Origin of the sequence: Pseudomonas alkylphenolica (genome assembly GCF_004025535.1) — a bacterium.
GTDB lineage: Bacteria > Pseudomonadota > Gammaproteobacteria > Pseudomonadales > Pseudomonadaceae > Aquipseudomonas > Aquipseudomonas alkylphenolica_A.
The window spans coordinates 509961-565964 of sequence record NZ_QJRG01000034.1 but is presented as its reverse complement, the minus strand read 5'-3'; the positions used below and the strand labels follow the sequence as shown (position 1 = coordinate 565964).

The 56004-nt window shown below is 60.9% G+C and carries 57 protein-coding genes (2 of these 57 running past the window's edge); 28 read left to right on the top strand and 29 right to left on the bottom strand.

Features of this window, described 5'->3' with window-relative positions; all coding sequences use genetic code 11:
• The 12 genes from DM813_RS06695 to DM813_RS06640 all read right to left on the bottom strand — a co-directional run.
• On the bottom strand, positions 1–13 hold the 5' end (the start) of the coding sequence (locus DM813_RS06695; protein WP_128322622.1) for a cupin domain-containing protein. It extends 329 nt beyond the left edge of the window; the window shows 13 of its 342 coding nt (coding positions 1–13); the start codon lies at positions 11–13; its stop codon lies beyond the left edge, outside the window.
• A 32-nt stretch (positions 14–45) separates the two neighbouring features.
• On the bottom strand, positions 46–1452 hold the full coding sequence (locus DM813_RS06690; protein WP_128322621.1) for an NAD(P)/FAD-dependent oxidoreductase: 1407 nt from the start codon (positions 1450–1452) through the stop codon (positions 46–48).
• A 63-nt stretch (positions 1453–1515) separates the two neighbouring features.
• Positions 1516–2325, bottom strand: a complete 810-nt coding sequence (locus DM813_RS06685) for an AraC family transcriptional regulator (protein ID WP_128322620.1) — start codon at positions 2323–2325, stop codon at positions 1516–1518.
• 393 nt (positions 2326–2718) lie between these two features.
• A complete protein-coding gene (locus DM813_RS06680; RefSeq protein ID WP_128322619.1) occupies positions 2719–3687 on the bottom strand; it encodes a peptide ABC transporter ATP-binding protein in 969 nt (322 codons plus the stop codon).
• On the bottom strand, positions 3687–4655 hold the full coding sequence (locus DM813_RS06675) for an ABC transporter ATP-binding protein (RefSeq protein ID WP_128322618.1): 969 nt from the start codon (positions 4653–4655) through the stop codon (positions 3687–3689). Before DM813_RS06675 ends, DM813_RS06680 begins: the two co-directional genes overlap by 1 nt.
• A 10-nt stretch (positions 4656–4665) precedes the next feature.
• On the bottom strand, positions 4666–5595 hold the full coding sequence (locus DM813_RS06670) for an ABC transporter permease subunit (RefSeq protein ID WP_128322617.1): 930 nt from the start codon (positions 5593–5595) through the stop codon (positions 4666–4668).
• 10 nt (positions 5596–5605) lie between these two features.
• Positions 5606–6616: an ABC transporter permease subunit gene (locus tag DM813_RS06665; RefSeq protein ID WP_128322616.1), complete on the bottom strand. Its 1011-nt coding sequence runs from the start codon at positions 6614–6616 to the stop codon at positions 5606–5608.
• A gap of 72 nt (positions 6617–6688) precedes the next feature.
• Positions 6689–8284, bottom strand: a complete 1596-nt coding sequence (locus DM813_RS06660) for an ABC transporter substrate-binding protein (protein WP_128322615.1) — start codon at positions 8282–8284, stop codon at positions 6689–6691.
• Positions 8285–8358: 74 nt separating this feature from the next.
• On the bottom strand, positions 8359–9738 hold the full coding sequence (locus tag DM813_RS06655; RefSeq protein ID WP_241653141.1) for an OprD family porin: 1380 nt from the start codon (positions 9736–9738) through the stop codon (positions 8359–8361).
• A gap of 158 nt (positions 9739–9896) precedes the next feature.
• On the bottom strand, positions 9897–11489 hold the full coding sequence (locus tag DM813_RS06650; protein WP_128322613.1) for an ABC transporter substrate-binding protein: 1593 nt from the start codon (positions 11487–11489) through the stop codon (positions 9897–9899).
• A 242-nt stretch (positions 11490–11731) separates the two neighbouring features.
• Positions 11732–13357 (bottom strand): ABC transporter substrate-binding protein, encoded by a 1626-nt coding sequence (locus tag DM813_RS06645; RefSeq protein ID WP_128322612.1) that lies wholly within the window; start codon positions 13355–13357, stop codon positions 11732–11734.
• A gap of 316 nt (positions 13358–13673) precedes the next feature.
• On the bottom strand, positions 13674–14390 hold the full coding sequence (locus DM813_RS06640) for an SIMPL domain-containing protein (RefSeq protein ID WP_128322611.1): 717 nt from the start codon (positions 14388–14390) through the stop codon (positions 13674–13676).
• Positions 14391–14592: 202 nt separating this feature from the next.
• Between DM813_RS06640 and DM813_RS06635 the strand changes: the two genes are divergently transcribed.
• The 4 genes from DM813_RS06635 (at position 14593) to DM813_RS06620 (ending at position 18899) form a co-directional block, all read left to right on the top strand.
• Positions 14593–15849: an ATP-binding protein gene (locus DM813_RS06635; RefSeq protein ID WP_128322610.1), complete on the top strand. Its 1257-nt coding sequence runs from the start codon at positions 14593–14595 to the stop codon at positions 15847–15849.
• A complete protein-coding gene (locus DM813_RS06630; protein ID WP_045184713.1) occupies positions 15849–16409 on the top strand; it encodes a response regulator transcription factor in 561 nt (186 codons plus the stop codon). The genes DM813_RS06635 and DM813_RS06630 overlap by 1 nt, the downstream gene beginning before the upstream one ends.
• 133 nt (positions 16410–16542) lie before the next feature.
• Positions 16543–17484: an AEC family transporter gene (locus DM813_RS06625; protein ID WP_128322609.1), complete on the top strand. Its 942-nt coding sequence runs from the start codon at positions 16543–16545 to the stop codon at positions 17482–17484.
• A 50-nt stretch (positions 17485–17534) separates the two neighbouring features.
• On the top strand, positions 17535–18899 hold the full coding sequence (locus tag DM813_RS06620; RefSeq protein ID WP_128322608.1) for an amino acid permease: 1365 nt from the start codon (positions 17535–17537) through the stop codon (positions 18897–18899).
• Between the two features lie 24 nt (positions 18900–18923).
• On the opposite strand, the gene DM813_RS06615 is transcribed toward DM813_RS06620, so the two are convergent.
• The 6 genes from DM813_RS06615 to gatC all read right to left on the bottom strand — a co-directional run bounded on the left by DM813_RS06615 (position 18924) and on the right by gatC (position 24076).
• Positions 18924–19301: a carboxymuconolactone decarboxylase family protein gene (locus DM813_RS06615; protein ID WP_128322607.1), complete on the bottom strand. Its 378-nt coding sequence runs from the start codon at positions 19299–19301 to the stop codon at positions 18924–18926.
• 10 nt (positions 19302–19311) lie between these two features.
• A complete protein-coding gene (locus DM813_RS06610) occupies positions 19312–20355 on the bottom strand; it encodes a calcium/sodium antiporter (protein WP_128322606.1) in 1044 nt (347 codons plus the stop codon).
• A 62-nt stretch (positions 20356–20417) separates the two neighbouring features.
• Entirely contained in the window at positions 20418–20825 is a 408-nt protein-coding gene (locus DM813_RS06605; RefSeq protein ID WP_206617363.1) for a septal ring lytic transglycosylase RlpA family protein, read from the bottom strand.
• A gap of 38 nt (positions 20826–20863) precedes the next feature.
• Positions 20864–22309 (bottom strand): Asp-tRNA(Asn)/Glu-tRNA(Gln) amidotransferase subunit GatB, encoded by a 1446-nt coding sequence (gene gatB / locus DM813_RS06600; RefSeq protein ID WP_128322605.1) that lies wholly within the window; start codon positions 22307–22309, stop codon positions 20864–20866.
• A gap of 11 nt (positions 22310–22320) precedes the next feature.
• The gene (gatA, locus tag DM813_RS06595) at positions 22321–23772 is read right to left on the bottom strand and encodes an Asp-tRNA(Asn)/Glu-tRNA(Gln) amidotransferase subunit GatA (protein WP_128322604.1); all 1452 of its coding nucleotides are present in this window, start codon (positions 23770–23772) and stop codon (positions 22321–22323) included.
• A gap of 16 nt (positions 23773–23788) precedes the next feature.
• A complete protein-coding gene (gene gatC / locus DM813_RS06590) occupies positions 23789–24076 on the bottom strand; it encodes an Asp-tRNA(Asn)/Glu-tRNA(Gln) amidotransferase subunit GatC (RefSeq protein ID WP_038614429.1) in 288 nt (95 codons plus the stop codon).
• Positions 24077–24278: 202 nt separating this feature from the next.
• Here gatC and mreB point away from each other — a divergent pair, with 202 nt between their 5' ends.
• The 8 genes from mreB to tldD all read left to right on the top strand — a co-directional run bounded on the left by mreB (position 24279) and on the right by tldD (position 35419).
• The gene (mreB, locus tag DM813_RS06585; RefSeq protein WP_008371426.1) at positions 24279–25316 is read left to right on the top strand and encodes a rod shape-determining protein MreB; all 1038 of its coding nucleotides are present in this window, start codon (positions 24279–24281) and stop codon (positions 25314–25316) included.
• 214 nt (positions 25317–25530) lie between these two features.
• Positions 25531–26550 (top strand): rod shape-determining protein MreC, encoded by a 1020-nt coding sequence (gene mreC / locus DM813_RS06580; RefSeq protein WP_241653150.1) that lies wholly within the window; start codon positions 25531–25533, stop codon positions 26548–26550.
• The gene (mreD, locus tag DM813_RS06575; protein ID WP_128322602.1) at positions 26550–27038 is read left to right on the top strand and encodes a rod shape-determining protein MreD; all 489 of its coding nucleotides are present in this window, start codon (positions 26550–26552) and stop codon (positions 27036–27038) included. The genes mreC and mreD overlap by 1 nt, the downstream gene beginning before the upstream one ends.
• Before the next feature lie 33 nt (positions 27039–27071).
• A complete protein-coding gene (locus DM813_RS06570) occupies positions 27072–27677 on the top strand; it encodes a Maf family protein (RefSeq protein WP_128322601.1) in 606 nt (201 codons plus the stop codon).
• An 81-nt stretch (positions 27678–27758) separates the two neighbouring features.
• Positions 27759–29216: a ribonuclease G gene (gene rng / locus DM813_RS06565; RefSeq protein WP_128322600.1), complete on the top strand. Its 1458-nt coding sequence runs from the start codon at positions 27759–27761 to the stop codon at positions 29214–29216.
• A gap of 85 nt (positions 29217–29301) precedes the next feature.
• Complete coding sequence (locus DM813_RS06560; protein WP_128322599.1) at positions 29302–33111, top strand: YhdP family protein; 3810 nt, start codon at positions 29302–29304, stop codon at positions 33109–33111.
• Between the two features lie 14 nt (positions 33112–33125).
• Complete coding sequence (locus tag DM813_RS06555) at positions 33126–33977, top strand: carbon-nitrogen hydrolase family protein (RefSeq protein WP_128322598.1); 852 nt, start codon at positions 33126–33128, stop codon at positions 33975–33977.
• A 2-nt stretch (positions 33978–33979) separates the two neighbouring features.
• Positions 33980–35419, top strand: a complete 1440-nt coding sequence (tldD, locus tag DM813_RS06550) for a metalloprotease TldD (RefSeq protein ID WP_128322597.1) — start codon at positions 33980–33982, stop codon at positions 35417–35419.
• A 42-nt stretch (positions 35420–35461) separates the two neighbouring features.
• On the opposite strand, the gene yjgA is transcribed toward tldD, so the two are convergent.
• Complete coding sequence (yjgA, locus tag DM813_RS06545; RefSeq protein ID WP_128322596.1) at positions 35462–35983, bottom strand: ribosome biogenesis factor YjgA; 522 nt, start codon at positions 35981–35983, stop codon at positions 35462–35464.
• Between the two features lie 108 nt (positions 35984–36091).
• On the opposite strand from yjgA, the gene pmbA reads away from it, so the two are divergent.
• The 6 genes from pmbA to DM813_RS06515 all read left to right on the top strand — a co-directional run bounded on the left by pmbA (position 36092) and on the right by DM813_RS06515 (position 41329).
• Positions 36092–37438, top strand: a complete 1347-nt coding sequence (gene pmbA, locus DM813_RS06540; protein ID WP_128322595.1) for a metalloprotease PmbA — start codon at positions 36092–36094, stop codon at positions 37436–37438.
• 120 nt (positions 37439–37558) lie between these two features.
• On the top strand, positions 37559–37960 hold the full coding sequence (locus tag DM813_RS06535; protein ID WP_128322594.1) for a FagA protein: 402 nt from the start codon (positions 37559–37561) through the stop codon (positions 37958–37960).
• A complete protein-coding gene (locus tag DM813_RS06530; protein ID WP_128322593.1) occupies positions 37953–39329 on the top strand; it encodes a class II fumarate hydratase in 1377 nt (458 codons plus the stop codon). Before DM813_RS06535 ends, DM813_RS06530 begins: the two co-directional genes overlap by 8 nt.
• A 20-nt stretch (positions 39330–39349) precedes the next feature.
• On the top strand, positions 39350–39811 hold the full coding sequence (locus tag DM813_RS06525) for a hypothetical protein (RefSeq protein ID WP_128322592.1): 462 nt from the start codon (positions 39350–39352) through the stop codon (positions 39809–39811).
• 1 nt (position 39812) lies between these two features.
• Positions 39813–40424, top strand: a complete 612-nt coding sequence (locus DM813_RS06520; protein ID WP_128322591.1) for a superoxide dismutase — start codon at positions 39813–39815, stop codon at positions 40422–40424.
• Between the two features lie 11 nt (positions 40425–40435).
• Positions 40436–41329 (top strand): ZIP family metal transporter, encoded by an 894-nt coding sequence (locus tag DM813_RS06515; protein WP_128322590.1) that lies wholly within the window; start codon positions 40436–40438, stop codon positions 41327–41329.
• Positions 41330–41346: 17 nt separating this feature from the next.
• On the opposite strand, the gene DM813_RS06510 is transcribed toward DM813_RS06515, so the two are convergent.
• The 10 genes from DM813_RS06510 to DM813_RS06465 all read right to left on the bottom strand — a co-directional run bounded on the left by DM813_RS06510 (position 41347) and on the right by DM813_RS06465 (position 48355).
• Complete coding sequence (locus DM813_RS06510; protein WP_128322589.1) at positions 41347–41619, bottom strand: HPr family phosphocarrier protein; 273 nt, start codon at positions 41617–41619, stop codon at positions 41347–41349.
• A gap of 20 nt (positions 41620–41639) precedes the next feature.
• Entirely contained in the window at positions 41640–42494 is an 855-nt protein-coding gene (rapZ, locus tag DM813_RS06505) for an RNase adapter RapZ (protein WP_128322588.1), read from the bottom strand.
• A gap of 2 nt (positions 42495–42496) precedes the next feature.
• Positions 42497–42961: a PTS IIA-like nitrogen regulatory protein PtsN gene (gene ptsN / locus DM813_RS06500; protein WP_128322587.1), complete on the bottom strand. Its 465-nt coding sequence runs from the start codon at positions 42959–42961 to the stop codon at positions 42497–42499.
• 11 nt (positions 42962–42972) lie between these two features.
• Entirely contained in the window at positions 42973–43281 is a 309-nt protein-coding gene (hpf, locus tag DM813_RS06495) for a ribosome hibernation-promoting factor, HPF/YfiA family (RefSeq protein ID WP_028942831.1), read from the bottom strand.
• A 77-nt stretch (positions 43282–43358) separates the two neighbouring features.
• Positions 43359–44852, bottom strand: a complete 1494-nt coding sequence (locus tag DM813_RS06490; protein ID WP_128322586.1) for an RNA polymerase factor sigma-54 — start codon at positions 44850–44852, stop codon at positions 43359–43361.
• Positions 44853–45031: 179 nt separating this feature from the next.
• Positions 45032–45757 (bottom strand): LPS export ABC transporter ATP-binding protein, encoded by a 726-nt coding sequence (lptB, locus tag DM813_RS06485; protein ID WP_128322585.1) that lies wholly within the window; start codon positions 45755–45757, stop codon positions 45032–45034.
• Positions 45758–46288: a lipopolysaccharide transport periplasmic protein LptA gene (lptA, locus tag DM813_RS06480; protein ID WP_128322584.1), complete on the bottom strand. Its 531-nt coding sequence runs from the start codon at positions 46286–46288 to the stop codon at positions 45758–45760.
• On the bottom strand, positions 46275–46847 hold the full coding sequence (gene lptC, locus DM813_RS06475) for an LPS export ABC transporter periplasmic protein LptC (protein WP_128322583.1): 573 nt from the start codon (positions 46845–46847) through the stop codon (positions 46275–46277). Before lptC ends, lptA begins: the two co-directional genes overlap by 14 nt.
• Positions 46848–46855: 8 nt before the next feature.
• A complete protein-coding gene (locus DM813_RS06470; protein ID WP_128322582.1) occupies positions 46856–47380 on the bottom strand; it encodes a KdsC family phosphatase in 525 nt (174 codons plus the stop codon).
• Complete coding sequence (locus tag DM813_RS06465; protein ID WP_128322581.1) at positions 47381–48355, bottom strand: KpsF/GutQ family sugar-phosphate isomerase; 975 nt, start codon at positions 48353–48355, stop codon at positions 47381–47383.
• 248 nt (positions 48356–48603) lie between these two features.
• Here DM813_RS06465 and DM813_RS06460 point away from each other — a divergent pair, with 248 nt between their 5' ends.
• The 10 genes from DM813_RS06460 to hisC all read left to right on the top strand — a co-directional run.
• A complete protein-coding gene (locus tag DM813_RS06460; RefSeq protein WP_128322580.1) occupies positions 48604–49413 on the top strand; it encodes an ATP-binding cassette domain-containing protein in 810 nt (269 codons plus the stop codon).
• Positions 49413–50210: a lipid asymmetry maintenance ABC transporter permease subunit MlaE gene (mlaE, locus tag DM813_RS06455; protein ID WP_128322579.1), complete on the top strand. Its 798-nt coding sequence runs from the start codon at positions 49413–49415 to the stop codon at positions 50208–50210. The genes DM813_RS06460 and mlaE overlap by 1 nt, the downstream gene beginning before the upstream one ends.
• Entirely contained in the window at positions 50210–50677 is a 468-nt protein-coding gene (mlaD, locus tag DM813_RS06450) for an outer membrane lipid asymmetry maintenance protein MlaD (RefSeq protein ID WP_128322578.1), read from the top strand. The genes mlaE and mlaD overlap by 1 nt, the downstream gene beginning before the upstream one ends.
• A 9-nt stretch (positions 50678–50686) precedes the next feature.
• On the top strand, positions 50687–51337 hold the full coding sequence (locus DM813_RS06445) for an MlaC/ttg2D family ABC transporter substrate-binding protein (protein ID WP_128322577.1): 651 nt from the start codon (positions 50687–50689) through the stop codon (positions 51335–51337).
• A complete protein-coding gene (locus tag DM813_RS06440; RefSeq protein WP_128322576.1) occupies positions 51334–51639 on the top strand; it encodes an STAS domain-containing protein in 306 nt (101 codons plus the stop codon). The genes DM813_RS06445 and DM813_RS06440 overlap by 4 nt, the downstream gene beginning before the upstream one ends.
• Before the next feature lie 115 nt (positions 51640–51754).
• Positions 51755–51994 carry a BolA family protein gene (locus tag DM813_RS06435; protein WP_028942843.1) on the top strand — a complete coding sequence of 80 codons (240 nt, stop codon included), beginning with the start codon at positions 51755–51757 and terminating at the stop codon, positions 51992–51994.
• A 24-nt stretch (positions 51995–52018) separates the two neighbouring features.
• Positions 52019–53284: a UDP-N-acetylglucosamine 1-carboxyvinyltransferase gene (murA, locus tag DM813_RS06430; RefSeq protein WP_128322575.1), complete on the top strand. Its 1266-nt coding sequence runs from the start codon at positions 52019–52021 to the stop codon at positions 53282–53284.
• Between the two features lie 107 nt (positions 53285–53391).
• Complete coding sequence (hisG, locus tag DM813_RS06425) at positions 53392–54027, top strand: ATP phosphoribosyltransferase (protein WP_128322574.1); 636 nt, start codon at positions 53392–53394, stop codon at positions 54025–54027.
• 126 nt (positions 54028–54153) lie between these two features.
• Positions 54154–55479 carry a histidinol dehydrogenase gene (gene hisD / locus DM813_RS06420; RefSeq protein WP_128322573.1) on the top strand — a complete coding sequence of 442 codons (1326 nt, stop codon included), beginning with the start codon at positions 54154–54156 and terminating at the stop codon, positions 55477–55479.
• A 2-nt stretch (positions 55480–55481) separates the two neighbouring features.
• Positions 55482–56004 carry the 5' portion of a histidinol-phosphate transaminase gene (gene hisC / locus DM813_RS06415; RefSeq protein WP_128322572.1) on the top strand. 524 nt of this gene lie beyond the right edge of the window, so the window shows 523 of its 1047 coding nt (coding positions 1–523); its start codon is at positions 55482–55484; the stop codon falls past the right edge of the window.

Genomic DNA, 56004 nt, shown 5'->3' with positions numbered 1-56004 from the left:
GGGTAATGCTCATACCGGTGGATCCTGTGCAGGGGGAACGAAAAGTCAGCGCATGAAACCTTCCATGAAGTCCGCCACGCCACTGGCCAGGCGTCGGCGCCACGGGGCGCTGGCCGGGTCGGCGAGGGTCTGGTCTTCATGGACGAAACTTTTGATAATCGCGTTGTAACCCAGCCAGCGGCAGGGTTCCGGCTCCCAGCCCGCGAGGCTGGACAACGTGCTGTCGGGGTGTACCCAGGGCTGCTCGGTCAGTTCGCTGCGCCGCTCGAGGATCAGATCGGCCAGCGTGCGTCCGCCTAGGTGACTGGCACCGACCCCTTCGCCGCCGTAGCCGCCAGCCAGGGCGATGCCCTGCTTGCGGTCACACAGCATGTGCGGCTGAAAGCGTCGGGCCATGCCTAGGTTGCCACCCCAGGCATGGGTGATGGCCACGTTCTTGAGCTGCGGAAAAAGCTCGCCGAACAGGTAGCGACGAAGCTCGATTTCACTTTCGGTGAGGTCAAAGTTCTCGCGCAGACGACCGGCAAAGCGGTACCCGCCGCGGGCCCCGAACACCAGGCGGTTGTCGGCACTGCGCTGGCCATAGGTGACCTGGCGGCTGTTCTCGCTGAAGGCTTGTCCCTGGTTCAGGCCGATCTTTTCCCAGACCTGTTCAGGCAGCGGCTCGGTGGCAACCAGCAGGCTTTGTACCGGCATCTGGTAGCGCCCCAGCGGTGGCAGGCTGACCGAGTAGCCTTCGACGGCAGGCACTAGCCACTGGCATTTGATCCGGGCGTGGGCGGTGCGTACTTCGCCCGCCTGCCAATCCAGCACCGGGCTGTTTTCGTACAGGCGCACCCCCAGGCGTTCCACGGCACGGGCCAGGCCACGGACCAGTTTCGCCGGCTGGATCGTGGCGACATTGGGGTTGAAGATCGCGCCGTAGGGCTTGCTGATCCTCAGTTGCGTGGCCAGTTGTTCAGGGCTCAGCCAGCGGTAGTCCGCTTCGTTCAGGCCCTGTTTGTAGAGTTTGTTCAGGTAGCTGCGCAGCGTGCGCTCCTGTTCCGGGTAGCGTGCCGCGCAATACAGCACACCGCCTTTGCGGTAATCGCAGTCGATGCCTTCGGTTTGCAGCACACCGTGCACGGTATCGGGAATGCCGTGCAGCAGGTCGTACGCCGCACGACGCTGTTCGGCGGAGCGGGTGGCGAGCAGGCGGTCTTCACCCAGCAGGTTGCCCATCAACCAGCCACCGTTGCGCCCGGAAGCGCCGAAACCTGCAAATTGGGCTTCGACGATGGCGATGTTCAGCTGCGGCGACTGCTGCTTGAGGTAGTACGCGGTCCACAGCCCGGTATACCCCGCGCCGATGATGCACACATCCACGTCCAGGTCCTGGGTCAGGGCCGGGCGGGTGGTCAGCTGTTCATCGAGCTGGTCCATCCAGAGGCTGATTTTGCGCCATGCCTGCATTGTGTTCGGCTCCACATCCGTTACGGTCTGTGGCGATCCTAGAAGCTGGCGGGGGGCGTTGTCTTAGCTGCGTGCACGCAAAGAATTCTGTTTGACCCAGGCCTTGGGCGTGAGCCCGGTGTGCTGGCGAAAGCACTTGTAGAAGGCCGATAACGAGTTGAAGCCTGCGGCAAAGGCACGGTCGTCGATCTTGCTGTTGGCCGGTGCCTGTTCCAGGCCATTGAGCAGGTGATGCAGGCGTGCCTGGTTGACGTAGCGGTAGAAGCTCTGGCCGAGCACCTGGTTGAGCAGATAGGAGATCTGGTTGCGGCTGTAACCGCTCTCCCGGGCGACCCGTTGCAAGTCCAGTTCCGGGTCGAGGTAGGGCTGCTGGCGCTGGAAGTACTGCTCTAGATCCTGGGCCATGGCACTCAGTTGCCGGGGCGACAGGCCCAGGCGGCTCATCGTCGGGCGTGTATCGCCCTGGCCTGCCTCCGGGCTGGCTTCGCGCACCAGCGAGGCGTATTCGTTGACCCGCCAGATCAATCCGTCGCGCACGGTAATCGCTTCGCTGGACTGGAAGGCCACCAGCCCTTCGCCACCGCGCAGGGTGACCTGGTACTGGATGAAGGCCGTGCAGCCATCGACGCGGATACGGTCGCTGTGAACGATGTCTTCATCGGCTTCACGGGGCATGCTGACGCGCACGTACTCACGCAGTTCGGCAAAGTGCATCACGCGGTTGAGGAAGAAGTCGTTGTACTGGATATCCGGGTGATACAAGGCCATCACCCCGTCCAGATCACGATGCTTCCAGCACAGGTGGTAGCGCAGCACTGTTTCAGCGGTGATCGGGGTCTGTTCAGGACCGTCCGGGAGTGTAGTCAGGGTCATGGGCAGATAGTGACGGGGCCGAGGGTATGAAACAAGTGCAGCCGCTGTTGGGGAGAAATGCCAGCGCGCATTGCATAAGCCCTGAGTCCGGATCGGTCATTCGGGTGTTTTGCATGATCGTGCAAATACCTTGCAACCTAAACAGTTGATTTATCGGGTGATATTTTTTGACACATTTGGCACAGCGTCTGCATCGCTTAAAGGGTAAGCAAACAGGACCTGAAAGAGGAAAACGTCATGCGCTCTCTGTTGCTCTGGATGATCGGCATCCCTATTCCAATCATTATCCTGATCGCGATCTTCATGCATTGATCGAATGCCAATGGACCCAATAAAACGCCGGCCTCAATGAGGACGGCGTTTTTGTTGGGGGTATTGTTCAGTGCCAGTTGTTTACAAGAACTGCTCCGCGTAGTGACACGCAACCTGCCGCGTCCCCACGGGTCTGAACGCTGGCTCTTCCGAGGCGCAACGCTCGGTGGCATAAGGGCAGCGCTTGTGAAAGGCGCAACCTGGCGGTGGGTCCAGCGGGTTAGGCAGTTCGCCAGCGATCTTGATCTTCGGTTTCAGCGGGTCCGGGTGAATGGTTGGTGTCGCCGACAGCAGGGCCTGGGTATAGGGGTGCAACGGCTTGCTGTAGATGTCGTCCTTTGGCCCCATTTCTGCCGGCCGGCCGAGGTACATCACCAACACGTCGTCGGCCACGTGGCGAACAACGGCCAGGTTGTGCGAGATGAATACGTAAGCGGTATTGAACTCTTGCTGCAGGTCCATGAACAGGTTGAGCACCTGGGCCTGGATCGATACGTCGAGTGCCGAGGTCGGTTCATCGGCGACCAGTACCTTGGGCTGCAACATCATCGCCCGGGCCAGGGCAATACGCTGGCGCTGACCACCGGAGAACATGTGCGGATAACGCTGATAGTGCTCCGGTCGCAGGCCGACCTGCTGCATCATCGCCTGGACCTTTTCACGGCGTTCAGCCTTTGACAGGTCGGTATTGATCAGCAGCGGTTCAGCCAGTTGGTCGCCGATCTTCTGCCGCGGGTTCAGCGAGGCGTAAGGGCTCTGAAAGACCATCTGCACGTCTTTGCGCAGCTGCTTGCGTTCAGCCTTGTTGGCCCCGGCCACTTCCTGGCCGGCAATTTTCAGCGAGCCGGAAGAAGGTTCTTCGATCAGGGTCAGGGCCCGGGCCAGGGTCGACTTGCCACAGCCGGACTCGCCGACTACTGCCAGGGTCTTGCCGGCTTCGAGCTCAAACGATACGCCGTTGAGTGCACGAACCAGGGCATGGCCTTTGAACAGGCCACGGGAGACTTCGTAGTGACGGGTCAGTTCACGGGCGGTAAGGACGACGGTCATTACGCCACCTCCTGGTTCAGCGGGTAGAAACAACGCACCAGGCTATGGACCTGGGGATCGAGGGGCGGGCGCTGCTGCCGGCAATGGTCCTGCACATAGGGGCAGCGCGGCGACAGCAGACAGCCCTGCGGACGGTCGTAGCGACCGGGGACGATGCCGGGCAGTGTCGCCAGGCGCTCAGCGCCTTCGCTGTGTTCGGGAATAGCGGCCAGCAGGGCCTCGCTGTAAGGGTGTGCGGGCACATCGAACAGCTCGGGTACCTGGCCGATTTCCACGGCCTGGCCGGCATACATCACGCAGACCCGTCTGGCGGTTTCGGCGACCACCGCCAGGTCGTGGGTAATCAGGATCAGGGCCATGTTCTGCTCTTTTTGCAGGTTGAGCAGCAGTTCCATGATCTGCGCCTGGATGGTCACATCCAGGGCCGTGGTCGGTTCATCGGCAATCAGCAGCTTGGGTTCGCCGGCGATAGCCATGGCAATTGCCACCCGCTGGCTCATGCCGCCAGAGAGTTGATGCGGGTAAGCGTCCAGGCGGCTTTCCGGAGCGGGGATCTCGACCTTGCGAAGCAGCTCCAGGGCGCGCTGGCGCGCGGCCTTGCCACGCAGGCCAAGGTGTTGGCGCAACACCTCTTCGATCTGGAAGCCCACGGTGTAGCTGGGGTTGAGGGCTGTCATCGGATCCTGGAAGACCATCGCCATATCCTTGCCGACCACACGGCGGCGCTGACGGCCGCTGAGCTTGAGCATGTTATGGCCATCGAAGGTCAGGGCGTCGGCGCTGATCCGGCCGGGGGCATCGATCAGGCCCATCAGCGCCATCATGGTCACCGACTTGCCGGAACCGGACTCACCGACAATGGCCAGCACCTCACCTTCACTCACCGACAGGTCCAGACCATCGACCACCGGCACCGCATTGGCATCGCCGAAGCGCACGTTCAGATTCTTGATTTGCAGAAGTGACATGGCGATCTCCTCAGGCGGCATTCTTGAGTTTCGGGTCCAGCGCATCGCGCAGTCCGTCACCCATCAGGTTGATTGCCAGCACGCTGAGCAAAATGGTCAGGCCAGGCAGGCTCACTACCCACCAGGCGCGCTCGATGTAGTCGCGGGCCGAAGCCAGCATGGTGCCCCACTCGGGGGTTGGCGGTTGTACGCCAAGGCCGAGGAAGCCCAGGGCTGCGGCATCGAGAATCGCCGAGGAGAAACTCAGGGTGGCCTGCACGATCAGTGGCGCCATGCAGTTGGGCAGCACCGTGACGAACATCAGCCGCGGCAGGCTGGCGCCAGCCAGGCGTGCGGCGGTGACGTAATCGCGGTTCAGTTCACCCATCACCGCTGCGCGGGTCAGACGCACGTAGGACGGTAGCGATACCACGGCAATCGCGATCACCGTATTCATCAGGCCTGGGCCGAGAATGGCGACGATGGCCACGGCCAGCAGCAGTGAGGGCAGGGCCAGCATCACGTCCATCAGGCGCATGATCGACGGCCCGAGGATGCGTGGGAAGAACCCGGCCAACAGGCCGAGGAAGATGCCCGGGATCAACGAGATCACCACCGACGACAGGCCGATCAGCAGCGACAGGCGCGAGCCCTGGATCAACCGCGAAAGCAGGTCGCGGCCGAGTTCGTCGGTACCAAGGATGAATTGCCAGTTGCCGCCTTCCAGCCATACCGGCGGGGTCAGCAAGAAGTCACGGTATTGCTCGCTCGGGTTGTGCGGCGCCACCCAGGGCGCGAACAGCGCGCAGAACACGATCAGGCTCATGAACATCAGCCCGGCGACCGCGCCCTTGTTATGCGAAAACGCCTGCCAGAACTCTTTGTACGGCGACGGGTACAGCAGGCTTTGGTCAACAGCGGTGGCCGGTGTCGACACAGGTTTTGCCAGTGGGGTTGTCATGTCTGGGCCCTCAGCGCTGATGACGGATGCGTGGGTTGGCCAGGCCGTAGAGGATGTCTACGACGAAGTTGACCAGGATCACCAGACAGGCAATCAAAAGGATGCCGTTCTGGACCACGGGGTAGTCACGGGCGCCGATGGCTTCGATCAGCCATTTGCCAATGCCCGGCCAGGAAAAAATGGTCTCGGTCAGCACCGCACCGGCCAGCAAGGTCCCGACCTGCAGGCCAAACACGGTGAGCACCGGGATCAGCGCGTTGCGCAGGCCATGCACGAACACCACCCGCGCCGGCGACAAGCCTTTGGCCCGGGCAGTACGGATGTAGTCTTCTCGCAGCACTTCGAGCATCGAGGAACGGGTCATGCGCGCGATCACCGCCAGCGGAATGGTGCCAAGCACGATGGCGGGCAGAATCAGGTGCATGACGGCGTCCTTGAAGGCGCCTTCTTCATCACTGAGCAGGGTGTCTATGAGCATGAAACCGGTTTTCGGCTCAATGTCGTAGAGCAGGTCGATGCGTCCGGACACCGGGGTCCAGCCCAGGCTCACCGAAAAGAACATGATCAGGATCAGGCCCCACCAGAAGATCGGCATCGAGTAGCCGGCCAGCGAGATTCCCATGACGCCGTGATCGAACAGCGAGCCGCGCTTGAGGGCGGCGATCACCCCTGCCAGCAAACCGATCACCCCGGCGAAGAACAAGGCGGCGATCGCCAGTTCGAGGGTGGCCGGAAACAGGGTCAGGAACTCGTTCCAGACACTTTCACGGGTACGCAGGGATTCACCGAGGTCACCCTGGGCCAGCTTGCCAATGTAATCCAGGTACTGTTCCGGCAGGGGCTTGTTCAACCCCAGGCGCTCCATGGCCTGAGCGTGCATTTCGGGGTCGACCCGGCGTTCGCCCATCATCACTTCCACCGGGTCTCCCGGTATCAGGCGGATGAGGGCGAACGTCAACAAGGTGATGCCGAAAAAGGTCGGGATCAGCAGTCCCAGGCGCCGGGCAATAAAACTAAACATCTTCTGGTGTACCTCATCAGCCGGTCAGGCATGTCCGTCGGCCCGGGTAAGGGCCTGACGGTCGTTCTTGTTCTACTTCACCCGGGTGGTGGCGAAGTTGTTATTGGTGAGGGGGTTGATGTGATACCCCTCCACGTTGCTACGCATGGCAGTGAACATCTTCGGATGCGCCATGCTGATCCACGGTTGGTCTTCATCGTACACCGCCAGCGCCTTTACATAGAGCGCTGCACGCTCATCCGTGGCGGTCACCGTGCGGGCCTTGTCGATCAACGCCTGGAATGCCGGATTGCACCAGCGAGCATAGTTCTCCCCGCTTTTCACTGCATCGCAGCTAAGCAGCGGGGTCAGGAAGTTGTCCGGATCGCCGTTGTCGCCAGCCCAGCCACTGGACACCAGATCGTGCTCACCCTTTTTGGCGCGGCGTAGCATTTCGGCCCATTCCATCACGCGGATATCGACTTTGATGCCGATTCTGGCCAGGTCGGCCTGAAGCATCTGTGCGCTCAACTGCGGGTTGGGGTTGGTCGGGCCACCGCCATTGCGGGTGAACAGGGTCAGCACGGTGCCCTCGGGAACACCGGCCTGCTTGAGCAGGGCACGGGCCTGGTCGAGGTCGCGCGGCGGGTTGTGGTTGGCGGTGTTATAGCCGATCAGGGTCGGCGGGTAAGGATTGATGCCAACCAGCGCATTGCCCTTGCCGAACAACTGGTCGACGTGGGTCTGGCGATCGAAGGCCATGTTGATGGCTTTGCGCACGCGCACGTCGCTCAAGTATTTGTGCTCGGTGTTGATGGCGATGTAACCGGTGACCAGCGCCTCCATTTCGGCGACTTTCAACCTGGGGTCGGCCTTGATGCCGGGTACGTCGTCCGGTTTGGGGTAGAGCGCCACCTGGCACTCGTTGGCCTTGAGCTTTTGCAGGCGCACATTGTTGTCGCTGGCGATGGCGAATACCAGTGCGTCGGCCGGTGGCTTGCCGCGGAAGTAGTCGGGGTTGGGCTTGTAGCGAACCTGGGCATCCTTGACGTAGCGCTGGAAAATGAACGGGCCGGTACCGATAGGCTTGCTGTTGAGGTCGGCGGTCTTGTTGGCCTTGAGCAACTGGTCGCCGTACTCGGCGGAGTAGATCGAGGTGAAGGCCATGGCCAGGTCAGGCAGGAACGGCGCATCCGGGCGGGTGAGGGTGAATACCACGGTGTGATCGTCGGTTTTCTCGACGCTCTTGAGCAAATCCTTGAACCCCATGCTCTCGAAATAGGGAAAGCCGATGCTGGTCTTGTTGTGCCATGGATGGTGCGGGTCCAGCTGGCGCCGGAAGCTCCAGAGTACATCGTCGGCATTCATCTCGCGGGTCGGTGTGAAGTAGTCGGTGGAGTGGAATTTCACCCCGGTGCGCAGATGGAAAGTGTAGGTCAGGCCGTCATCGCTGATTTCCCAGCGCTCGGCCAGGGCGGGCTGGATCTCGGTGGTGCCGGGCTTGAAGTCGACCAGGCGGTTGAACACAGTTTCTGCCGAGGCGTCGGCGGTTACCGCCGTGGTGTACTGGACGATATCGAAGCCTTCCGGGCTGGCCTCGGTACAGACCACCAGCGGCTTGGGTGCAAGGCCCGCTGCAGCGCTCAAGAGGATGGCTGCGAGGGCAGCCTGTAGCGGTAGCAATGTCATGAAACCTCCCTGCGATCCATTAAGCCAGCGTAGCCGCCCCGACCGATTCGGTGAACCGGCGGGGCGCACGATGCTTAAAGGATGTTGAATGGAATGGTGGTTACGATGCGCAGCTCATCCAGGCTGCCGTCTGCCTGGTTCTTGCTGGCCCGGTGGGCGGTGTAGGTCGCGCGCACCGTGGTGTCCTTGAGGTGGCCGCTTTGCACCGCGTAGCTGGTGCCGATACCCCACTCGTAGTGGTTCTCCCCGTCAAGGTTCTTCACGTCATAGCCGCTACCGTTGTAGTGGGTGCCATCGATCCCCCAGCCGCGGGCGTTGTAGAGGTTGAACTTGAGGCCTGGTACGCCGTACTGGGCCATGTTCAGCACGTAGCCGATCTGCACCGACTTTTCGTTGGGGCCGTTGAAGTCCGAGAGCAGGGAGTTGGCCAGGTAGATCGCGTTGGTGTCGTGCAGGTAGTCGAAGTACTCGTTACCGTTCACCTGCTGATAAGCGAAGGTCAGGCTGTGGGCCTGATGCGTCAGGCCCAGCGACAGGCTGTAGGTATCATTGTCGATCTCGCCGAGCTTGCTTTTGCCCTCATCGCGGGTTTTGTAGTAGTTCAGGCCGGTGGTCAGGCTCAGCACCGCGCTGTCGCCCAGTTCGTGGGTGGCGCCGAGATAGTACTGGTTCCACAAGTCTTCGACATTGGACACGTAGAGGCTGGTTCTCAGGCTCTTCAGCGGCTGGTAATTCGCCCCGGCGATGTTGACGTGGTCGGCTTCGAAGGCCCGATCACCGTACTCGGCAACAAACTTGCTGGTTCCCTGTTCAGTACGGGTGGAGAGTCGGTCGAAGGTACCCAGGTCAAACGACAGGTTGTCGAACTCGGCGCTGTGAAGGCTCACGCCTTCAAAGCTCGAGGGCAGCGCGCGGTTGCCGATGAAGGCGATCACCGGGGTGTCGATGGACTGGCGGCCGGCGGTGAGGGTGGTGTTGGAAAACCGTGCCTTGACGTTGGCCAGGCCGAGCTTGCTCCACTGGCCGATGACATCGCCATCGCTGTGGGTCAGGGTACGGTTGTTCGGTCCGGCGACGGCGGCGCGGCCCTGTTCCAGGGCAATGGCGTTGTAGGCCGCCACTTCGGTGGCAATGCCGACTGTGCCTTGGGTAAAGCCGGAGCTGTAGTTGAGGATGGTGCCTTGCACCCAGTTGTCGCGGCTGTGGCTGTCATGGCGGCTGCCGTCGCTTTTGTAGTACTTGAACAGCGGTGCGCGGGTGGCACGTTCACGGGCGTACCAGTTGCGTGTCGAGCCGCCCAGCTGCTGGCCTTCGATAAAACCCGGGGAGTCGGCCTGGGCACTGCTGCCCTTGACGCTGAGGGGGATGAATTCCTGGCTCACGGCGTCGGCCTGGGCAAGGCTGGACAGCCCGGTGATGGACAGGGCCAGTACTGCGGTTGTGGTTCGTCTCAAGGTGAAGCTCCCTTTCTTGTTGTTATCGCCTGGCCTCGTGAGCTGGGCGCATTTCGCGTGGGCACTTGGGTTGCAAACGTTTGCCATGGGGCAATGGGTGATATTCGGGCTGCACGGGGTCGCGGGAGTGGCGTGCACTCCCCTGAACCGTGCAGGGGTTACTCGAGGCTCACGCCAGAAAAGATGTTTCGCCCGAAGGGGCTTACCTTGAAGTCCTCGACCTTGGCACTGAGCGGCTGGTTGACCGTCGAGTGGGCGATCGGGGTGATTGGCACCTGCTGCTTGAGGCGTTGCTGGGCCTGTTGATACAGCACTGTTCGCTGCTGGCGGTCAGTGACGGTCTTGGCTTGTTTGACCAGTGCGTCGTATTGCGGATCGCACCACATGGAGTAGTTATTGCTGCCGATGGCGTCACAGCTGTACAGCGTACCCAGCCAGTTGTCGGGGTCGCCATTGTCGCCGGTCCAGCCGATCAGGCTGATGTCGTGCTCGCCATTCTTGGTGCGTTTGAGGTACTCGCCCCATTCGTAGCTGACGATCCTGACCTTCAAACCCACCTTGCTCCAGTCCGCCTGAAGCATTTCGGCCATCAACTTGGCGTTGGGGTTGTAGGGGCGTTGCACGGGCATGGCCCACAGGGTCACTTCGGTGCCTTCCTTGACCCCGGCGGCCTTGAGCAGCGCACGGGCCTCGTCCGGGTTGTAGTCGGCATCCTTGATGCTGTGATCGTAGGACCACTGCGTCGGTGGCATGCTGCCGACCGCCAGCTGACCGGCGTGCTGGTACACCGCCTGGACGATGGCGGTCTTGTTGACGGCCATGTCCAGGGCCTGGCGCACCTGAAGCTGGTCGAAGGGCGGGTGCTGAACGTTGTAGGCGATATAGCCGAGGTTGAACCCGGGCTTTTCGATGACCTGCAGTGCCGGATCGCGTTTGAGCGCATCGAGGTCGGCAGGGCGCGGGTTGAGCGTAACCTGGCATTCGTTGCGGCGCAGTTTCTGGATACGCACCGACGGATCGGTGTTGATCGAGAAGATCAGCTGTTCGAGTTTCACCTGTTCCGGGGCCCAGTAGTGCTTGTTCGCCCGATAACGAATCTGGGAATCCTTCTGATAGCGCTGAAACACGAATGGTCCGGTGCCGATCGGTTGATGGTTGATGTCGCTGGGACTGCCGGACTGCATCAGTTGCGCGGCGTATTCGGCGGACAGGATAGAGGCGAAACTCATGGCCAGGTTCTGCACGAATGCCGCATCAACACTGTTGAGGTGGAAGACCACGGTCATGGCTGCAGCTTTCTCCACCCGGGCAATGTTCTTGTCCAGGCTCATGCTGACAAAGTACGGAAAATCCGTGGGGTAGGCCTTGCGAAACGGGTGCTCGCGATCAAGCATGCGGTTGAAGGTAAACAGCACATCGTCGGCATTGAAGTCGCGGCTGGGGGTGAACGTCCTGTTGCCATGAAACTTAACCCCTTCGCGCAAGTGGAAGGTGTAGGTCAGGCCGTCGGGAGATACCTCCCAGGTTTTCGCCAGCGCAGGTTGAACGGCTGTGGCACCACGTTCGAACTCGACCAGGCGGTTGTAGATCGGTTCGGCGGCATCGTTGTCAGTGGAACTGGTGTATTGGGCAGTATCGAAGCCGCCAGGGCTGCCTTCGGAGCAGAACACCAGGTTTTTGGCCAGTGCCGGGAAGGCCTGGGTGAGCAGGCCAAGGCCCAGTAATGTTGCGATCAATGGCGGGTAGCGCATGAAGATCCCTTCTATCTTGTTGTTTTTTTGCGGTCCATGGCGCACAGCGCACTGCTTCGCAACCTGGCCGGCCAGTACGACGTTAGAGGCGTCGAAGCCACGCAGCTAGGTACGAATTCGCAGTGAATTGTGGGAAAGGTCTTATAGCTGCTGCGATTTTTCTATTTCGAAGCGCGCAACTGACCCGGCGGGCTACCGTCCGGCAGCCCTGTCGTCGTGCTCGACAGGGCTGCGAGCAGCCGCTACTTGGACACGCTTACGCCATAGAAGGAGTTCAGGCCGAACGGGCTGATCTTGTAGTCCTGTACGGTGTTGCGCATAGGTTGATACACCGTCGAGTGGGCGATCGGGGTAATCGGTACCTGCGTTTTGAGGTACTGCTGGGCTTGCTTGTACAGTTCGGTACGCTTGGCCTGATCGGAGGTGGCCTTGGCCTGTTTGATCAGCTTGTCGTACGCAGGGTCGCACCACTTGGAGAAGTTGTTGCCATTGATTGCGTCGCAGCCGTACAAGGTGCCGAGCCAGTTGTCCGGGTCACCGTTGTCACCGCTCCAGCCGATCAGCATGGCGCCGTTTTCTCCCCCTTTGGAGCGCTTGATGTACTCGCCCCATTCATAACTGACGATCTTGGCGTTGATGCCGATTTTCTTCCAGTCGGACTGGAGCATTTCGGCCATCAGCTTGGCGTTGGGGTTGTACGGGCGCTGCACCGGCATGGCCCACAGGGTGATCTCGGTGCCTTCCTTGACCCCGGCCTCCTTGAGCAGTTGTTTGGCTTTTTCCGGATCGAAGGGCGCGTCCTTGATGGTCGTGTCATAGGACCATTGGGTTGGAGGCATGGCATTGACCGCCAGCTGGCCGGCGCCCTGGTACACCGACTTGATGATTTCGGCCTTGTTCACCGCCATGTCCAGGGCCTCGCGGACCTTGAGTTGGGACATGGGGTTGGGTTGGTCGCTGCCCTTGATCTTGTCCATCACGTTGTAGGCGATGTAGCCGAGGTTGAAACCGGCCTGGTCGGGCATCTTCAGATTCGGGTCGGCCTTGAGCGGCTCGATGTCGGCCGGGCGTGGGAAGAGGGTGACCTGGCATTCGTTCTTTTTCAGCTTCTGCATGCGCACCGAGGCGTCGGTGGTGATGGCGAAGATCAGGTTGTCGATCTTCACGTCCTCGGGCTGCCAGTATTCCTTGTTTCCCTTGAAGCGGATCTGCGCGTCTTTCTGGTACTTGCTGAACACGAACGGGCCGGTGCCGATCGGCTTCTGGTTGATGTCGGCAGGCTTGCCCTCTTTAAGCAACTGCGCGGCGTATTCGGCCGACTGGATCGAGGCGAAACTCATGGCCATGTTCTGGATGAATGCGGCATCGACCTCTTTCAGGGTGAACTTGACCGTGTGATCGTCGATCTTCTCCACCTTGGTGATGTTCTTGTCCATGCCCATGTCGGTGAAGTACGGGAACTCGGTCGGGTAGGCCTTGCGGAACGGCATGTCCTTGTCGAGCATCCGATTGAAGGTAAACAGCACGTCGTCGGCGTTGAATTCACGCGTCGGCTTGAAGTAGTCGGTGGTATGGAACTTGACCCCTTCACGCAGGTGGAACGTGTAGGTCAGGCCATCGTCGGAAATGTCCCAGCTGGTCGCCAGGCCCGGGATGACTGCGGTACCGCCACGCTCAAACTGACTCAGGCGGTTGAAGACTGTCTCGGCTGAGGCATCGAAGTCGGTTCCGGTGGTGTACTGGCCCGGGTCGAAACCGGCCGGGCTGCCTTCGGAGCAGAACACCAGGTTAGCCGCTGCGAGGGCTGAAGGAGCACTGGCGAGCAAGCCTGCGCCGACCAGAAACGGAATGACTGCGTGTTTGAGCATGGTGGCCTCATTGTTGTCATTTTTGATGTGAGGTGGCCTCGTGAGCCGTCCTGCGGATACTTATGCAGGCCTCGTACCCAATGCAACACTCAGTGCGGAATGTGGCGCAAAAGCGTGGGACGAACGTACAGGAATGTCGCATTCGTATAATTAAAGACGGAGTTAAACGTTTGCGCTCAGGTATTTGCGCAAATTTCGAAGACGTTTCTTTGGAGGCGAGGTGCGCCTGGCACCAGGATGGGGCGTAGGGTTACGACCCGTAACAGCATTCGCAGCCGCCGAAGCGGCCGCGAAACAGTACAGAAGTAACGTTAGCTCAAGGCAGCTGTACTTCAATCGTGCCGTCGGCACTCATGGTCACATCGCTGGTGCCCGCCTCGATTTCCGGTACGGGCGCGGCATCGGCGGCGCCCATGGCGGCTTTCATCATCATCGGCGCGCTGCGGGCGTACGGATGTGGGTAGCCACTGCTGTTGAGGTTCAGGTTGACCACTTTATAGCTCTTGCCACCCAAGGCTTCGGTGGCCAGTTGCGCGCGGGACTTGAAGGCTTCGACGGCGTCCTTGAGCAGGGCGTCTTCGCTGCTTTTGCGCGTGGCCGGGGCGATGGAGAAGTCCATGCCGCCCATCTTCAGTTGTTGCAGCAGTTCGCCGGTGAGCTTGGACAGCGCCGGGAAGTCCGCGCTTTCCAGGCGAATTTCGGCGCGCTCGCGCCAGCCGGTGATCTTCTGGTTTTTGTTGTCGTAGATTGGGTAGCTGTTACGGCTGCCCTGGCTGATCTTGACCTCCTTGACCTCGCGGGCTTGCTGCACCGCCTTGTTCATGGTCTCGGTGATTTCTTTGGCCAGTTTGCCGGGGTCAGTGTTTTGCGCTTCGCTGTAGAGGGTCACGACCATCAGGTCGCGGGCCACTTCCTTGCTGACTTCGGCACGCAGCGAGATCTGGTTGTATCGGGGTGCCTCTGCCAGGGCCGGAAGGCTGGCAAGCAGGCTGGTGGCCATCACGAGGGCGGCGCTGCGGCGGGAATTAAGCATGTACGGCTCCTTGAAAATAAGGCGTGGACACTGACAAATCTGTTCCACGCAGGCCCCTAAGACTCGAAAGAGTGTAGTGAGGTTCAAAAAGGCCATTACTGTTATGTAAGAAAGTGTGGCGCTTTGCCGCACATCAGCAGACCGCGGCGCAGCTTCGGTATACTCGCCACGATTCGCCCTGGAGCACTCATCAGGAGAGCTCATGCTCGCTCCCGTACAACTGCTGTCCGCTACCCGTCAGAACCTCTGGCGCCTGACCTTCATCCGCATTCTGGTACTGGCCGCCCAGGCCGGCTCGGTGGGCGTTGCCTACTGGACTGACCTGCTGCCGCTGCCGTGGTTTTCGCTGGTGCTGACCCTGGCACTGTCGAGCATGCTCTGCGCGTTCACGGCTTTGCGCCTGCGCCTGTCGTTACCGGTGACAGAGCTTGAATACGCCTTCCAGCTGGCCTGTGACCTGTTGATCCACAGCGCCTTGCTCTATTACTCCGGTGGGTCGACCAACCCCTTTGTGTCTTATTACCTGGTGCCGCTGGCCATTGCTGCGGTGACGTTGCCGTGGGTGTATTCACTGGTGCTCTCGGGCATTGCCCTGGCGGCCTATAGTCTGTTGCTGGTGCAGTTCTACCCGCTGGAGACCTTCCCCGTGGCACGGGAGAAGATGCAGGTTTACGGCATGTGGTTGAGCATTGCCCTGGCCGCTGCGGTGATCACCTTCTTCGCGGCGAAGATGGCCGAGGAGTTGCGTCGGCAGGAGCAACTGCGTGCCGAGCGACGCGAAGAGGGCCTGCGTGATCAGCAACTGCTCGCGGTTGCCACCCAGGCTGCCGGTGCTGCCCATGAACTGGGTACGCCGCTGGCGACCATGAGCGTATTGATCAAGGAAATGCGCCAGGACCACAGCGACCCTTTACTGCAGGAAGACCTGGCGGTGCTGCAGGATCAGGTCAAGCTGTGCAAGGAAACCCTGCAGAACCTGGTGCGTGCCGCCGAAGCCAACAGGCGCATGGCGGTCGAGGATCAGGAGGTCACGGCCTGGCTGGATGAAGCCCTCAACCGCTGGCACCTGATGCGCCCCGAAGCCAGTTACCGCTTCCAGCGCCTGGGCCAGGGCAATGTGCCACGCCTGGCGCCGCCGCCTGACCTGACCCAGGCCTTGCTCAACCTGTTGAACAACGCCGCCGATGCCTGTCCGGACGACCTTGAGGTGCGCCTGGACTGGGATGCACAGGACATGGTGATCAGCATTCGCGATCATGGCCCGGGCGTGCCCGTGGCCATTGCCGAATCCATCGGCAAACCCTTCTTTACGACCAAGGGCAAAGGCTTTGGCCTGGGCCTGTTCTTGAGCAAAGCCAGTGTGACCCGTGCTGGCGGCTCGGTAAAACTCTATAGTCATGAGGAAGGCGGTACGCTCACCGAGCTGCGCCTGCCGCGTGACGCGCGAGGAGATGTGTGATGAGTGATGAAATCCAGGTTGAAGGCGAAGAGCTCCCACACCTGTTGCTGGTAGATGATGACGCGACCTTTACCCGTGTCATGGCGCGCGCGATGAGCCGCCGTGGTTTTCGCGTGAGCACCGCCGGTTCGGCCGAAGAAGGCCTGGTGCTGGCCCAGCAGGATGTGCCCGACTACGCCACGCTGGACCTGAAGATGGATGGCGACTCGGGGCTGGTGCTGCTGCCCAAGCTGCTGGAGCTGGACCCGGAAATGCGCGTGGTGATCCTCACCGGCTATTCGAGCATCGCCACCGCAGTGGAGGCGATCAAGCGTGGCGCCTGCAACTACCTGTGCAAACCGGCCGATGCCGATGACGTGCTGGCCGCGCTGCTGTCCGAGCACGCAGACCTCGACAGCCTGGTGCCGGAAAACCCGATGTCGGTCGATCGCCTGCAGTGGGAACACATTCAGCGCGTGCTGACCGAGCATGAAGGCAACATTTCCGCGACTGCCCGTGCCCTGGGCATGCACCGGCGTACCTTGCAGCGCAAACTGCAGAAGCGTCCGGTCCGGCGCTGAGGTGGCTGCAATGCTTCGCGGGTGAACCCGCTCCCACAGGTCTGCGGTGTTCTGTGGGAGCGGGTTCACCCGCGAAAAATCACAAGCTGGCGTATGATTAGCCCCCTAACGACAGCCACCAGGACCACCCAGCATGCTCGCCCTGTTTCTCCAGACGTTGAACATCACGGCTCCGGTCTTTGCCATGTTGTTCATGGGGGTGTTGCTCAAACGCATCAACGCGATCAGTGACAGCTTCATCCATACCGCGTCGTCCTTGGTATTCAATGTCTGCATGCCGGCGCTGCTGTTTCTCGGGATCTATCACGCAGACCTGACGACAGCGGTGCAACCGGGTCTGTTGCTGTACTTTACCGTTGCCACGCTGGTCGGTTTCGGCCTGGCCTGGGGCATGGCCATCTGGCGTTGCCCGCGCGAAGACCGTGGCATCTATACCCAGGGTGCCTTTCGCGGCAACAACGGGGTCATCGGCCTGGCGTTGGCGGCAAGCATGTACGGCGACTACGGCATCTCCCTCGGGGCCATTCTCGCCGGGCTGGTGATCCTGCTGTACAACTCGTTGTCGGTGGTGGTGCTGGCGGTGTACAGCCCAAGTGCCAAGTCCGACCCCTGGAGTATCCTCAAGAGCATCCTGCGCAACCCGCTGATCATCAGTGTGTTGCTGGCGGCTGTCCTGGCCTATGGGCAGGTGGCGCTGCCGAACTGGCTGCTGACCTCGGCCGACTACCTGGCGCAGATGACCCTGCCGCTGGCACTGATCTGTATCGGTGGCACCCTGTCGCTGGCGTCCCTGCGTCAGAGTGGCAGCCTGGCGGTGAGCGTCAGTGTACTGAAAATGGTCTGGCTACCCTTACTGGCGACCCTGGGCGCCTGGTTGTGCGGCTATCGTGGCGCCGAGCTGGGCATCCTGTTCCTCTATTTTGGTAGCCCTACGGCGGCGGCCAGTTATGTGATGGCCCGGTCCACCAACGGTAACCACCAACTGGCGGCGGCTATTATCGTCATAACCACGCTGATGGCCGCTGTTACCACCAATATCGGAATCTTCTTCTTGCAGTGGGGCGGATGGATCTAGATTCTGTGCAGCACAATTCCAACACTGCCTCTTAGCCTCGAGGACACTTCATGCAAGAAGAGATCACCCCAGAGCGGTTACACCGCGGGTTGAAAAACCGCCATATCCAGTTGATCGCATTGGGTGGCGCCATCGGTACCGGTCTGTTCCTCGGTATTGCCCAGACCATCCAGCTGGCAGGCCCGTCGGTTTTGCTGGGCTATGCGATCGCCGGCCTGATAGCGTTTTTCATCATGCGCCAGCTGGGCGAGATGGTCGTTGAAGAGCCGGTATCCGGTACCTTCAGTCACTTTGCGCACCGTTACTGGAGTGAGTTTGCCGGCTTCATGTCGGGCTGGAACTACTGGGTGCTGTATGTGCTGGTGGGCATGGCCGAACTGACCGCCGTGGGCATTTATATCCAGTACTGGTGGCCGGATTTCCCCACCTGGGCAACGGCGGCGATCTTCTTCGTCGTGATCAACCTGATCAACCTCAGCCAGGTGAAGGTCTATGGCGAAATGGAATTCTGGTTCGCGCTGATCAAGGTCGTCGCCATCGTCAGCATGATTGCCTTTGGCGGTTACCTGCTGATCAGTGGCAATGGCGGGCCGGATGCCAGCGTTGCCAACCTGTGGCAGTACGGTGGTTTCTTCCCTAACGGCATCAGCGGCCTGATGATGGCGCTGGCCGTGATCATGTTTTCCTTTGGCGGGCTGGAGCTGGTCGGTATCACTGCTGCTGAAGCCGACAACCCCAAGCACAGCATTCCACGCGCCACCAATCAGGTGATCTACCGCATCCTGATTTTCTACATCGGCGCACTGGCGGTGTTGCTGTCGTTGTATCCGTGGCAAAAAGTGGTGCAGGGCGGTAGCCCGTTCGTGATGATTTTCCATGCCCTGGACAGCAACCTGGTGGCCACATTGCTCAACCTGGTGGTGTTGACGGCGGCCCTGTCGGTTTATAACAGCTGCGTGTACTGCAACAGCCGCATGCTGTTCGGCCTGGCGATCCAGGGTGATGCGCCCAAGCGCCTGCTCAAGGTCAACGTGCGTGGCGTGCCGCTGGCGGCGCTGGGTATCTCGGCGTTGGCGACAGCATTGTGCGTAGTGATCAACTATGTGATGCCGGCTGAAGCCTTTGGCTTGTTGATGGCACTGGTGGTGTCTTCGCTGGTGATCAACTGGGGCATTATCAGCATTACCCACCTGAAGTTCCGCCGGGCCAAGCAGGCAGCAGGCGAAACCACGTTCTACAAGAGCTGGGGTTATCCGGTGACCAACTACGTGTGCCTGGCTTTCCTCGCACTGATCCTGGTAATCATGTACATGACCCCGGGCATCCGCATTTCGGTGCTGCTGATTCCGGTATGGCTCGCCGTGCTGGCGGTGGCCTTCTGGATGAAGAAGAAGGGTCAACAGGCCGTCGCCTGACGGCCTGCCTGCGGGGGTGATCGATCAGCTGTTCTGGTAGCTGTCTATCACTTCCTGGGCGGCGCGAAACGCATCGATGGCCGCCGGCACACCGGCGTAGACGGCGCAATGCAGCAGCGCTTCACGGATTTCATCAACCGTGCAGCCATTGTTCAGGGCGCCGCGCACGTGGCCCTTGAGCTCTTGCGGGCACTTGAGTGCCGTCAGTGCGGCCAGAGTAATCAGGCTGCGGGTTTTCAGCGGCAGGCCCTCACGGCTCCAGACGCTGCCCCAGGCGTGTTCGTTGACGAAGTCCTGCAGCGGCTGAGTGAACTCGGTGGCATTGCCCAGTGCGCGATCGACAAACGCGTCGCCCATCACCTGGCGGCGGACTTGTTCGCCGGATTTTTTGTTTTCGCCCATGTTGTTTTCCTTAATGTTGGCGGCGCCAGGCACGCAGGGTCGTGAACAGCAGTAACGCCCCGAGCACCGGCAGTGCGTAGAACAGCATCAGATTTTCCAGGCGCGTGGCCAAGGGCATGCCTGTGGTGAATGCCACCACGTGCAGGCCGTAGGCCAGATACAGTCCGAGAAACACCAGACCTTCGGCGCGAGTTACGCGGTAACCCGAGTAGAACACCGGCAAGCTCAAGGCGGCGACGCCAAGCATTACCGGCAGGTCGAAATCCAGGGCATTGGGCGAAATCGACAACGGCTCGGGCGCCACCAGAGCGGTCAGGCCGAGCACGGCCAGCAGGTTGAACAGGTTGCTGCCAATGACGTTACCCACGGCAAGCTCGCGTTCGCCACGCAGTGCCGCAATCAATGAGGTCGCCAATTCCGGCAGGGAAGTGCACACCGCGACCACCGTAAGGCCGATCACGCGTTCGGAAAGGCCCAGGTCCACAGCGACTTCCACCGCCGCTTCCAGCAACAGATGGCCGGCGACACTGAGCAAGCCCAGGCCTGCCAGCATCAGCATCAGGCTGCTGAACCAGAACTTTCCACCTTGCTGCGGGCGTGGCCCGGGGGCAGGGTAGGTGCGGGCGTAATGGCGTGACTGGTGCCAGAGTATGGCCAGGTAGCCGAGCAGGCCAAGCAGCAGTAGCGCGCCCTCAAGGCGCCCGAGCAGTTCATTGAGCGCCAGCAGGTAAACCAGCACGCTGGCGCCGATCATCAGCGGAATATCCAGGCGCACCAGTTGGCGTGAGACACGTAACGGAATGATCAGGGCCGCCAGGCCGAGGATCACCAGGATGTTGAAAATATTGCTGCCGATCACGCTGCCCACCGCGACATCCGGGGCGCCGCTAAAGGCTGCCTGCAGGCTGACGGTGAGTTGCGGGGCACTGCTGCCGAAGGCAACCAGGCTCAGGCCGATGATCAAAGGTCGCACCTGAAGGCCGGCCGCCACGCGCAGGGCCGAGCGCACCAGCAGCTCGGCGCCGGCAATAAGCAGCAGCAGGCCGAAGGCCAGTTGCAGAAGGCTGAAGGTGGGTAAGGCGGCCAGGGCGAAAATGGTGGTGCTCCGTATCAGGATCAGTCGCTGAGACTTTGTACCCGTACGCGTGCCGTTCCGCTACGGATCATGCCCAATTTTTCTGCGGCAGCGTGAGACAGGTCAATCAATCGGCCGCGCGTGTGGGGGCCGCGATCGTTGATGCGCACGACCACGCTACGGTCGTTGTTGAGGTTGGTGACCTTGACCCGGGTGCCGAAAGGCAGGCTGCGATGTGCAGCGGTCATGGCGTTTTTGTTGAAAGGCTCTCCACTGGCAGTGCGTTTGCCATGGTGACGGGAGCCGTAATAGGAGGCGGTGCCGGTCTTGTCGTAGCCGCGGGGATCGATATCGTGGCTGGCACATCCGGCCAGCAGGGCAAAGAGCGCGAGTGCGCTGGGCAGACGCCAGATCAAGTCAATTGCTCCCAGGAGAGGTGATCGCCCCATGAGTGCCAGCCAGGCCGGCACTTATGGGACAATTCGAATTACCCTTCGAGCTTGCTCTTGAGCAATTGGTTCACTTGCTGCGGGTTTGCCTTGCCTTTGGACGCTTTCATCGCCTGACCGACAAAGAAGCCGAACATCTTGCCACGCTTGGCTTCGTCAGCGGCGCGGTACTGCTCGACCTGCTCGGCGTTGGCCGCGAGCATTTCGTCCAGCACCTTCTCGATCGCGCCGCTGTCGGTGACCTGTTTCAGGCCCTCGGCCTCGATGATCTGGTCGGCATCGCCTTCACCGGCGGCCATCTTCTCGAAAACCACCTTGGCGATCTTGCCGCTGATGGTGTTGTCGAGGATGCGCTGCAGCATGCCGCCCAGTTGTGCTGCGGTAACCGGTGCCTGGTCGATTTCCAGGCCAAGCTTGTTGAGCAGGCTGCCCAGTTCGACCATGACCCAGTTGGCGGCCAGCTTGGCGTCGCCGCACACGGCAACCACCTGTTCGAAATAGTCCGCTTGCTCGCGGCTCGACGCCAGTACGTTGGCATCGTAGGCCGAGAGGCCGAACTGGCTCTGGAAGCGCTCGCGCTTCTGCGGCGGCAGTTCCGGCAGCGTGGCACGAATGGTCTCGAGGTAGGCGCCCTCGATCACCACCGGCAGCAGGTCCGGATCGGGGAAGTAACGGTAGTCGTTGGCTTCCTCTTTGCTGCGCATGGAGCGGGTTTCGTCTTTGTTCGGGTCGTACAGGCGGGTTTCCTGAACAACCTTGCCGCCGTCTTCGATCAGCTCGATCTGGCGCTGGATTTCGCTGTTGATCGCGCGCTCGATGAAGCGGAACGAGTTGACGTTCTTGATCTCGCAGCGGGTGCCGAACTCGACCTGGCCCTTTGGGCGTACCGAAACGTTGCAGTCGCAACGCAGCGAGCCTTCGGCCATGTTGCCGTCGCAGATGCCGAGGTAGCGCACCAGAGCGTGGATGGCCTTGACGTAGGCGACGGCTTCCTTGGCGTTGCGCATGTCCGGCTCGGAAACGATTTCCAGCAGCGGGGTGCCGGCACGGTTCAGGTCGATGCCGGTGGAGCCGCTGAAGTCTTCGTGCAGGCTTTTGCCGGCGTCTTCTTCAAGGTGTGCACGGGTAATGCCGACACGCTTGACCGTGCCGTCTTCCAGGGCGATGTCCAGGTGGCCCTTGCCGACGATCGGCAGCTCCATCTGGCTGATCTGGTAACCCTTGGGCAGATCGGGGTAGAAGTAGTTCTTGCGCGCGAACACGTTGTGCTGGCCGATCTCGGCGTCAATCGCCAGACCGAACATGCAGGCCATGCGCACGGCTTCCTGGTTGAGCACCGGCAGCACGCCGGGCATCCCCAGGTCGATCAGGCTGGCCTGGGTGTTCGGCTCGGAACCGAAGGTGGTAGCGCTGCCGGAGAAAATCTTCGACTGGGTGGCGAGCTGGGTGTGAATCTCCAGCCCGATGACAACTTCCCATTGCATGTGGTGATCCCTCAGAAGCCGTTAGGTGCGCGGGTGTGCCAATCAGTCACTTGCTGATAGCGGTGCGCGACGTTGAGCAGGCGGCCTTCCTGGAAATACGGGGCGAGCAATTGCACGCCAACCGGCAGACCATCGACAAAACCGGCTGGCATCGACAGGCCTGGCAGGCCCGCGAGGTTGGCGGTAATGGTGTACACGTCTTCCAGGTACGCAGCGACCGGGTCGTTGTTCTTGGCGCCGATCTTCCAGGCCAGGTTTGGCGTGGTCGGGCCGAGAATTACGTCGACGTCGTTGAAGGCGGCCATGAAGTCGTTCTTGATCAGGCGGCGGATCTTCTGCGCTTGCAGGTAGTAGGCGTCGTAGTAGCCGGCCGAGAGGGCATAGGCACCGACCATGATCCGGCGCTGCACTTCGGCACCGAACCCTTCGCCACGGGAGCGTTTGTACAGGTCGGTGAGGTCAACCGGGTTCTCGCAACGGTAGCCGAAACGTACGCCGTCGAAACGCGACAGGTTGGACGAGGCTTCTGCCGGTGCGATCACGTAGTAAGCCGGAATCCCGTGCTGCATGTTTGGCAGGCTGATTTCCTTGACCACGGCACCGAGCTTTTCCAGCTCCTTGACGCTGGCCTGGATCAGGTCGGCAATGCGTGGGTCGAGGCCGGCGCCGAAGTATTCCTTCGGCAGGCCGATACGCAGGCCTTCGAGTGAGCCGTTCAGGCCGGCGCTGTAGTCCGGTACCGGCTCATCGATGCAGGTGGAGTCCTTGGCGTCGAAACCGGCCATGCCTTGCAGCAGCAGGGCGCAGTCTTCGGCCGTGCGGGCCAGTGGGCCGCCCTGGTCGAGGCTGGAAGCGTAAGCGATCATCCCCCAGCGCGAAACACGACCGTACGTCGGTTTCAGGCCGGTCAGGTTGGTCAGAGCTGCCGGCTGTCGGATAGATCCGCCGGTGTCGGTGCCGGTAGTCGCCGGCAGCAGGCGTGCCGCCACGGCAGCTGCCGAACCGCCGGACGAACCGCCGGGCACGTGTTCCAGGTTCCACGGGTTTTTCACCGGGCCGTAGTGGCTGGATTCGTTGGCCGAACCCATGGCGAATTCGTCCATGTTGGTCTTGCCCAGGGTCACCGTGCCGGCCTCGGCCAGCTTGCTGACGACGGTAGCGTCGTAGGGCGCCTTGAAGTTGTCGAGCATCTTCGAGCCGCAGCTGGTGCGGATGCCCTGGGTGCAGAACAGGTCCTTGTGGGCGATCGGGGCGCCGAGCAGGGGGCCGTTCTCACCGGCGGCGCGACGGGCGTCGGCGGCGCGGGCCTGGCTGATGGCCAGCTCTTCGGTCACACTGATGAAGCTGTTGAGTTGCGGGTCGAGCTGATTGATTCGCGCCAGCAGGGTGCGGGTCAGCTCTTCGGAAGAAAACTTTTTGTCGGCGAGTCCGCGGGCGATCTCGGCCAGGGTCAGTTGATGCATGGCAGGCTCTATTCCCTTACTCGATGACTTTCGGAACCAGGTACAGGCCGTTTTCCGTCGCCGGGGCGATGGCCTGGTAACTGTCACGATGGTTACTTTCTGTTACCACATCGGCGCGCAGGCGCTGATTGGCTTCCAGTGGGTGCGCCAGTGGCTCAATGCCAGTGGTGTCGACGGCTTGCATCTGGTCGACCAGTCCCAGAATACTGTTCAGGGCATCGGTAGTGCGTGGCAGATCGGCTTCATTCAGGCCCAGTCGGGCCAGATGGGCGATCTTTTCCACGTCGCAGCGTTCAAGCGCCATGGGGATCTCCTGGGGAAACAAAAACGGATTTGGTCCGCGATGAGGAACATGCTGGCAGATTTACGGTCATAAGGCCGCGATTGTGTGCTGGCTTGCTCGGAAAAACTGCCAATTTAACATATTGGCGCCTTGCCCAAAATCCCCGCCGTTGTTAGAGTTTGCCGCACTTTTTTACCCACGCGTTGCCTAGGGTCACTTTCCCATGTTCAAGAAACTGCGTGGCATGTTTTCCAGCGATCTTTCCATCGACCTGGGGACTGCCAACACCCTTATTTACGTGCGTGAGCGCGGTATCGTCCTGAATGAGCCCTCTGTTGTGGCCATTCGTACGCACGGCAACCAGAAAAGTGTCGTCGCGGTAGGTACCGAAGCCAAACGCATGCTGGGCCGTACGCCCGGCAACATTGCTGCCATTCGTCCGATGAAGGACGGCGTGATCGCCGACTTCAGCGTTTGTGAAAAAATGCTGCAGTACTTCATCAACAAGGTTCACGAGAACAGCTTCCTGCAGCCAAGCCCGCGGGTACTGATTTGTGTGCCGTGCAAATCGACCCAGGTCGAGCGTCGCGCCATTCGTGAATCGGCGTTGGGCGCCGGTGCCCGCGAAGTATTCCTGATCGAAGAGCCGATGGCTGCCGCTATCGGTGCCGGCCTGCCGGTCGAGGAAGCCCGTGGCTCGATGGTCGTCGATATCGGTGGTGGTACCACTGAAATCGCACTGATCTCCCTTAACGGTGTGGTCTATGCCGAATCCGTACGTGTCGGTGGTGACCGCTTCGACGAAGCGATCGTGACCTACGTGCGCCGCAACTACGGCAGCCTGATCGGCGAATCCACCGCCGAGCGCATCAAGCAGGAAATCGGCACGGCCTACCCAGGCGGCGAAGTGCGTGAAGTCGATGTCCGTGGCCGTAACCTGGCCGAGGGCGTACCACGTGCCTTCACCCTGAACTCCAACGAAGTGCTCGAAGCCCTTCAGGAGTCGCTGGCGACCATCGTTCAGGCGGTCAAAAGCGCCCTGGAACAATCGCCTCCGGAGCTGGCCTCGGACATCGCCGAGCGCGGCCTGGTGCTGACCGGTGGTGGCGCCCTGCTGCGCGACCTCGACAAGTTACTGGCTCAGGAAACCGGTCTGCCGGTGATCGTGGCCGAAGACCCGCTGACCTGCGTTGCCCGCGGCGGTGGCCGTGCCCTGGAGATGATGGACAAACACACCATGGACCTGCTCTCCAGCGAGTAAGCTGGCTGCAGCAAACATGACGCCCGGTTTACAGGTAGTGCCCACAGTGCTACCTGTATGTGCTGGGCTGACGTCCGTGTGGGCGTTATTTTCCGTCAAACCACAAGCAGGCCGGTGCGTTGCCGTATGAATGACCTCTTGAATCGTCGTCCACGAGGAGCGGCCCATTAAACCGCTTTTCGCCAAGGGCCCTTCGCTGGGCGTGCGCCTGCTCGTGCTGGTTGTACTGTCGATCACCCTGATGGTGGTCGATGCGCGCTTTCCGCTGCTCAAACCAGTGCGCAGCCAGATGGGGTTGGTGCTGATGGAGTCCTATCACATCACCGACATGCCGCAGAGCCTGTGGCAGGGTATCGCCAGCCAGTTTGGCAGCCGTACCGAGCTGATTGCCGAGAACGAGAAACTCAAGACCGAAGCCCTGCTGATGCAGGGGCGCGTGCAGAAACTCGCGGCCCTGACCGAGCAGAACGTGCGCCTGCGCGAGTTGCTCAACTCATCGGCGCTGGTCAACGAGAAGGTCGAAGTTGCCGAGCTGATCGGTGTTGATCCCAACCCGTTTACCCATCGCATCCTGATCAACAAGGGCGAGCGCGATGGCGTGGTGCTGGGGCAGCCGGTGCTTGATGCCCGTGGCCTGATGGGTCAGGTGGTCGAGCTGATGCCGTACACCGCACGGGTCTTGCTGCTGACCGACACCACCCACAGCATTCCGGTACAGGTAAACCGTAACGGCTTGCGCGCCATTGCCAGTGGCACGGGTAACCCCGAGCGCCTGGAGCTGCGCCACGTTGCCGACACCGCAGACATCAAGGAAGGCGACCTGTTGGTCAGCTCCGGCCTGGGCCAGCGCTTCCCGGCAGGCTACCCGGTGGCCACGGTCAAGGAAGTGATTCATGACTCTGGCCAGCCATTTGCCATTGTTCGGGCGATTCCAACGGCTGCACTGAACCGCAGCCGGTACCTGTTGCTGGTATTTACCGACAGCCGCACCCCTGAACAGCGCGCCGCCGATGCCGCGATGGCTCAGGAAGCCGCTGACCGCCAAGGCTTGCCGGGTACTGGTGAGGCGACACAGCCCGCTGCCGGTGCACAGGCGCCGGCGGCCAGCAGTGCGCCAGCAGCCCCAGCCAATCCAGTGCAGGCACCGACAGCTGCGCCAGCAGCCCCGGCTGCCGTGCCAGCGGCTCCGGCAGCAGCGGGCGCGGCCCCTGCCACGTCCCGGGAGAGACACTGATGGTAAGTACTCGCAGCCGAAACGGCTGGGTGGTCTGGCTAACGTTTGTAATTGGCCTGCTGCTCAGCGTTTCGCCATTGCCGCAGTTCATGGAAGTGTTCCGGCCGATGTGGCTGGCGCTGTTGCTGGCCTTCTGGACACTGAACCTGCCGCATAAAGTCGGCATGACCACCGCCTTTGTGCTCGGGCTTGCCGAAGATGTGCTGTATGGCACGCTACTGGGGCAGAACGCGCTGGTACTGACCCTGATCACCTTCCTGGTACTGACCCTGCAGCAACGCCTGCGCATGTTCCCGATGTGGCAGCAAAGCCTGGTGATCCTGGTGATCTTCGGCCTGGCCCAGCTGATCCAGCTGTGGTTGAGCGCGCTGACCGGCAACCGCCTGCCGACCCTGGCGCTGATCTGGTCGGCGGTCATCAGTGCCTTGCTCTGGCCCTGGATCAGTTTCGCCCTGCGTGGTTTGCGTGTGCGCCTGAGCATTAACTGAGTTCGCATCCTGACCTGACAGGGAGATGTCACCATGACCCCGCTGTACCTGGCTTCCGGATCACCTAGGCGTCGCGAGTTGCTGACGCAGATCGGCATTCCCTTTACCCCCCTCAGTGCGGCGGTCGACGAGACCCCGCTGCCTGGTGAGGCAGCAACCACCTATGTCGAGCGATTGGCGCGTGCCAAGGCCCAGGCCGGCCTGGCGGTGCTGCAAGGCCATGACGCCGGAGCGCCGTTGGCTGTATTGGGCGCCGATACCGCAGTGGTGCTGGATGGCCGGATCCTGGGTAAACCTGTCGATCAGGAAGACGCGCTGGCAATGCTGGCTGCCCTGTCGGGGCGTGAACACCAGGTGCTCACGGCCGTAGCGGTCGCCGATCCTCAGCGTTGCCTGAGCGTCTGTGTGGCCAGTCAGGTGCGTTTCAGTCCAATCTCTGCAGAACGTGCGCGTGCCTACTGGGCCAGCGGCGAGCCGCTGGACAAAGCCGGCGCCTACGCCATTCAAGGCCTGGGCGCGGTTTTTGTGGAGCGTATCGAAGGCAGCTATTCGGCCGTGGTCGGCCTGCCGCTCAGCGAGACAGCAACGCTGTTGGCACAGTTCGGCATCCCTTGTTGGCAGCCGGTTTCGGCTCTTTGAGCGAGGTCAAGACACGACTGCTGCTAGCCAGTCGCCTGCGCGCCATCCATCATTACTGAAGTCCTTTGACGAGAGCCTGCCATGAGTGAAGAGATTCTGATCAATATCACGCCGATGGAATCACGCGTGGCGGTGGTGGAGAACGGTGTTCTTCAAGAGGTGCATGTCGAGCGCACCCAGCGGCGGGGCATTGTCGGCAACATCTACAAGGGCAAGGTGGTGCGCGTACTGCCCGGCATGCAGGCGGCATTCATCGACATCGGCCTGGACCGTGCGGCGTTCATCCATGCGTCGGAAATATCCCAGCGCGAAGGCCCGGCGGTAGAAAGCATCAGCGCGCTGGTCCATGAAGGCCAGAGCCTGGTGGTTCAGGTCACCAAAGACCCCATTGGCTCTAAAGGCGCTCGGCTGACCACCCAGCTGTCGATTCCTTCGCGCTACCTGGTGTACATGCCGCGTACCAGCCATGTTGGCATTTCCCTGAAGATCGAAGACGAAGCCGAGCGTGAGCGGCTTAAACAGGTCGTTGCCGACTGTATTGCCCAGGAAAACATCAAGGATGCCGGCGGCTTCATCCTGCGCACCGCAGCCGAAGGCGCGGGCGCTGATGAAATCCTCATGGATATCCGCTACCTGCGCAGGCTCTGGGACCAGATAGGTACCCAGATCAAGACCGTCGGCGCCCCGGTGGAAATCTACGAGGATCTGGGGTTGGCTCTGCGCACGTTGCGCGACCTGGTCAACCCGAAGATCGAAAAGATCCGCATCGATTCCCGGGAAACCTTCCAGAAAACCACGCAGTTCGTCGCCGAACTGATGCCGGAAATTGCCGATCGCCTGGAGCACTACCCAGGTGAACGCCCCATCTTCGACCTTTACGGTGTGGAAGATGAAATTCAGCGCGCCCTTGATCGCAAGGTGCCACTCAAGTCCGGTGGCTACCTGGTGGTCGACCCTGCCGAAGCCATGACTACCATCGACGTCAACACCGGCGCCTTCGTCGGGCACCGCAACCTTGAAGAAACCATTTTCAAGACCAACCTGGAGGCGGCCACCGCCATTGCCCGACAGCTGCGCCTGCGCAATATCGGCGGGATCATCATCATCGACTTCATCGACATGGAGGATGAGGAGCATCAACGCCAGGTGCTGCGGACCCTGGAGAAGCAGCTGGAGCGTGATCACGCCAAGACCAACATCATCGGCATCACCGAGCTTGGCCTGGTGCAGATGACCCGCAAGCGTACCCGTGAAAGCCTTGAACAAGTGCTGTGCGAACCTTGCCTGTGCTGCCAGGGGCGGGGAAAGCTGAAAACTCCCGAGACGGTTTGTTACGAGATTTTTCGCGAGATCCTGCGTGAAGCCCGTGCCTATCAGGCTGAAGGCTATAGAGTACTGGCCAACCAGAAAGTGGTGGATCGCCTGCTCGATGAAGAGTCGGGCAACGTCGCCGAACTTGAAACCTTTATTGGCCGAACCATTCGCTTTCAGGTTGAGTCCATGTACTCCCAGGAGCAATACGATGTGGTGCTGCTCTGACGTCTGAACACACCGGGCCGCTGTGCGGGCTGGCAAAGCGGCTGGTTGCGGCCATAGTTAAGGCACGAGTTGGAGGGCCATTGCCATGGAGCGTCTGATCCGCGTTCTGGGCGCGATGACCCGTTGGGGCCTGGGCATTAGCGCCCTGCTGGCGGTGCTGGTAGCGCTGTATGTCAGCCTTGGCCGACAGCTGGTGCCACTGGTTGCCGAGTACCGCGCCGAAGTTGAAGACAAAGCCGAGCAGGCTTTGGGGCTCCCTGTGCATATCGGAAGCCTGGAGGGGCGCTGGAGCGGCCTGGCGCCGGTGCTGGGCGTCAACGACATCCAGGTCGGCGAGGGTGCCACGGCATTGCGCCTGGACGGTGTCAAGGTGGTACCGGATCTCTGGTCCAGTCTGGTCGATCGCCAGTTGCGCCTGGCCAATCTTGAAGTCGGCGGCCTGCAACTGAGCCTGCATGAAGATGAAAACGGGGCCTGGTCCCTCGACGGCTTGCCGAAAACCGATGATCAGCCACTGGACCCGGAGCAACTGCTCAAGCGCCTGCAGGTGGTGTCGAAGGTCACGGTGGTCGACAGCCAGGTCACCCTTGAGCCCTATCAGCGCGACCCTTTGACCCTCACCTACGTCAGCCTTGGTCTGCAGGTGGGCAGTCTGCGCCAGCGCCTGGATGTGCGCCTGACCCTGCCCGATGGCCAGCCGGTGGCCATGAGCCTGCGTAGTCGCGTTCGTGCCGAACAGTGGCGCGACGGTCGGCTGGAGGCCTACCTCAGCTTGCCGCAGAGCGATTGGGCGCGTTGGCTGCCACCCACGCTGCTCGGGCAGTGGCAGGCCAAAGAGCTCAAGGCCGGTGGTGAATTCTGGCTGAACTGGGACAAGGGACAGCTTCAACGCTCGGTTGTGCGGCTTAACGCGCCACAGTTGCGCGGTGCCTATACCGGGCGTGAAGAGGCCAAGGTGGAAAACCTCGCCCTCAATGGCTGGTTTGAGCGTGACAAGCAGGGCTTTGCGGTGCAGCTTGACTCGTTGGCCATGAGCCTGGGCAAGACGCGCTGGGAGTCGCACCTGCAACTTGCGCAAACAGCCGCCACAGAAACGACTGATGAAACCTGGAAGGTCCAGGCCGATCGTTTGAACCTGACACCGCTGACGCCATTGATCGAGTCCCTGGCACCGTTGCCGGAAAAGGTCATGGCGGTGGTCGAAGGGCTCAAGGTCACCGGCAGTCTGCGTAATGTCCAGCTCGACATCCGGCCCAAAGCCAGCGGTGATCAACGCCTGAGCTTCGCCGCCAATCTTGAGCGGGTGGGTTTCAATGCCTATCACGGTGCGCCGGCTGCAGGGAATGTCAGCGGCAGCATCAGCGGCGATCTGGGGCACGGCGAGCTGCGCCTGGACACCGACGCCTTCATGCTTCATCTCTACCCGATTTTCGCCAAACCCTGGAACTACCAGAAAGCCAATGCCCGCCTGACCTGGCGCCTGGATGAAGAAGGGTTCACCCTCATTGCCCCGTACCTGAAGGTGTTGGGCGAGGAGGGCAAGATTGCCGGGGACTTCCTCATCCGCCTGTTGTTCGACGAGGCGCGTGAGGACTACATGGACTTGCGTGTGGGGCTGGTAGAGGGCGATGGTCGTTACACTGCCAAGTATTTGCCTGAAGTGCTGAGCCCGGCGCTGGACGAATGGCTGCGCACGGCGATCCTCAAGGGCGCGGTCGACGAAGGCTATTTCCAGTACCAGGGGTCGCTCAACCATGGCGCTTCCGAACAGGCGCGCAGCATCAGCCTGTTTTTCAAGGTGCACGATGCCGCCCTGGATTTCCAGCCGGGCTGGCCGCAGGTGCAGAAAGTCACAGGTGATGTGTTCATCGACGACGATGGCGTGCGGATCAACGCCAGCAGTGGGCAACTGCTCGACACCCAGGTCTCTGATGTACACGTCAACATTCCGCACGTCGCCAGTGGTGAGCACAGCCACATGTACCTGGACGGGGCATTCGACGGCGGACTCGGTGATGGCCTGAAAATTCTTCAGGAGGCGCCAATCGGCACCGCCGAGATGTTTGCCGGTTGGGAAGGCCAAGGTGACCTCAAGGGTAAGCTGAAGCTGGATGTTCCACTGGCCAAGGGTGAGAAGCCCAAGGTGGTGGTGGACTTCGATACGAGCGATGCACGTTTGAAAATCGCGGCTCCCGTATTGGAACTCAGCCAGCTTAAAGGCGGGTTTCGTTTCGACTACGACAAGGGCCTGAGTGGCCAGAACATCAGCGCACGAATATTCGACAAACCGATGACTGCGCAGATTTTCGCCGAGGGAAAACCCGGTGAAATGCAAACCCGTATCGAAGCCAAGGGCAATGTCGCGCTGACGGCCTTGAGCCAATGGCTGCAGGTCAAACAGACCTTGCCGCTGGCCGGAGAGCTGCCGTATCAGCTGCAATTGAGCCTGGGCAGTCGTGACAACCAGCTCAAAGTTGATTCCAGCCTCAAGGGGCTTGCGATCAACCTTCCGGCGCCGTTTGGCAAGGCCGCCGAGGACGCCCGCAACAGTCAGTTCAGCATGACCCTGCAAGGGCCTGAGCGTCGCTTCAGCCTGAGCTATGCCGACGTTGCCAATCTGCTTTACGCCGCGCCCATGGACAAGCTTGAGCAAGGGCGTGGTGAGCTGGTGTTCGGTGGTGGTAGCGCACAATTACCCACTGCCCAGGGGCTACAGGTGCGTGGACGCTTGCCTGAACTGGATCTGCAGCCCTGGCAGGAGCAGGCGCAATCGCTCGCTGGCAATGATGCCGGCGGCAGTGCCCGCCAGATGCTGCGCAGTGTTGACCTGAGCATCGGCAAGCTCAAGGGTTTTGGCCTAAACCTGAACCAGGCTGTGGTCCGTCTGGACCGCAACAGCAATAACTGGGCACTGCGCCTGGACAGCAAGGAAGTCATTGGCAATGCCAGGGTGCCCGATGCCCAGGGCGCGCCGATGGTGGTCAACTTGCAGACCATACACCTGCCGGCGGCCGATCCCGCTGAAGTCACCTCGCCGAACGCGCCTGATCCGATGGCTTCGATCGATCCGCGCAAAATCCCTTCAATCGACCTGAGCATCGACAAGCTCTTTCGCGGTGAGGACCTGCTGGGCAGCGCGGCGGTGAAGATCCGTTCGACCGCCAAAGGCATTGCCTTGAACGATCTCGACCTGAGCCTCAAGGGTTTGTTGATCGACGGTAACGGTGGTTGGGAAGGGGCGCCAGGCGCCAGCACCAGCTGGTACAAGGGACGCCTGGAAGGCAAGAACCTGGCAGATATCCTCAAGGCCTGGAACTTTGCGCCGACGGTCACCAGTCGCGATTTTCGCCTGGATGTCGATGGCCGCTGGCCCGGATCGCCCGCCTGGGTCGGGCTCAACCGGTTCTCCGGTAGCCTCGACGCGGCCTTGCGTAAAGGCCAGTTCGTTGAGGTCGAAGGTGGCGCTCAGGCGCTACGGGTGTTCGGTTTGCTCAACTTCAACTCCATCGGCCGACGCTTGCGCCTGGACTTCTCCGACCTGATCGACAAGGGCCTGAGTTATGACCGGGTCAAGGGCTTGCTGGTGGCCAGCGAGGGGGTTTACGTGACGCGTGAGCCAATTACCCTGACCGGGCCGTCCAGTAATCTGGAACTGGATGGCACGCTGGATATGGTCCGCGACCGGATCGATGCCCACCTGCTGGTAACCCTGCCGGTGACCAACAACCTGCCGCTTGCTGCCCTGATTGTCGGCGCGCCTGCCGTGGGTGGGGCGTTGTTCCTGGTGGACCGCCTGCTCGGCGACCGCGTGGCACGCTATGCGAGTGTCAACTATCGCGTCGAAGGGCCGTGGAAAGAGCCTAAAATCAGCTTCATCAAACCGTTCGAGAAGTAAGCTCAGGAGCAGGCATGAAGTCAGCAGTGATCCAGATGGTCAGCCAGAGCGATATCCCGGCCAACCTGGTGCAGGCGCGGCGCTTGCTCGAGCAGGCAGCACGTGCGGGTGCACGGCTGGCGGTGCTGCCGGAAAATTTCGCGGCCATGGGGCGTCGCGACAGCGCCGCTATCGGTCGTGCCGAAGCCCTTGGGCAGGGGCCGATTCTGCCATGGTTGAAACAGGTCGCCCGCGACCTCAGGTTATGGGTGGTGGCCGGCACGTTGCCGCTGCCTCCGGTCGGTAATCCCGAGGCGAAATCACATGCCTGCTCACTGCTGGTTGACGAGCACGGTGAAATTGTTGCGCGCTACGACAAACTGCATCTGTTTGATGTCGATGTCGCAGATAACCGCGGCCGCTATCGGGAGTCGGATGACTATGCCCATGGCAACCAGGTCGTGGTGGCCGATACCCCGGTCGGTCGCGTGGGCTTGAGCGTATGCTACGACTTGCGCTTCCCGGAGCTTTACAGCGCGCTGCGGGCTGCCGGTGCCGAGCTGATCACCGCCCCTGCGGCGTTCACCGCGGTGACCGGGGCGGCGCATTGGGAGGTGCTGATACGCGCACGGGCCATTGAAACCCAGTGTTATGTCCTGGCGGCTGCTCAAGGGGGCACCCATCCGGGGCCGCGAGAAACTTACGGTCATGCGGCGATCGTCGATCCCTGGGGGCGCATTGTCGCCGAACAGGCCAGCGGCGAAGCCGTGCTGCTGTGCGAACGCGACAGCAGCGAACAAGCGTCCATTCGGGCGCGGATGCCGGTGGCCTTGCACCGGCGCTTTTTCTCGCAGGACGCCTTGCGGCCTGCGCACACCTCGGAGTGACTATGAGCGAGATGTTATCCACAGTCAGCGAGCACCTGCTGGCGCCGGGGGGACTGACCCTCGACAGCCTGCAATCGGTGCTGGGTGAGTTGGCCGGGCCAGGCATCGATGCCGCCGACCTGTATTTCCAGGGGCAGATTTCCGAATCCTGGGCGCTTGAAGACGGCATCGTCAAAGAGGGCAGCTTCAACCTCGACCAGGGCGTGGGCGTGCGTGCCCAGTCTGGCGAGAAGACCGGTTTCGCCTACAGCAATGCCATCAACCTCGAAGCCCTGACCTCGGCCGCCCGTGCGGCCCGTTCGATCTCCCGTGCCGGGCAGAACGGTACGGTTCAGGCGTTCAGCAGCCAGGATGTCACCCAGTTGTATGGCACCGACAACCCGCTGGAAGTGATCAGCCGTGCCGAGAAGGTCGAGTTGCTCAAGCGTGTCGATGCCGCCACGCGGGCGTTGGATCCGCGCATCCAGCAGGTCAGCGTAAGCATGGCCGGGGTCTGGGAGCGCATTCTGATTGCCGCTGCCGATGGCAGCCTGGCCGCCGATATTCGCCCGTTGGTGCGTTTCAACGTCAGTGTGATCGTCGAGCAGAACGGCCGACGCGAGCGTGGTGGCCACGGCGGTGGCGGACGTACCGACTATCGCTATTTCACCGATGAGCGAGTCATGGGCTTCGCCCGTGAAGCCCTGCGTCAGGCCCTGGTTAACCTCGAAGCGATCCCGGCGCCTGCTGGCACCTTGCCCGTAGTACTGGGCTCCGGCTGGTCGGGCGTGCTGCTGCACGAAGCTGTTGGCCACGGTCTTGAAGGCGACTTCAACCGCAAGGGCAGTTCGGCCTACAGCGGGCACCTGGGAGAGAAGGTTGCATCAAGCCTGTGCACCATCGTCGACGACGGTACCCTCGAAGGCCGCCGCGGCTCGTTGAGCGTGGACGATGAAGGTACGCCTACCGAATGCACCACGCTGATCGAGAACGGTATCCTCAAGGGCTACATGCAAGACAAGCTCAATGCCCGCCTGATGGGCATGGCAGTCACCGGCAACGGTCGTCGCGAGTCGTATGCGCACTTGCCGATGCCACGCATGACCAACACCTACATGCGTGCCGGGGAAAGCGATCCGGAAGAAATCATCAAGTCGGTCAAGCGCGGCATCTACTGCGCCAACCTCGGCGGCGGCCAGGTGGATATCACCAGCGGCAAGTTCGTGTTCTCCACCAGTGAGGCCTACCTGATCGAAGACGGCAAGATCACCGCGCCAGTCAAAGGCGCGACACTGATCGGCAATGGGCCGGAAGCCATGAGCCGGGTATCGATGGTCGGTAACGATCTGTCGCTGGACAGCGGCGTGGGCACGTGCGGTAAAGACGGTCAGTCAGTACCGGTGGGCGTTGGCCAGCCGACACTGAAAATTGATGCGATCACCGTGGGTGGCACGGGCGCATGAAGTTGAAACCGGGCGGGCAGGGCGCCTGCCCGGTCGCGAGGTTCAACGCAGGCCGCGTTGAACTTCGTCCAGAGTGCGAATGTACTTGAAGATCTTGCGGCTGGCGCTAGGCGGCTTGTTGGTCTTCAGCTCATGCTGGGCCTGGCGGATCAGCGAGCGCAGCTGCTGGCGGTCGGCTTCCGGGAATTCCTGGACGAATTTCTCCAGGACTTCGTCATTGCCGTCGATCAGCCGGTCGCGCCAGCGTTCGAGGCCGTGGAAACGCTCGTTGTACTGGCGCGAGGAGGCGTCGAGTTGGTCAAGCAGCGCGTTGATAGCGTCGATGTCCTGGTCACGCATCAGCTTGCCGATGAACGACTTGTGACGTCGTTTGGCTTCGTTCGCCGTGTGGCGCTTGTGCTCTTCCAGAGCCGCGCGCAGCTCGTCGGTCAGAGGCAGCTTGGCCAAGGTGTCGGGCTTGAGCAAGGTGAGGCGCTCGCCCATATCGACCAGCGCCTGCATCTCGCGCTTGATCTGGGTTTTGCTTTTTTCGCCGTCGAAGGCGGTGTCGTAAGAATCAACCATGGGGGCAGTCCGCTGAGAATCGCCGCCATGATAACCAGTCGGGGGCCGCTTGTCCGGCCCGGTCGTAGAATGACCTGTGCCGAACGCAGAATTTGAGTGGAGAAAACCATGAGTGCAGTCCAGAGCGTAGGCCCGCAGGCCCTGCCGGCGTTGCAGGAGCAAGTCGAACAGATCATTGCCGAAGCCAAGCGTCAAGGCGCCAGTGCCTGCGAGGTGGCAGTGTCACTGGAGCAGGGGCTGTCGACCTCGGTGCGTCAGCGTGAAGTGGAAACGGTTGAGTTCAACCGCGATCAGGGGTTTGGGATCACCCTGTATGTTGGCCAGCGCAAAGGGTCGGCCAGCACCTCGGCCAGCGGCAGTGAGGCCATTCGCGAGACGGTTGCCGCTGCATTGGCAATTGCCAAGCACACTTCTGAAGACGATTGCGCCGGGCTGGCCGACCCGGCCTTGATGGCGCGTGACCTAGCCGATTTCGACCTGTATCACGCCTGGGACATCACCCCGGAGCAAGCGATCGAGAAAGCCTTGGCCTGCGAGGCGGCAGCGTTTGATGCCGATGCGCGGATCAAGAATGCCGACGGCACTACCCTCAATACCCACCAGGGCTGCCGCGTCTATGGCAACAGTCACGGCTTTATCGGCGGCTATGCCTCGACCCGTCACAGCTTGAGCTGCGTAATGATCGCCGAAGCCGAAGGCCAGATGCAGCGTGATTACTGGTATGACGTCAATCGCCAGGGCGAATTGCTTGCCGACCCGCGCAGCATTGGCCAGCGCGCCGCGCAACGGGCTGCCAGCCGCCTGGGCGCACGCCCGGTGCCTACCTGTGAAGTGCCGGTGCTGTTCTCCGCCGAACTCGCCGGTGGCCTGTTCGGGAGCTTCCTGTCGGCTATCTCCGGCGGCAACCTGTACCGTAAATCGTCGTTTCTCGAGGGCACCATGGGCCAGCGCCTGTTCCCCAGCTGGCTGACCCTGGACGAGCGCCCGCACCTGCAGCGTGCGCTAGGCAGTGCCGCGTTCGATGGCGATGGCCTGGCCACCTATGCCAAGCCGTTCGTCGAAAAAGGCGAGCTGGTGTCCTATGTATTGGGTACCTACTCCGGTCGCAAGCTGGGCCTGCCAAGTACCGCGAACGCCGGCGGGGTGCATAACCTGTACGTGACCCACGGAGTCGAGGACCAGGCAGCACTGATCCGGCGCATGGGGCGCGGGCTGCTGGTGACCGAGCTGATGGGTCATGGCCTGAACATGGTGACCGGCGACTACTCTCGCGGTGCGGCAGGTTACTGGGTTGAAAACGGCGAGATTCAGTTTGCCGTCCAGGAGGTGACCATTGCCGGCAATATGAAGGACATGTTCCAGCAGATTGTCGCGATTGGTAACGATCTTGAAACCCGCAGCAACATTCACACCGGTTCGGTCTTGATCGAGCGAATGACCGTGGCCGGCAGCTGACTGCCACCCGAATTGATCCGTTTGAAGCCCGGCCATGTGTCGGGCTTTTTTGTTTTTCTACTTTGGTATCCTTGAACTGATTCTGATTATCACTTAATAATGAATATCATTATCTAGGCGATGATGTTCATGAAACCCGTCCTTCACGAATTACCCTACCTCGAAAACTGGCGCTGGCTCAGTCAGCGCATTCGCTGCGCGATGGAGCCGGACGAGCCTCGCTTGATCGAGCACTACCTGGCTGAGGGCCGCTATCTGGTGTGTTGCACCGACACCTCGGCCTGGACCGTCGCCCTGACTTCTTTCCGCCTGCTCCTGGATACCGCTTGCGATCGCATGCTGCCCTGGCATTGGCGCTGTCTGTGCCTGGATCAGGCGTGGAAGCCGCTGCTGCAGCTGCGCAAGCTCGATGGTGGCGAACATGGTCAGCGTTGGCAGCCTTATGCCCGTCAATTGGCCAACTGCACGTTGATGCCTTCGATTTCTTTCGACGAACTGATGCAAGGATTTGATGATGAGTAATACCCGTATCGAGCGTGACAGCATGGGCGAGCTGCAGGTGCCGGTCGAGGCCCTGTACGGCGCTCAGACCCAGCGCGCGGTGAACAACTTTCCGATCAGCCAGCAGCGCATGCCGATCCAGTTCATTCGTGCCTTGTTGCTGGCCAAAGCGGCGGCGGCGAAAGCCAACATCGAGCTCCAGCAGCTTGAGCGTGACAAAGGCGTAGCCATCGTCAAGGCGGTCGAGCAACTGCTGGCCGAAGACTTCATCCAGCACTTCCCGGTGGATATCTTCCAGACCGGGTCCGGTACCAGCTCGAACATGAACGCCAACGAAGTGATTGCCACACTGGCAAGTCGCATTCTTGGCGATCAGGTCAATCCCAACGATCACGTCAACTGTGGTCAGAGCAGTAACGACATCATACCGACCACGATCCATGTCAGTGCCGCCCTGGCCTTGCACGAACAACTCCTGCCGGCGCTCAAGCACCTTGTGCAGGTGATCGAGCACAAGGCCGAAGCCGTGCATCCGTTCATCAAGACCGGCCGCACTCACCTGATGGACGCCATGCCGGTGCGCATGAGCCAGGTACTGGGCGGTTGGGCCGCGCAGGTCAACGGGGCAATCGGGCACCTGCAGGCGACTTTGCCGGCGCTGCAAGCCCTGGCTCAGGGCGGGACGGCGGTGGGGACCGGGATCAATGCGCATCCCGAGTTCGCCCAGCGCTTCAGCGAGCAATTGAGTGAGCTGACCAAGGTGTCGTTCACCCCAGGGCAGAACCTGTTTGCCCTGATCGGCTCCCAGGACACCGCCGTCGCCTTGTCTGGCCAGCTCAAGACCACGGCGGTGGCCTTGATGAAAATCGCCAACGACCTGCGCTGGATGAACTCGGGCCCCTTGGCCGGCCTGGGGGAAATCGAGCTGGAAGGCCTGCAGCCTGGCTCCTCGATCATGCCTGGGAAGGTCAACCCGGTGATCCCGGAAGCGACCGCCATGGTCGCTGCCCAAGTCATCGGCAACGACGCAACCATCGTCATCGCCGGGCAATCGGGCAACTTCGAATTGAACGTCATGCTGCCCATCATTGCGCAGAACCTGCTGAGCAGCATTGAGCTGATGGCCAATGTCAGCCGCTTGCTGGCCGACAAGGCCATCGCCAGTTTCAAGGTCAACGAGCCCAAGCTCAAGGAAGCCCTGGCGCGCAACCCGATCCTGGTCACCGCGCTTAACCCGATCATCGGCTATCAGAAAGCCGCTGAAATCGCCAAGACCGCCTACAAGCAGGGCCGTCCGGTCATCGATGTGGCCCTGGAACACACGGATCTGCCACGTAGCCAGCTGGAAGTGCTGCTGGACCCGGAAAAGCTCACGGCTGGCGGTATCTGATAGCGCGTTGGAGGTTTGTCATGCAGCACTGGAAACGCACCACCGAAATTGCCAACCGCCTGTTCGACCAAGGCGAACTGGTCGATGCCCGCGAGCTGTACCTGCAGGCCCTGGCGTTGGCCCAGGTGTTGTTCGAGCGCTGGCATGACGCCGATGAAGCGGTAGCTGTGTGTGTGATTGCTCACCACAATCTGGCCGACCTGCACTTGCGCCTGAACCAGCCGCAGGAGAGCGCAGAGTACCTGTGCGCCATCCATCAGCGGCTGTTACAGGCCATGCAGGACCCGCGCCTGGCGCCGGCGCTGCGTGAAGCTGCACTGCGCCACAGCAGTAAAACCTACACCGAGCTACTGAATTTCATCAGCGAGTACGGCCAGTACCCGCGCACCGAACGTCTGCTCCATAGCCATGGCCCGCAACCGGCACTACTCGCCGGCCAGGAAAGCGCCGGGTCTCCTGCACTTCACTACGGAATCCATTGAAATGTCCTACACCTTGCCTGCATTGCCTTACGCCTACGATGCGCTGGAACCGCACATCGACACGCAGACCATGCAGATTCACCACAGCAAGCATCATCAGACCTACATCAACAACCTTAATGCCGCCGTAGAAGGTACCGAGTGGGCCGGGTGGCCAGTTGAGCAACTGGTGGCAGCGGTCAAGCAGCTCCCGGCGAACCTGCAGGCCGCCGTGATCAACCAGGGTGGCGGTCATGCCAACCATTCACTGTTCTGGACGGTCATGTCACCCAAGGGTGGCGGTCTGCCCCAAGGCGCTGTGGCCAAGGCTATCGATGAGCAGTTGGGTGGCTTCGAGGCGTTCAAGGAGGCTTTCACCAAGGCGGCGCTGACCCGTTTCGGTAGCGGCTGGGCGTGGCTGAGTGTGGCGCCGGATAAAACACTGGTGGTCGAAAGCAGTGGCAACCAGGACAGCCCGCTGATGAACGGCAATACGCCGATCCTCGGCCTGGACGTCTGGGAGCATGCTTATTACCTGCTTTACCAGAACCGCCGTCCTGAATACATCAGCGCCTTCTACAACGTGATCGACTGGTCCGAAGTAGAGCGTCGATACCTCGCCGCCCTCGTGTGAGTTGTACCGGTATGCGCTCGGATGTGATGTCCATTGGCAGTGTGCGCCTGTTTCGCCTGGCGCTGGGCACCCTGTTGCTGCTGGTCGGCTGCGCGCTGTTGATCGTGCAGGGCTTCGCCTGGCTGGACCTTGAGCCGCGCATACTGCGTGCGCTTGAAGGGGGCGCCTTGTGTGCGCTCGGCACGGCGCTGGGGGCTGTGCCGGTACTGGTGATCCGCACCATGCCGGTGGCCCTGGCCGATACCTTGCTGGGCTTTGGTGCCGGGGTCATGCTGGCTGCGACCGCCTTTTCCCTGATCATTCCCGGCCTGGACGCCGCACAGGCGATCGGCTTGGGTAAGTGGGGCGCAGGCGGGCTGATCAGCGCTGGCTTGCTGTTCGGCGCATTCTGCCTCTACCTGGTTGATCTCAAGGTGTCGGGTGCTTCGCCGGAAGCGTTGGTAGGCAGCGCTCAGCAGCCGGTGATTGCTGCACGGATCTGGGTGTTCGTCATTGCCATCATTGCCCATAACATTCCTGAGGGCATGGCAATCGGGGTGTCGGCGGGTGGTGGAATGCCGGATGCCGACAGCCTGGCCATGGGCATCGCGTTGCAGGATGTACCTGAAGGCCTGGTCATTGCGCTGGTTTTGGCGGGGGCGGGGATGGCGCGGTTCAAGGCTTTCGCCATCGGTGCAGCGTCCGGGTTGGTCGAGCCGGTGGCGGCGGTGATATGCGCCTGGCTGGTGACGGTGGCAGAGTTGTTGTTACCGTTGGGATTGGCTTGCGCGGCCGGGGCGATGTTGTTGGTCGTGACCCAGGAAATCATTCCGGAGTCACGTAGCAACGGCCATCATCGCCTGGCCAGCCTGGGGCTGTGCCTGGGCTTTTGCCTGATGATGGTGATGGATACCGCGCTGTCTTGAGCGGCTGGCGGGGGCGGTTACTCGCCCTCGTCAAAATAGTTGTTGATCAGTTCGACCAGCGCATCTAGCGCTGCATCCTCGTCTTCGCCTTCGGTATGCAGGTGCACCTGGGTACCTTTGCCGGCGGCGAGCATCATCACCGCCATGATGCTCTTGCCGTCAATCATCCGGTCGGGGGCGCGACCGATACGCACGGTGCACGGGTAGCGTCCGGCGACGCCGACAAACTTTGCCGCAGCCCGGGCGTGGAGCCCCAGCTTGTTGATGATGGTGATTTCACGAGCGGGCATCGCGGCGTTGGTCCTGTGGGCTAGAGGTCGCGGTGGCGAACCTGAACATTCTTCAAGGATTGCTGCAGCAACTGGCCCAGGCGCTCGGTGAGGTAAACCGAACGGTGGTGACCACCGGTACAGCCAATGGCAATGGTGACATAGGCGCGGTTGCTGGCGGCAAAGCGTGGCAACCACTTGAGCAGGTAGCTGGAAATGTCCTGGAACATCTCCTCAACATCCGGCTGAGACGCCAGGTAGTCGATCACCGGTTGTTCCAGGCCGGAATGTTCACGCAGCTCTGGCTTCCAGTAAGGGTTGGGCAGGCAGCGCACATCGAACACCAGGTCGGCATCTACGGGCATGCCACGCTTGAAGCCGAAGGACTCGACCAGAAACGCGGTGCCAGGTTCTGGCTGGTTGAGCAGGCGTAACTTGATGGAGTCGCGCAGCTGATACAGGTTCAGGTTGGTGGTGTCGATCTTCAGGTCGGCAAGGTCGGCGATCGGACCCAGCAGTTCGGTCTCGACCTTGATGGCCTCGGCCAGCGAGCGCTCGGCGTTGGTCAGTGGGTGGCGTCGACGGGTTTCCGAAAATCGCTTGAGCAACGTGTCTTCATCGGCATCCAGGTACAGCACGTCACACTGGATATGCCGGCTACGGGCGTCTTCAAGCAGCTCGGGGAAGCGGGTCAGATGACTGGGCAAGTTGCGCGCGTCAATCGACACAGCCACCTTGGGCTGCATCAGCTCGGTATTGATCAGGGCGTTTTCGGCCAGTTGCGGTAGCAGCCCGGCCGGCAGGTTATCGATGCAGTAGTAGCCATTGTCCTCGAGGACCGCGAGTGCGGTGCTCTTGCCGGATCCGGACCGGCCACTGACGATAATCAGGCGCATGTTCAGGACTCTTTTTGTGCGTCCAGTACGACCTGGTACAAGGCTTCACTGCTACTGGCGGCGCGCAGCCGGTCACGCACGTCCTTACGGTCGAGCATGCTGGCAATCTGGCGCAACAACTCAAGATGCGCATCGGTAGCCGCTTCGGGAACCAGCAGGACAAACAGCAAATCGACCGGGGCGCCATCAATGGCGTCGTAGTCGATCGGTGCATCCAGGTGTATCAGAGCGCTGATGGGGGATGAGCAACCTTTAAGGCGGCAATGTGGAATGGCAATGCCATTCCCAAATCCGGTCGACCCGAGTTTCTCCCGGGCAAACAGGCTTTCAAAAACGTCTTGCATCTCCAGGTCCGGAACTTCCCGGTCGATCAGCGTAGCGATTTCCTGGAGTACGCGCTTTTTACTGCCTCCCGGCACGTTCACGAGGGAACGGCCGGGGGTCAGGATGGATTCAAGTTGGATCATGGATGAGGGGATCAGCGGGCCGCTGCACCTTGCAGGAGGCTTTGCTGTTTTTCCTTGTGTTTTTTCAGTTGGCGGTCGAGCTTGTCGGTCAAGGCATCGATCGCTGCATACATGTCGGTGTGTTCGGCATTCGCAACCACTTCGCCGCCGGGAATAAACAGCGTTGCTTCAATTTTCTGCTGCAGTTTCTCGACCTTCATGATCACCGTTACATTGGTAATCTTGTCGAAGTGCCCTTCCAGCCGTTTCAGTTTCTGTTCGACGTACTCGCGCAGCGGCTGGGTGACTTCTACATGCTGTCCACTGATATTGACTTGCATACAGCTTCTCCTTTGTTGCCCGTGCATAAGAGGCAGGTGTTGCGCCTGCCACTGAACTGCTGTGGCTATCTCAGGGGCTACATCAGTCGCTTGCGTTCACTCGACGGTGCAATGCCGAGCGACTCGCGGTACTTGGCGACGGTGCGACGGGCGACCTGGATGCCTTGTGCCTCCAGTAAACCAGCGATCTTGCTGTCACTCAATGGCTTTTTCTGATTTTCCGCTGCAACCAGTTTTTTGATGATCGCGCGTATCGCCGTAGACGAGCATTCACCGCCTTCGGAGGTGCTGACGTGGCTGGAGAAAAAGTACTTCAGCTCGTAAATTCCTCGCGGCGTGTGCATGTATTTCTGCGTCGTTACCCGGGAGATGGTCGACTCGTGCATGCCCACTGCTTCGGCAATGTCATGCAGTACCAGCGGCTTCATTGCTTCGTCGCCGTGGTCGAGGAAGCCGCGCTGGTGTTCGACGATCTGGGTGGCGACCTTCATCAGGGTTTCGTTGCGGCTCTGCAGGCTCTTGATGAACCAGCGGGCTTCCTGCAACTGATTGCGCATGAAGGTGTTGTCGGCGCTGGTGTCGGCGCGGCGCACGAAGCCTGCGTACTGCGGATTGACGCGCAGGCGCGGTACGGCCTCCTGGTTCAGCTCGACCAGCCAGCGTTCGTTGTCCTTGCGCACGATCACGTCAGGGACCACGTATTCGGCTTCGCTGGATTCGATCTGCGAGCCCGGGCGTGGGTTGAGGCTCTGTACCAGCTCGATTACCTGGCGCAGCTCGTCTTCCTTGAGCTTCATCCTGCGCATCAGCTGGCTGTAGTCGCGGCTGCCGAGCAGGTCGATGTAGTCGCGTACCAGGCGCTGCGCTTCAGCCATCCATGGGTTATTGGCCGGCAGTTGACGCAGTTGCAGGAGCAGGCACTCGCTGAGGTTGCGTGCGCCAATACCGGCCGGCTCAAACTGCTGGATGCGGTGCAGCACCGCTTCGATTTCATCGAGCTCGATATCGAGCTCCGGGTCGAAGGATTCGCAAATCTCTTCGAGGGTTTCGTCCAGGTAGCCTTGATTGTTGATGCAGTCGATCAGGGTGACGGCAATCAGGCGGTCGGTGTCGGACATCGGTGCCAGGTTCAACTGCCAGAGCAAATGGCTTTGCAGGCTTTCGCCAGCCGAGGTGCGGGTGGTGAAGTCCCACTCGTCATCGTCGTTGCTGGGCAGGCTGCTGGCGCTGGTCTGGTAGATGTCTTCCCAGGCCGTGTCGACCGGTAGTTCATTGGGAATGCGCTCGTTCCACTCGCCCTCGTCCAGGCTGTCCACTGTCGGTGTGGATTCCTGAAAGCTGGTGTCCTGGGTTTCGGCGACAGGCTTGCTTTCGGCGTTGTCCGCCATCGGGTCGCTGTTGTCGAAGTCGTCGCCGTCTTCCTGGCGTTCGAGCATCGGGTTCGATTCCAGCGCTTCCTGGATTTCCTGCTGGAGGTCCAGGGTCGATAGCTGAAGCAAACGGATGGCCTGTTGCAACTGCGGTGTCATCGTCAGTTGCTGGCCCATTCTTAGGACGAGCGATGGTTTCATGGCAGGGGCTTAACACCTTATTCGCCGGCGCACATGCGCCATCCACTACAAGGGCACCGAAGCGCCAACTTTAAGCAAATTATATGCCTGAAATTGGAGCGTTTGCCTAGGGTGCTGTAACAATTAAGCCGGATTTCACCGGATCAGCAGCCCTTGGCAAGCGCTGTGTCGCCTCGAACTTACAAGCGGAACTCGTGGCCCAGGTACACTTCTTTAACCAGGTCATTGGCCAGGATGGTCTCTGCATCACCTTCGGCAATCAGTTGGCCATCGTTGACGATGTAAGCGGTTTCGCAGATATCCAGGGTCTCACGGACGTTGTGGTCGGTGATCAGTACACCGATGCCCTTGGCCTTGAGGTGGTGGATGATCTGCTTGATGTCGCCAACCGAGATCGGGTCGACACCGGCAAAGGGTTCGTCGAGCAGGATGAACTTTGGCGCGGTGGCCAGGGCGCGGGCGATCTCCACGCGACGACGCTCGCCGCCGGAGAGGCTCATGCCGAGGTTGTCGCGAATGTGGCTGATGTGGAACTCCTGCAGCAGGCTTTCCAGCTCTTTTTTGCGCCCGGCGCTGTCGAGCTCCTTGCGGGTCTCGAGGATCGCCATGATGTTGTCGGCCACTGACAGCTTGCGAAAGATCGAGGCTTCCTGGGGCAGGTAGCCGATACCGGCGCGGGCACGACCGTGCATCGGCTGGTGGCTGACATCCAGGTCGTCGATCAGCACGCGGCCCTGGTCGGCCTGCACCAGGCCGACGATCATGTAGAAGCAGGTGGTCTTGCCGGCGCCGTTAGGGCCAAGCAAGCCGACGATCTGACCGCTGTCGATCGACAGGCTGACGTCGCGTACCACTTGTCGGCTCTTGTAGCTCTTGGCCAGGTGCTGGGCTTTGAGGGTCGCCATTTACTCGGCCTTCTTCTTCGGCTGGATCACCATGTCGATACGTGGGCGAGGTGTGGAGACCTGGCCGCCGCTTCGACCGGCAGTCGCAACCTGAGTCTGGGTGTTGTAGACAATTTTTTCGCCTTCAGTGGTGTTTCCATCGCTGGTTTCCACTTTGGCGTTATCGGTCAGGACCACCAGGTCTCGTTGCGACTGGTACTGGATCTGCTTGCCGTAGCCTTTCATCTTGTCAGGCTTGTCGGCGCTTTGCTGCTGTTCGAAATAGGCGAGGTTGCCCACCGAGGTCACAACATCAATGTCGCCATTGGCGGCACGGGTGATGGTCACGGTGTTGCCTTTGATCATCATCGACCCTTGGGTGATGATGACGTCGCCGGTGTAGGTGGCAACGCCTTTCTTGTCATCCAGATGGGCCTGGTCAGCCTGGATACGGATAGGCTGATCGCGGTCATTCGGCAGGGCCCAGGCGCTCGCGCTTCCCAGTGCTGCGCTCAGGCTGAGCAAAAAGGGGAGGGTTTTAACGAGCCTCATACTGTCCTCTTACGTTAGAAAGCAGGTCCATCCTGCCTTCTTTCAAATACGCTTTCATTCCATTGCCCGTAGATACGCCACCGGCGCCGTCGATTCTAACGGCTTGCTCGGTTTGCGCATATTGCTTCTGCGGGAATACCGTCATGCGGCTGGTGGTAATGATCATGGTGCGGCTTTTTTCATCGGTGCGGGCGACCCGTACCGAGTCAATCAGTTCGACTTCACTGCCATCGGGATTGACCTCGCCCTTTTCACTCTGAACGTGCCAGGGGTAGGTGGTGCCACGGTACATCTGCAGGTCCGGTTTGGTCAGCAGGGTGACTTCGCTGGCCATCAGGTGCTCGACCTTGTCGGCGGTCATCTCGTACTGCATCTTGCCATCAGGCATGAACTGCACGCTGTGCGCATTGGTGGCGTAGTAGTCGATGGCAGTGTCGTCGACGCGGGCTACCGGCTTGTCGAGAAAACTCTCGGGGCTGATGTTCCAGTAGCCGACAGCTACCAGCAAGGCAGCAATCACACTGAACAGCGCAGCGGTGCGAATTTTTTTACTGAACATGTGGCGCTCTACAGGTAATGGGCGTTAGCCGCGTCCAGGTTGCCCTGGGCTTGCAGGATCAACTCGCAGAACTCACGCGCTGCACCTTCACCGCCACGGGCGAGGGTGACCCCGTGGGCGTGCTCGCGGACAAAGGCGGCGGCATTGGCAACTGCCATGCCCAGACCAACCCGGCGGATCACAGGGAGGTCTGGCAGGTCGTCGCCTAAATAAGCGACCTGTTCATAGCTTAGGTTGAGCTGGCCAAGAAGCTCGTCGAGGACCACCAATTTATCTTCGCGGCCCTGATAAAGGTGCGGGATCCCCAGGTTTTTGGCGCGTCGCTCGACGACCGGGGTCTTGCGGCCACTGATGATGGCGGTGGTCACACCCGAATTCATGAGCATCTTGATGCCCTGGCCGTCGAGTGTGTTGAAGGTCTTGAATTCGCTACCGTCTTCAAGGAAATACAGGCGGCCGTCGGTCAGTACGCCGTCAACATCGAACACGGCAAGCTTGATGGCTTTGCCGCGCTGGAGCAGGTCCTGGCTCATTTACATCACTCCTGCACGCAACAGATCGTGCATGTTCAGGGCGCCCACCGGGCGCTCGTCCTTGTCGATCACCACCAGGGCACTGATCTTGTGGTCTTCCATGATTTTCAGGGCTTCGGCGGCGAGCATGTCGGCGCGAGCTGTCTTGCCGTGGACGGTCATGACGTTTTCGATCAGGGTCGTGTGCACATCGATGTTGCGATCCAGGCTACGGCGCAAGTCACCGTCAGTGAAGATACCGGCCAACCGTCCGTCGGCTTCCAGAATGACAGTCATCCCCAGACCTTTACGAGACATTTCAAGGAGTGCGTCCTTGAGCAAGGTGCCACGTTGCACCTGCGGCAGTTCTTCGCCTGAGTGCATGACGTTCTCGACCTTCAGCAGCAGGCGGCGGCCCAGGGCACCACCCGGGTGGGAGAAGGCGAAGTCTTCAGCAGTAAAGCCGCGCGCCTCGAGCAGGGCGATCGCCAGGGCGTCGCCCAGGACCAGCGCAGCCGTGGTCGAAGAGGTGGGTGCCAGGTTCAGCGGGCAGGCTTCCTGCGCCACGCGGGCATCGAGGTTGACCTCGGCGGCCTTGGCCAGTGGCGAATCCGGGTTGCCGGTCAGGCTGATCAACTGGATACCCAGGCGCTTGATCAGCGGCAGCAGGGTAACGATCTCGGCGGTCGAGCCGGAGTTGGACAGGGCCAGGATGACATCGTCACGGGTGATCATGCCCATGTCGCCGTGGCTGGCTTCGGCCGGATGAACAAAAAACGCCGGGGTTCCGGTGCTGGCCAACGTGGCCGCGATCTTGTTGCCGATGTGCCCCGACTTGCCCATGCCGACCACGACCACGCGGCCCTTGCTGGCCAGGACCAGCTCGCATGCCTTGACGAAATCGGCGTCGATGTGGGCTAACAAACCCTCAACCGCCTCGAGTTCGAAACGGATGGTGCGTTGAGCGGATTGGATCAGGTCGCTGGATTGGCTCATGTCGAAAATCGGAATGCCTGATGAAGAAAAGGCGGCGATTATAGCGGTAATGCGCAAATCCCTCACCTTGTGATTGTCATACAGTCGCTCTGCAAGCTTAACCCAGCCTGAACAAGCGCGGCGGCGGCCTTGGGGCGCGGCTATCAGCGATGCTATAGTTCGCCGCCTGTTCGGCCCGCTTAGGGCGTGCGTGCCTCCATGAAGGGGGCGCGCGTCTGAGTGAGAAGGCTGCATCGCAAGGAGTCTAGATGAGCGTTGATAACGCCTACGCGGTCGAGTTGAAGGGCGTCTCCTTCAAGCGCGGTTCGCGCAGCATCTTCAATAATGTCGATATACGCATTCCCCGCGGCAAGGTCACCGGCATCATGGGGCCTTCCGGGTGCGGCAAGACCACACTGTTGCGTCTGATGGGGGCACAGTTGCGCCCGAGCAGCGGCGAAGTCTGGGTTGCCGGGCAGAACCTGCCGACGCTGTCGCGCAGTGATCTGTTCGATGCGCGCAAGCAAATGGGCGTGCTGTTCCAGAGCGGGGCGCTGTTTACCGATCTCGACGTGTTCGAGAACGTGGCGTTCCCGCTGCGTGTACATACCCAGCTGTCAGACGAAATGATCCGCGACATCGTCCTGATGAAACTGCAGGCCGTAGGCTTGCGCGGGGCCATCGAGCTGATGCCTGACGAGCTGTCCGGTGGCATGAAACGCCGGGTTGCCCTGGCGCGGGCGATTGCCCTGGACCCGCAGATTCTCATGTACGACGAACCGTTCGTCGGTCAGGACCCCATTGCCATGGGCGTTCTGGTGCGTCTGATCCGCCTGCTCAACGATGCCTTGGGCATTACCAGCATCGTGGTCTCTCACGACCTCGCCGAAACGGCCAGTATTGCCGACTACATCTATGTGGTCGGCGATGGTCAGGTGCTTGGCCAGGGCACGCCGGACGAGTTGATGGGCTCTGATAACCCGCGCATTCGTCAGTTCATGAAAGGCGATCCGGACGGTCCGGTGCCCTTTCACTTTCCTGCGCCGGATTACCGCGCCGATCTTCTGGGGAAGCGTTGATGCGCAGAAAATCCTTGCTCGAACGTATTCGTCGCTTTGGCCGATCGGCCATCGACGTACTGGCCGTGCTCGGCCGGTCTTTCCTGTTCCTGATGCACTCGCTGGTTGGCCGTAGCGGTACCGGTGGTGGCTTCCAGCTGCTGGTCAGGCAATTGTATTCGGTGGGCGTACTGTCGCTGGCGATCATTGTCGTATCGGGCGTGTTCATCGGCATGGTGCTGGCTCTGCAGGGGTTCAGCATCCTGACCAAGTACGGTTCCGAGCAGGCAGTGGGGCAGATGGTTGCCCTGACGCTGCTGCGTGAGCTGGGGCCGGTGGTAACCGCGTTGCTGTTCGCCGGGCGTGCCGGTTCAGCATTGACTGCTGAAATCGGCAACATGAAGTCCACCGAGCAGCTTTCCAGCCTCGAAATGATTGGTGTCGATCCGCTCAAGTACATCGTTGCCCCACGCCTGTGGGCCGGCTTCATCTCGCTGCCGTTGCTGGCGCTGATCTTCAGCGTGGTCGGCATCTGGGGTGGGTCCTGGGTGGCGGTGGACTGGCTGGGTGTCTATGAAGGTTCATTCTGGGCGAACATGCAAAACAGCGTGTCGTTCACCGATGACGTCCTCAACGGCGTGATCAAGAGCCTGGTATTTGCCTTTGTCGTGACGTGGATTGCCGTATTCCAAGGCTATGACTGTGAGCCCACCTCAGAGGGGATCAGTCGTGCCACTACCAAGACCGTGGTCTATGCCTCGTTGGCAGTCCTGGGTCTGGACTTTATTCTGACCGCCTTGATGTTTGGAGATTTCTGATGCAAAACCGCACCCTGGAAATCGGTGTCGGCCTGTTTCTTCTGGCCGGGATTCTGGCGCTGATCCTGCTGGCCCTGCGTGTCAGCGGCCTGTCGGCAAGCCCGAGCAGCGATACGTATAAAGTTTACGCGTACTTCGACAATATCGCCGGTTTGACTGTCAGAGCTAAAGTGACCATGGCCGGTGTAACCATCGGCAAGGTCACGGCCATTGATCTGGATCGCGATACCTACACCGGTCGGGTGACGCTGCAGCTGGAAAAAACCGTAGACAACCTGCCTACCGACTCCACTGCATCTATCCTCACCGCTGGGTTGCTCGGCGAGAAGTACATCGGTATCAGCGTGGGGGGTGACGATGTGGTGCTCAAGGATGGTGCAACCATCCATGACACCCAGTCGGCGCTGGTGCTGGAAGATCTGATTGGCAAGTTCCTGCTTAATACCGTTGGCAAAGAAGCTAAATAAGGAGTTTCCATGATTTCAATCCTGCGACGCGGCCTGTTGGTGCTGCTGGCGGCGCTGCCGTTGATGGCTGGCGCAGCTGCTCAGTCCCCCAAAGAGGTGATTCAGGGTACGACTAACCAGTTGCTGGCCGACCTGAAGGCCAACAAAGAGCAGTACAAGACCAACCCGAGTGCGTTCTATGATGCCTTGAACGCCAATCTGGGGCCGGTGGTCGATGCCGATGGCATTTCCCGCAGCATCATGACCGTGAAGTATTCGCGCAACGCCTCGCCTGAGCAGATGCAGCGCTTTCAGGAGAACTTCAAACGCAGCCTGATGCAGTTCTACGGCAACGCCTTGCTGGAGTACAACAACCAGGGCATTACCGTCGGTGCGGAGAAAAAGGACGGTAGCGACCGTGCCAGCGTCGATATGACGGTCAAGGGCAACAACGGCGCCATCTACCCGGTGCAGTACACCATGACCAAGATCAATGACGAGTGGAAGGTGCGCAACGTCATTGTCAATGGCATCAACATCGGCAAACTGTTCCGTGACCAGTTTGCTGACGCGATGAGCCGCAACGGCAACAACCTCGACAAGACCATCGATGGTTGGGCGGGTGAAGTGGCCAAGGCCAAGGAAACTGCCGAGCAGGAAACCGAGAAGCAGGCGCAATGACCAGCAGCGCCGTGACCATGAGCGAGCCTGGTGTACTGAGCCTGGCCGGGGTGCTGGACTACCGCAGCGGGCCTGCCTTGCGCAAGGAAGGCAAGGCCTTGATCAGCGCAAGCAAGGCCACCGCTCTGGTGCTCGATTGCTCCAGCGTGGAGAAATCCAGCAGCGTCGGCTTGTCGCTGTTGCTGGCCTTCATCCGCGATGGCAAGGCTGCTGGCAAAGCGGTCGAAGTTCGCGCCATGCCTCAGGACATGCGCGAAATCGCCGAGGTCTACGATCTTGAAGAGGTGCTGGCGGGGCAGTAACCGCCAGTCAAAAACGAGCCCCTCTGTCAGAGTCCTCGTTTACGGGGTTCGCAGGCGAGGGGCTTTTTTGTATCATGGCCGACCCGCGCGCACTGGGCGCCGATTGAGGTTGAGCATGCAGGCCGTAGAAGTTAAGAACTTCCTTGAAGAAAAGTTGCCGGGAACCCGGGTCGAAGTTGAAGGCGAAGGCTGCAACTTCCAGTTGAACGTGATCAGCGACGAATTGGCGGCCCTGAGCCCGGTCAAGCGTCAGCAGCAGATCTATGCTCACCTTAACCCGTGGATCACCGATGGCAGCATCCATGCGGTAACCATGAAATTTTTCAGCAGCGCAGCCTGGGCTGAGCGCAACTGAGCCTAAATTGGCGGCGAGACAGAAATGGACAAACTGATAATTACTGGCGGCGCTCGTCTTGATGGCGAAATCCGCATTTCCGGTGCCAAGAACGCGGCGTTGCCGATTCTGGCCGGTACCTTGCTGTGTGATGGTCCGGTAACGGTCGGCAACCTGCCGCACCTGCACGACATCACCACCATGATCGAACTGTTCGGGCGCATGGGCATCGAGCCTGTGATCGACGAAAAGCTGGCGGTGGAAATCGACCCGCGCACGATCAAGACCCTGGTCGCACCGTATGAGCTGGTGAAGACCATGCGTGCCTCGATTCTGGTGCTGGGCCCGATGGTTGCCCGTTTTGGCGAGGCCGAAGTGGCCCTGCCTGGCGGTTGCGCCATTGGTTCGCGTCCGGTCGACCTGCACATCCGTGGCCTGGAAGCTATGGGCGCGAAGATCGAGGTCGAGGGTGGCTATATCAAGGCCAAGGCGCCTGAAGGCGGCCTGCGTGGCGCGCACTTCTTCTTTGATACCGTCAGTGTGACCGGTACAGAGAACATCATGATGGCCGCTGCCCTGGCCAAGGGCCGCAGCGTGCTGCAGAACGCCGCGCGCGAGCCGGAAGTGGTCGACCTGGCCAACTTCCTGATCGCCATGGGTGCCAAGATCCAGGGTGCCGGTACCGACACCATCACCATCGACGGTGTCGAGCGTCTGGGTTCCGCGACCTATCGCGTCATGCCTGACCGTATCGAAACCGGTACTTACCTGGTTGCAGCTGCCGTCACCGGTGGCCGCGTCAAGGTCAAGGACACCGATCCGACCATCCTTGAAGCGGTACTTGAGAAGCTCAAGGAAGCCGGTGCTGAAGTCACCACCGGTGAAGACTGGATCGAGCTGGACATGCACGGCAAGCGGCCAAAAGCCGTCAACCTGCGGACCGCTCCGTACCCGGCATTCCCGACTGACATGCAGGCGCAGTTCATCTCGCTCAACGCCATTGCCGAAGGCACGGGTGCAGTGATCGAGACGATCTTCGAAAACCGTTTCATGCACGTCTACGAAATGCACCGTATGGGCGCGCTGATCCAGGTTGAGGGCAACACCGCCATCGTCACCGGCACCAAGACCCTCAAGGGTGCGCCGGTAATGGCCACCGACCTGCGGGCTTCGGCCAGCCTGGTGCTGTCGGCGCTGGTCGCCGAAGGCGATACCCTGATCGATCGCATCTACCACATCGACCGTGGTTACGAATGCATCGAGGAAAAACTGCAGATGCTGGGCGCGAAGATCCGTCGCGTGCCGGGCTAGTCTGTGATCGGCGCAGGGACGCGCCAGCCAACTGCTGCACCGAATTGAATGCGGTCGGGCCATCTCGGGCCCGACCGGCTGTAGCCGCATAAGGACCGACGTTTCCCATGTTGACCATCGCGCTATCCAAAGGTCGGATTCTCGACGATACCCTGCCATTGCTGGCAGAAGCCGGTATCGTGCCGACCGAGAACCCGGACAAGAGCCGCAAGCTGATCATCCCTACGACGCAGGACGATGTGCGCCTGCTGATCGTGCGCGCAACCGACGTGCCGACCTACGTCGAGCATGGCGCTGCCGACCTGGGTGTGGCCGGCAAGGACGTGCTGATGGAGTACGGCGGCCAGGGCATGTATGAGCCGCTGGACCTGCAGATTGCCCAGTGCAAGCTGATGACCGCCGGTGCTGTTGGCGCCGTCGAGCCCAAGGGACGCCTGCGCGTGGCGACCAAGTTCGTCAATGTCGCCAAGCGTTATTACGCCGAGCAGGGCCGACAGGTCGATATCATCAAGCTGTACGGCTCGATGGAGCTGGCGCCGTTGATCGGCCTGGCAGACAAGATCATCGATGTCGTCGATACCGGTAATACCCTGCGTGCAAACGGCCTGGAACCTCAGGAACTGATTGCCACCATCAGCTCCCGGCTGGTGGTCAACAAGGCTTCGATGAAGATGCAGCATGCCCGCATCCAGAGCCTGATCGACACCCTGCGCCAGGCTGTCGAATCGCGACACCGCGGCTGACTTCTGCGCGCGACCTTCGCTGTCGCGCCCGTCTATCCGCGTCATAGCCAATTTTCTCGGGTGCCCGCGCGGATGGACTGGTAGCTTAGGGCGCCTGAGCATTCGCCATTTATTGAGGCCCTCGCTATGACCACGTCCACTGCAATTGCCCGACTCAATGCCGCTGACCCGGATTTCGCCCGACATCTGGATCATCTGTTGAGCTGGGAAAGTGTGTCTGACGACGCGGTCAACCAGCGCGTGCTCGACATCATCAAGGCGGTGCGCGAGCGCGGCGATGCTGCGCTGGTGGAATTCACCCAGCGTTTTGACGGTGTTGAAGCCACGTCGATCAATGACCTGATTCTGGGCCGTGAGCGCCTGGAACAAGCGCTGACCCGCATCACCCCGGCCCAGCGTGAGGCCCTCGAAAAGGCCGCGGACCGTGTACGCAGCTACCACGAACGGCAAAAACAGGACTCCTGGAGCTACACCGAAGCCGATGGCACCGTATTGGGCCAGAAAGTCACCCCGCTGGACCGTGCCGGCCTGTATGTGCCAGGCGGCAAGGCGTCGTACCCTTCGTCAGTACTGATGAATGCGATTCCAGCCAAGGTTGCCGGCGTCGGTGAAGTGGTAATGGTGGTGCCGACCCCGCGGGGTGAGATCAACGAACTGGTGCTGGCCGCAGCCTGCATCGCAGGCGTTGACCGGGTGTTCACCATTGGTGGCGCCCAGGCCGTGGCCGCACTGGCCTATGGCACCGAAAGCGTGCCGCAGGTGGATAAGGTGGTCGGTCCTGGCAATATTTACGTGGCCACGGCCAAACGCCACGTGTTCGGCCAGGTCGGCATCGACATGATTGCCGGCCCTTCGGAAATCCTCGTGGTCTGTGACGGTCAGACCGATCCGGACTGGATCGCCATGGACCTGTTCTCCCAGGCCGAGCACGACGAAGATGCCCAGTCGATCCTGGTCAGCCCCGATGCGGCGTTCCTTGACAAGGTCGCTGCCAGCATCGACAAGCTGTTGCCAACCATGGAGCGTGCCGAAATCATCAAGACCTCGATCAACGGCCGTGGTGCGTTGATTCAGGTGCGTGACATGGAACAGGCCATGGAAGTGGCCAACCGCATTGCCCCCGAGCACCTGGAGCTGTCGGTGGCCGACCCGCAGGCCTGGCTGCCGCATATCCGTCACGCCGGCGCGATCTTCATGGGCCGTCACACCAGCGAAGCCCTGGGCGATTACTGCGCAGGCCCTAACCACGTGCTGCCTACCTCGGGTACCGCACGCTTCTCGTCGCCACTGGGGGTCTATGACTTCCAGAAGCGCTCTTCGATCATCTTCTGCTCGGAGCAGGGCGCGTCCGAACTTGGCCACACGGCCTCGGTCCTGGCCCGTGGCGAATCGCTGACCGCGCACGCCCGTAGCGCTGAATACCGCATCCTTGCCGATAAAAAGGGGAACTGAACATGAGTAAATTCTGGAGCCCCTTCGTCAAGGACCTGGTGCCTTACGTGCCGGGTGAACAGCCGAAGCTGGCCAAGCTGGTCAAGCTCAACACCAACGAGAACCCCTATGGCCCGTCGCCCAAGGCGCTGGAGGCGATGCGCGGTGAATTGAACGATAACCTGCGTCTGTACCCTGATCCCAACAGCGACCGGCTCAAACAGGCCGTGGCCGAGTACTACGGGGTCAATGGCAACCAGGTGTTCCTCGGTAACGGTTCGGATGAGGTGCTGGCGCACATTTTCCATGGTTTGTTCCAGCACGGTGCACCACTGCTGTTCCCGGATATCAGCTACAGCTTCTATCCGGTTTACTGCGGGCTGTATGGCATCCCGTACGAGGCTGTGGCGCTGGACGAACAGTTCCAGATCCGTGTCGAAGACTACGCCAGGCCCAACGGCGGGATCATTTTCCCTAACCCCAACGCCCCGACCGGCTGCCTGTTGGCGCTCGACGCCATTGAGCAACTGCTCAAGGCCAACCCTG

Bases quoted from the DNA above. Each gene is read 5' to 3' on its own strand.
- DM813_RS06690 (WP_128322621.1), bottom strand. From the start codon at position 1,452: ATGCAGGCATGGCGCAAAATCAGCCTCTGGATGGACCAGCTCGATGAA.
- DM813_RS06685 (WP_128322620.1), bottom strand. From the start codon at position 2,325: ATGACCCTGACTACACTCCCGGACGGTCCTGAACAGACCCCGATCACC.
- DM813_RS06680 (WP_128322619.1), bottom strand. From the start codon at position 3,687: ATGACCGTCGTCCTTACCGCCCGTGAACTGACCCGTCACTACGAAGTC.
- DM813_RS06675 (WP_128322618.1), bottom strand. From the start codon at position 4,655: ATGTCACTTCTGCAAATCAAGAATCTGAACGTGCGCTTCGGCGATGCC.
- DM813_RS06670 (WP_128322617.1), bottom strand. From the start codon at position 5,595: ATGACAACCCCACTGGCAAAACCTGTGTCGACACCGGCCACCGCTGTT.
- DM813_RS06665 (WP_128322616.1), bottom strand. From the start codon at position 6,616: ATGTTTAGTTTTATTGCCCGGCGCCTGGGACTGCTGATCCCGACCTTT.
- DM813_RS06660 (WP_128322615.1), bottom strand. From the start codon at position 8,284: ATGACATTGCTACCGCTACAGGCTGCCCTCGCAGCCATCCTCTTGAGC.
- DM813_RS06650 (WP_128322613.1), bottom strand. From the start codon at position 11,489: ATGCGCTACCCGCCATTGATCGCAACATTACTGGGCCTTGGCCTGCTC.
- DM813_RS06645 (WP_128322612.1), bottom strand. From the start codon at position 13,357: ATGCTCAAACACGCAGTCATTCCGTTTCTGGTCGGCGCAGGCTTGCTC.
- DM813_RS06640 (WP_128322611.1), bottom strand. From the start codon at position 14,390: ATGCTTAATTCCCGCCGCAGCGCCGCCCTCGTGATGGCCACCAGCCTG.
- DM813_RS06635 (WP_128322610.1), top strand. From the start codon at position 14,593: ATGCTCGCTCCCGTACAACTGCTGTCCGCTACCCGTCAGAACCTCTGG.
- DM813_RS06630 (WP_045184713.1), top strand. From the start codon at position 15,849: ATGAGTGATGAAATCCAGGTTGAAGGCGAAGAGCTCCCACACCTGTTG.
- DM813_RS06625 (WP_128322609.1), top strand. From the start codon at position 16,543: ATGCTCGCCCTGTTTCTCCAGACGTTGAACATCACGGCTCCGGTCTTT.
- DM813_RS06620 (WP_128322608.1), top strand. From the start codon at position 17,535: ATGCAAGAAGAGATCACCCCAGAGCGGTTACACCGCGGGTTGAAAAAC.
- DM813_RS06615 (WP_128322607.1), bottom strand. From the start codon at position 19,301: ATGGGCGAAAACAAAAAATCCGGCGAACAAGTCCGCCGCCAGGTGATG.
- DM813_RS06605 (WP_206617363.1), bottom strand. From the start codon at position 20,825: ATGGGGCGATCACCTCTCCTGGGAGCAATTGACTTGATCTGGCGTCTG.
- gatB (WP_128322605.1), bottom strand. From the start codon at position 22,309: ATGCAATGGGAAGTTGTCATCGGGCTGGAGATTCACACCCAGCTCGCC.
- gatA (WP_128322604.1), bottom strand. From the start codon at position 23,772: ATGCATCAACTGACCCTGGCCGAGATCGCCCGCGGACTCGCCGACAAA.
- gatC (WP_038614429.1), bottom strand. From the start codon at position 24,076: ATGGCGCTTGAACGCTGCGACGTGGAAAAGATCGCCCATCTGGCCCGA.
- mreB (WP_008371426.1), top strand. From the start codon at position 24,279: ATGTTCAAGAAACTGCGTGGCATGTTTTCCAGCGATCTTTCCATCGAC.
- mreD (WP_128322602.1), top strand. From the start codon at position 26,550: ATGGTAAGTACTCGCAGCCGAAACGGCTGGGTGGTCTGGCTAACGTTT.
- DM813_RS06570 (WP_128322601.1), top strand. From the start codon at position 27,072: ATGACCCCGCTGTACCTGGCTTCCGGATCACCTAGGCGTCGCGAGTTG.
- rng (WP_128322600.1), top strand. From the start codon at position 27,759: ATGAGTGAAGAGATTCTGATCAATATCACGCCGATGGAATCACGCGTG.
- DM813_RS06560 (WP_128322599.1), top strand. From the start codon at position 29,302: ATGGAGCGTCTGATCCGCGTTCTGGGCGCGATGACCCGTTGGGGCCTG.
- DM813_RS06555 (WP_128322598.1), top strand. From the start codon at position 33,126: ATGAAGTCAGCAGTGATCCAGATGGTCAGCCAGAGCGATATCCCGGCC.
- tldD (WP_128322597.1), top strand. From the start codon at position 33,980: ATGAGCGAGATGTTATCCACAGTCAGCGAGCACCTGCTGGCGCCGGGG.
- yjgA (WP_128322596.1), bottom strand. From the start codon at position 35,983: ATGGTTGATTCTTACGACACCGCCTTCGACGGCGAAAAAAGCAAAACC.
- pmbA (WP_128322595.1), top strand. From the start codon at position 36,092: ATGAGTGCAGTCCAGAGCGTAGGCCCGCAGGCCCTGCCGGCGTTGCAG.
- DM813_RS06535 (WP_128322594.1), top strand. From the start codon at position 37,559: ATGATGTTCATGAAACCCGTCCTTCACGAATTACCCTACCTCGAAAAC.
- DM813_RS06530 (WP_128322593.1), top strand. From the start codon at position 37,953: ATGAGTAATACCCGTATCGAGCGTGACAGCATGGGCGAGCTGCAGGTG.
- DM813_RS06525 (WP_128322592.1), top strand. From the start codon at position 39,350: ATGCAGCACTGGAAACGCACCACCGAAATTGCCAACCGCCTGTTCGAC.
- DM813_RS06520 (WP_128322591.1), top strand. From the start codon at position 39,813: ATGTCCTACACCTTGCCTGCATTGCCTTACGCCTACGATGCGCTGGAA.
- DM813_RS06515 (WP_128322590.1), top strand. From the start codon at position 40,436: ATGCGCTCGGATGTGATGTCCATTGGCAGTGTGCGCCTGTTTCGCCTG.
- DM813_RS06510 (WP_128322589.1), bottom strand. From the start codon at position 41,619: ATGCCCGCTCGTGAAATCACCATCATCAACAAGCTGGGGCTCCACGCC.
- rapZ (WP_128322588.1), bottom strand. From the start codon at position 42,494: ATGCGCCTGATTATCGTCAGTGGCCGGTCCGGATCCGGCAAGAGCACC.
- ptsN (WP_128322587.1), bottom strand. From the start codon at position 42,961: ATGATCCAACTTGAATCCATCCTGACCCCCGGCCGTTCCCTCGTGAAC.
- hpf (WP_028942831.1), bottom strand. From the start codon at position 43,281: ATGCAAGTCAATATCAGTGGACAGCATGTAGAAGTCACCCAGCCGCTG.
- DM813_RS06490 (WP_128322586.1), bottom strand. From the start codon at position 44,852: ATGAAACCATCGCTCGTCCTAAGAATGGGCCAGCAACTGACGATGACA.
- lptB (WP_128322585.1), bottom strand. From the start codon at position 45,757: ATGGCGACCCTCAAAGCCCAGCACCTGGCCAAGAGCTACAAGAGCCGA.
- lptA (WP_128322584.1), bottom strand. From the start codon at position 46,288: ATGAGGCTCGTTAAAACCCTCCCCTTTTTGCTCAGCCTGAGCGCAGCA.
- lptC (WP_128322583.1), bottom strand. From the start codon at position 46,847: ATGTTCAGTAAAAAAATTCGCACCGCTGCGCTGTTCAGTGTGATTGCT.
- DM813_RS06470 (WP_128322582.1), bottom strand. From the start codon at position 47,380: ATGAGCCAGGACCTGCTCCAGCGCGGCAAAGCCATCAAGCTTGCCGTG.
- DM813_RS06465 (WP_128322581.1), bottom strand. From the start codon at position 48,355: ATGAGCCAATCCAGCGACCTGATCCAATCCGCTCAACGCACCATCCGT.
- DM813_RS06460 (WP_128322580.1), top strand. From the start codon at position 48,604: ATGAGCGTTGATAACGCCTACGCGGTCGAGTTGAAGGGCGTCTCCTTC.
- mlaE (WP_128322579.1), top strand. From the start codon at position 49,413: ATGCGCAGAAAATCCTTGCTCGAACGTATTCGTCGCTTTGGCCGATCG.
- mlaD (WP_128322578.1), top strand. From the start codon at position 50,210: ATGCAAAACCGCACCCTGGAAATCGGTGTCGGCCTGTTTCTTCTGGCC.
- DM813_RS06445 (WP_128322577.1), top strand. From the start codon at position 50,687: ATGATTTCAATCCTGCGACGCGGCCTGTTGGTGCTGCTGGCGGCGCTG.
- DM813_RS06440 (WP_128322576.1), top strand. From the start codon at position 51,334: ATGACCAGCAGCGCCGTGACCATGAGCGAGCCTGGTGTACTGAGCCTG.
- DM813_RS06435 (WP_028942843.1), top strand. From the start codon at position 51,755: ATGCAGGCCGTAGAAGTTAAGAACTTCCTTGAAGAAAAGTTGCCGGGA.
- murA (WP_128322575.1), top strand. From the start codon at position 52,019: ATGGACAAACTGATAATTACTGGCGGCGCTCGTCTTGATGGCGAAATC.
- hisG (WP_128322574.1), top strand. From the start codon at position 53,392: ATGTTGACCATCGCGCTATCCAAAGGTCGGATTCTCGACGATACCCTG.
- hisD (WP_128322573.1), top strand. From the start codon at position 54,154: ATGACCACGTCCACTGCAATTGCCCGACTCAATGCCGCTGACCCGGAT.